The following is a 45,185-nucleotide window of genomic DNA, read 5'->3' on the forward strand; positions in this document are numbered from 1 at the left end:
GTGTTAATCTAGCGCGGTCTAACCTACCGAGAACATTATCATGACTAAATTAACCGCTGATATTCAAGCTAACCTTGAGTTATTCGTCGCTGAAACTTGCCAAAACAAACTAGTTTGGGGTTTACGAAATGAAGAAGGTTGGTTAGCTTGCGATTCAAGTGAGTTTGAACAAAGTGAAGTGATGCCATTCTGGTCTTCAAAAGAGGATGCACAGACTCATAATGTCGAAGAATGGGCTGACTTTGAAGTGCTAGAGATTCCAATCGATATTTTTGTTGAAGACTGGTTATTAACTTTGGCTGAAGACGGCGTGCTAATTGGTACTAACTGGAATGAATCTTTAGAAGGCAAAGAGATTGAACCTTCAGACCTTGCTAAGCTCTTCTTAGAGAAAGTCGTCAACTAAAATAGATTCAAAAAAACGTCGCATTTCTATGCGACGTTTTTGTCAATATTCTTCCAAGCTACAGAAAAACACCTTTATCATCTAGCTCGATGATTTACTGATGTAATCTCCCAGAACTTGAGTTTTATTCTCTAGATATTCTTCCAATCCTGCTTTACGCAAATCACAAGATGGACAATCGCCGCAACCATCACCAATCACCCCGTTATAACAAGTTAGGGTTTGGTTTCTTACTAACTCCAACGCACCATAGTGATCTGCCATGGCCCAAGTTTCTGCTTTGTTTAGCCACATAAGCGGTGTTGCGATCTCAAATTCTCGATCCATACCCTGCACTAACGCCGTATTCATAGATTTTACGAACTCATCACGGCAGTCAGGATAACCAGAAAAATCCGTTTCACATACGCCAGTAATAACGGTACTCGCACCAATCTGATACGCGTAAATACCTGCAAGTGTGAGGAATAGAATATTACGCCCTGGAACAAATGAGTTCGGTAAGCCGTTCTCTTGAAGTTCATGTGACACAGGGATGTCATCACGCGTTAGTGAGCTTATCGCCAATTCGTTTAATAAGGTAACGTCCATCACTTTATGGGCCGAAACACCAAGCTTTGAAGCCAACTCTTTTGCCACATCGATTTCGAGACTATGCCGCTGCCCATAATCAAACGTAATCGCATGAACTTCATCAAACTCTTTTAATGCTTTAACCAAACAGGTGGTCGAATCTTGCCCGCCACTAAAAACAACAACTGCTTTATTCATCTTCATTCCAACTTAACTTAGTTCACTTTCGCTATGCAATGCTCAAATATTTATGAGTCTGGATCGACAAGCGCCAGTTTCGTTTAACACATGTTTCAATGCAAAGCTGAGTCGCCCTTGGCTTCCGACTGATAGGTTGCAAAGCGATTACGGTTCCAATACTTAACTCAGTTTGGTCTAGTAAATTATCCAGATGATCGATGTCTTTTTGTGTTCCAACAGGGTGTTTAATTTCATTCGCACGTAACATTGCACTCGGTTCAATAGGAAACTTTCCTTTCATTGCCACCTTTGGTGACACTGTCACCCATGTTTTATCGGTTACGCGAACTTCATATGTACCACTCGTTTCAATCTGGCACTGACAGCCTAGTTCTTCAAATGCCTGAGTTAAAGGAACAAGGTCATAGATACAAGGCTCACCACCTGTAATCACGATGTGTTTAGCGGTATAACCTTGCTCTTGGTACAACCTCACGATATCAGCCGCAGTTACACTGCACCAATGCGGATTGTCTTCAGTTTTTACTAAGATTTCATTGATTGGACGCTCATCAGACTCTAACGCCTCCCATGTTTGTTTGGTATCACACCAGGAACAGCCGACAGGACATACCTGCAGGCGAACAAATACAGATGGAACGCCAGTAAAGAACCCTTCACCCTGTATCGTTTCAAACATCTCATTAATCTTATACAACTTAATCAACCCGAAGACTTACAAATTAGGTTCGAGACGATAAATGACTCTAACCCGAAGGTCAAATGAAAAGCCTCACCACTTAACGACCAGTTTGATATATTCACAGAAGTATCACTAGCTCAACAATCCAAAATTCTTTAAGCTGCGTCTTTGCTAAATTTTTAGGTAAGTTATGTATAAACTGATTGCACTCGACATGGACGGGACTCTGCTTAATAGCGACAAGCAAATTTCTGAGCCAACAAAAAAATCTATCGCATTGGCTCGTGATAAAGGAGTAAAAGTAGTCCTGGCCTCCGGTCGCCCTATTGATGGCATGGTCGATAAACTTCAAGAACTCAATATCTCAGGTGACGAAGAATTTGTCTTGTACTACAACGGTTCTATGGTGCAAGAGCTCGGGAATGAAGAGATTATTCATCGAAACATTATCAACGCCCGTTCGGCGAAAGAAGTCGCTAAGTTAACTAAAGAGTTTGGCTTAGATGTTCATGCCTTTTCAGAAGAGCACGGTCTCATCACACCGAAAACGAGCCAATACACTCAGCTAGAAGCCACAATCAATGGTTTAACGATCACCGAAATGGATTTCGATTTACTTGAAGATGACCACCCTATCATTAAGGCAATGATTGTCGGAGAACCCGACAAACTATCAAGTGCAATTCAAGCGCTTGCCCCTGAATACCATGAACGATATACCATTGTTCAAAGTGCCCCTTTCTTTCTAGAGTTTCTGAGCTTAAAAAGCAATAAGGGAATAGGAGTTGAAGCCATAGCGAAGCATTTGGATATTTTACCAAGTGAAGTCATATGTGTTGGAGACGCTGAAAATGACAACCACATGATTAAGTATGCAGGCTTGGGAGTCGCGATGGGTAATGCGATGGAAGAGACTAAAGCACTGGCTGATTACATTGCTCCGAGCAACGACGAGCATGGTGTAGCAGCGGTTATTGATAAATTCATTCTAGCCTAAGTTGTTCTGCGAAAGGCCGCCCAGCGTTGCGTTGATACTGACTGGGCGGTTTGTTTTGCGTTTATTTTTTAACAGTGACTGAACGACGCTTGCTTAGTTTTAGAGTGAGATAAAAGTAACCTAGCATGATGATTGGATAGCGTATTGCCTCTAATACCAATGACCAAATACTGCTGTAAGAGACCAATGAAGCAACCAAGTTAATAATGACATTTAGGCCAAGTAAAAAAGCGACAATACCGATTGCTTTGTGTAATTCTATGCTTTGTTCGCGGCTATCAAACGTTAACACAAGGCCCGATATGGTAATCAGGACCGCCAACCAATAAGACAATGTCGGGAGAGGCCAAATGACGCTCAGTGCAACGGTTACCACTGATAGTGATATCCACAAGCCTTTTGAACGTAAGATAGACGGCAAATCGACATCTTCTTTTCCTTCCAAACGGATAATATGCCAACCGACAAGTGCCCCAAGTACAGCACCAAATAAAGAGTCCCAAATAAAAGCGGTTCCGCTGTAAAACTTTGAAATCATCAATAACAACATTACAGCGCTAAAGCATAATGTCGCGGCCTTTCTCGTTTCTAGGTTCAACTCTCTCCATATCAATATGAAAGAAGAAAACCACACTGCAATACTTAAGTTAGGGAAACCAAAGCCATGGCTTGTTGAAAACTCAAACATTGGGAAATAAGCCTGAGGCCTCGCTAGGTTAAAGCCTTGCTGCGCCACAAGGCTTAAAAGTGAAGTGACTGTAATAGCAAAAAATAGCTTATACGCAAAAGCGTTTCCGAAACGCCAGAGAACGAGAGGAAACAAGACCAAAAGTAACCATGGCTTATTTATCTGCGATAAAACAAAGTTTACGCTGTTGATCGTTTGCTCCGCGGCCATAGGCAACGACGATACCCACTGCTGAAGGCCAACTATCCAGTTAAGTTGCGGTTGATTTAGTAAAGGAGCGGCGTCAATTAGGTCTCTAACAAAAGTGACTGGCTGATCCGTTGCCCGACTATACATGTCCTTGATTTCGTCCCATTGGCCTGGGTAGCGATACTCTTCACTGGCAAGCCTGTCAGGTGAGAGCAGCATGGCATTAGACACTTCGATACCATAATGAGGTGCGAACCAGATCGGCATTTCGTTTGCGTTAAGCTTATTCGGGTAGTCATAGGCAATGACTTCAGAGTCAGAAATACAATCGTAGATAACAGCCGTTTCTGTATAACCGAGTACATCTCCAACAGTCACAACTAGGCCTGTTTCTTCCCATGTTTCTCTCTGGGCGGTGAGGCTTGGCGCTTCGCCTGGATCTATGGTTCCGCCTGGTAACGATATCTTATTTGTTAATATCTCTTTAACTAACACCATTTTGTCGTCCGCTTTTACAACACAAAGCGAACCTCGAATTGTCTCTGGCATTTCAGAGGACAGGGAGAGCGTTGAAAACAACATTGAAAATACGAACAAAACAAGCACACTAAGCTGCTTAATCACATTAAATCCTTCCATATAAATCTATAACTGCGACTGCTAAATCGCCTTACGTAACCAGTTGATGTGCTGCTCAAAACCTAATTGCTCATATAGAGATTTTGCCGGACCATTGAACTCCCAAACCTCTACAAATACCTGAGTGACCCCATAATCTTTAAACCTCTGATGAAGCGTTGCACAGAGCTCTTTTGCCACGCTTCGGTTTCGATAACTCGGTGTCACGTAAAGTTCATCAATACTGCCCATCTGTATCGGCTTACTGACGGTCGATACCAACTCACAAAAATGACCCGTTATAAATCCAACGACTTTTTGCTCAGCCTTAGCAACAAACACGATGCATTCAGGATCATCCATGTATCGAGCAATACTTTTTTCTTGCTCGATCTCTTCGGCAGTTTTAAAAAACTCAGGGCAAGACAGGTGATGCTCATTATGTAACTCAAACATCAAATCGTTTAGCTGCTCTAGTTCAGAGCTCTTGGCAGGCGATATTGAAATAGATGGCATAATATTTTCGCGACACAAACAAAGTACAATTAATGACGATTGTAAACAAACTAACGAAAAAAAGCCCCTTATAATCGGGGCTTTCTAGCGTATTTCAATATGAATAGCGTTATCGAGTTTGATGTATGTGTTTAAGTCGATTCATCCAACGCTCGCTCAATCTCTACTAGGCTAGTCGGATCGTCTATCGTTGAAGGGACGGTATATTGCTCACCATCGGCAATTTGTCGAATAACACGCCGTAGTATCTTCCCAGACCTCGTCTTAGGAAGACGGTCGACAACGAGGGCATGTTTAAAGCAAGCAACGGCCCCTATTTCATTTCTGACTTTACCGACAAGCTCGACTTCCAGATCGCTATCATTAACCTTCATTCCGTCTTTCAGGACCACCAGCCCTAATGGAAGCTGCCCTTTCAAATCATCATGGACACCCACCACCGCACATTCTGCAACCGCGGGGTGACCTCCGACTATTTCTTCCATCTCACCGGTTGAAAGTCTGTGCCCTGCTACGTTAATCACATCATCAATTCTTCCCATGATGAAAAGGTAGCCGTCTTCATCTAAGTAACCACCGTCACCAGATACATAATAACCCGGGAATTGAGATAGATACCCAGAATCAAACCTGTCATGGTTACGCCACACCGTTGGCAGACACCCAGGTGGTAAAGGCCTTTTCAAAGCGACAAACCCCTGTTGATTCGCCTTCAGAGAATCACCAATCTCATTGAGTACTTCTATTTGATAGCCAGGGACAGGCTTGGTCGCTGAGCCCGCTTTGATTGGCATCGCTTCAAGGCCGATCGGGTTACTTGCGATCGCCCAACCCGTTTCCGTTTGCCACCAATGGTCGACAACGGGTTTATCTGTTTTTGATGTGACCCAATCTAACGTCGGCGGATCTAAGCGCTCTCCGGCCATAAAAATTGTCTTTAGATGAGACAAGTCATAATGCTCGAGCAGGCTCCCTTCCGAATCTTCTTTCTTTATTGCTCGAAATGCCGTTGGTGCAGAGAACAAAACATCTACTTTATACTCTTCACAGACTCTCCAGAACGCTCCAGAATCTGGCGTTCTTACCGGTTTTCCTTCAAACAAGACTGTCGTACAGCCGTGAATTAAAGGGCCATAGACGATGTATGAGTGGCCCACGACCCAACCAACATCAGAGGCAGCCCAAAATACGCCGCTTTGAGGCATATTATAAATCGTGCTCATTGAGTATTTCATTGCAACAGCATGTCCGCCATTATCACGGACAACACCCTTTGGTTTACCCGTTGTTCCTGACGTATACAATATATAAAGAGGATCCGTCGACAAAACAGGAACACAGGCATGAGGAAGCGCCTTATCTACCGCAAGTTTCCAGTCAATGTCCCTTGTCGAGTTCAGTTCAACTATGCACTGCTCACGTTGCAATACACAAACATGGCTTGGCTTCCAGCGGCTATCCATAATCGCTTTATCGACGAGTGGTTTGTAAGGCAGGACTTTCGTGATTTCTATGCCACATGAAGCTGTCATTACAACCTTTGGCTCAGCATCTTCTATCCGAACCGCCAATTCACTGGGTGCGAATCCACCGAACACGACAGAATGTATTGCACCTATTCGAGCACACGCGAGCATTGCCATTGCTGCCTCTGGAATCATTGGCATGTAGATAACAACTCTATCGCCTTTTTCCACCCCAAGATCCGCTAGCATGCCTGCAACTTTAGCTACTTGGTCGCGCATCTGATGATAGGTAAAGGTCTCTTTGGTATTTGTCACTGGAGAGTCATAAATAAGTGCCGTCTTTTCCCCACGCCCATTGTCGCAATGATAATCTAGAGCCAACCAACACGTGTTTAATACTCCATCTGAAAACCAACGCTCTATTCCGTTAGAATCGGTTTCAATGATCGTCTTTGGGGGCTCAAACCACTCTATTTGGTTCGCTTGCTCCTTCCAAAATGAGGCTGGATCATTCTTAGAGTAGTCATACTCTTCTTGATAGCTCAGAGTGCTGTTTACGCTGCCATTCGTACTTTGATTAACATTCATCGTATGTCTCCTCCGTGACAATTTCTTTCTGTTCCGATAGTTCAAAAGGTGCTCTAACATGTCCTTCCATCAACACACGGGCACTACGACTCATTGTTGCCTTTTCGACCACCCAACCTCGTTCTGTTTCATTTGCTGATGCTCCCACTTTCAAGGTACCTGAAGGGTGTCCAAATACTACGGACTCTCTTTCATCCCCTCCTGCGGCTTGATTAACCAGTGTACCAGTGACACAAGCAGCAGCGCCTATTGCTACCGCTGCTGTTCCCATCATGGCGTGGTGCAGTTTACCCATTGACATGGCTCTAACATTGATATCTATTTCTGTTTCGTCAACGATTTTGTCGCTCGAACTCGTGTAACTTTGCGCTTTTGAAACGAAGGCGACCTTAGGGGAATGCTGCGATTTTTCGGCCTCTTCGACACTTTTAATGACGCCCATTTTTAAGGCCCCATAGGCGCGAATGGTTTCAAACATTGCGAGGGCTTTTTCATCGCCATTAACGTCAGGTTGGAGTTCTGTTCCTTTGTATCCGATAGATTCCGCATTCACAAAAATGGTAGGAATCCCTGCATTGATAAGCGTTACCTCAATGGTTCCGACGTTGGGGACAGTAAGCTTGTCGATTAGATTCCCTGTTGGAAACAGAGATCCGGCCTCGCCCGCAGGTTCAATGAAGTCAACGGGGATTTCAGCCGCAGGAAACGTCACTCCGTCTAACTCAAAACTCCCCATTTCTTGTACTTCTCCATCAACTATTGGAACTTTCACAATAATGGTTTTTCTTATATTGGCTTGCCAAATTCGTACGTCAACCGTGCCATTCAGTGGAACCCGCTCGACATCAATAAGCCCAGCATGAATAGCAAACGGCCCAACAGCAGCAGAAAGATTCCCACAGTTACCTCCCCAATCGACAAATGGTTTATCAATTGATACTTGACCAAACAAGTAATCGACGTCGTGCTCTGGCTGGGTGCTCTTCGAAACGATGACTGTTTTACTGGTACTTGAGGTTGCCCCTCCCATACCATCGGTTTGCTTCCCATAAGGATCAGGGCTTCCTATCACTCGAAGTAAAAGTTCATCACGCTTAGAGCCTGGTCTCTGTGCTGAGATAGGTAAGTCTTCCAAGCTAAAAAAGACACCTTTACTGGTCCCGCCACGCATATAAGTCGCGGGTATTCTGATTTGTTTGTTCATCACCATGGCTCCTATTGCGTTAGAAAGTCTTTCGCGAAACGTTGTAAAACACCACCAGCGTTGTAGACCCGTACTTCATCTTCGGTATCTAATCGGCAAGTAACAGGGACTGATAATGTTTCTTTATTTAGGCGAGTGATAATCAGCAACAAATCTTTACCGGGCTCGATTCTGCCTTCAACATCATAGAGCTCTGTACCATCAAGATTGAGTGTTCTCCTATTTGTCCCCTCTTTAAATTCAAGCGGCAAGACACCCATACCAACAAGGTTCGTCCGGTGAATTCGTTCAAACCCTTCTGCAACAATGACTTCAACCCCCGCTAACCGGACGCCTTTTGCAGCCCAGTCCCGAGAAGAGCCTTGACCATAGTCGGCGCCGGCTACAATTATTAATGGTTGCTTTCGACTCATGTAAGTCTCGATGGCTTCCCACATACGCATCACTTGCCCATCAGGCTCCACTCGCGCTAGTGATCCTTGAACGGTTTCACCGTCTTTCATCACCATCTCATTGAATAGTTTCGGGTTGGCGAAGGTTGCTCTTTGAGCGGTTAAGTGATCACCTCGATGCGTCGCGTAAGAGTTAAAGTCTTCTTCTGGTACCTCCATTTTTGCCAAATACTCACCAGCAGCACTCGAGGCAAGAATGGCATTGGACGGCGATAAATGATCAGTGGTGATGTTGTCACCTAAAATAGCAAGCGGTCTCATTGATGTTAGACTTCGCTCGCCAGCAAGCGCGCCTTCCCAGTAGGGAGGCCTACGTATGTAAGTACTCTTTGAACGCCAATCATAGAGAGGGTTACTACTTTTGCCGCTATCACTGGGCTTGAACATTTGCACATAGATTTGATTAAACTGCTCTGGTTTAACGTGACGATTGACGACGGCATCGATCTCTTCATCGGTTGGCCACAGATCGTTTAAGTAAATAGGCTTTCCACACTCGTCATAACCTAGGCTATCTTTCTCGATATCAAACCGTATCGTCCCCGCTAGAGCGTAGGCAACAACAAGTGGAGGAGAGGCCAAAAATGCTTGTTTGGCATAAGGATGAATTCGACCATCAAAATTGCGGTTACCTGAGAGCACAGCCGTTGAATAGAGATCTCGGTCAACAATCTCTTTTTGTATGGAAGGGTCTAACGCTCCACTCATACCATTACACGTCGTACAGGCATACCCAACAATTCCAAACCCTAGGGTTTCAAGCTCTGGCAATAATCCTGCGTCTTCCAAGTAGAGCCTTGCGACTTTTGAACCCGGTGCAAATGATGTTTTAACCCAAGGTTTTCTCGCTAAACCCATCTTATTGGCTTTCTTTGCGATCAAACCTGCTGCGACAACATTTCTCGGATTACTCGTATTGGTGCATGAGGTAATAGCCGCAATGATGACCGCCCCGTCAGGCATTAATCCATCTTTTTCTTCCCAGGATCCCGCAATGCCTCGGGTTGCCAGTTCAGAAGTTGGTAAACGTCTGTGGGGGTTTGAAGGGCCAGCCATGTTTCGTTCGACTGTCGAGAGGTCAAAAGTCAGCACTCTTTGGTACTGCGCACTTTCCAAATCTGAAGCCCATAGACCTGTGTGCTTTGCATACTTCTCTACGAGATCGACCTGTTCGGGGTCTCGCCCGGTCAATTTTAAGTAATTGATGGTTTGTTCATCAATATAGAACATCCCAGCAGTCGCGCCGTATTCTGGGGTCATGTTGGATATGGTTGCACGATCACCGATGGTTAGGTCTTTACTTCCCTCGCCAAAGAACTCTAAGTAGCTTGAAACAACACGCTCTTGCCTCAAAAACTCTGTAATCGCGAGTACGATGTCTGTTGCTGTAATACCAGACTGCCTTTTACCAACCAGTTTTACGCCAACAATGTCAGGGAGGCGCATCATCGACGGTCGGCCTAACATTACAGTTTCAGCTTCCAGGCCACCAACTCCGATCGCCAATACCCCTAATGCATCGACGTGTGGTGTGTGACTGTCGGTTCCAACACAGGTATCAGGAAACGCAATGCCGTTTTTTGCTTGGATAACTGGCGACATTTTTTCCAAGTTAATTTGGTGCATGATTCCATTGCCTGCAGGAATAACATTCACATTTTCAAACGCTGTTTTACACCACTCTATGAAATGAAATCTGTCTTCGTTTCGACGCTCTTCAATACTTCGGTTTTTGTCGAACGCCTCTGTATCAAATCCTGCGTGTTCTACAGCCAAAGAGTGATCGACTATTAGCTGTGTTTCGACAACCGGATTCACCTTAGAAGGGTTGCCACCTTGATCCGCAATGGCATCACGTAATCCAGCGAGGTCAACAAGAGCGGTTTGTCCAAGAATATCGTGACAGACGACTCTCGCTGGGTACCATGGGAAGTCGCGATCTTGCTTACGCTCAATAAGCTGCAGCAGGCAATCATTCAGTTCGCTAGCTTCACATCGTCTCACAAGCTGCTCAGCTAAAATGCGCGATGTATATGGCAGTGCATCATAAGCGTTGGGCGATAGGCTGTTTACCGCCTCACGCGCATCAAAATACTCTAGATTGGTTTCAGGTAAGATCTTGCGATAGTTGGTCTTACCCTGTTTGTTTACTGTGTTGGAGTCTGACATTGCCGCCATCCTTAAATCAAAATAGTCCCTTCAACTCTTCGCTTGATTATCCACAAGCGAAGAACACGACGCAGTTTGTTAACGCTCGCTAATTGGTAACCAATCTTGGTGATCTGGCCCGTCATAATCCGCACTTGGTCGGATAATTCTGTTGTTAGCACGTTGCTCATAAACGTGCGCTGCCCAGCCGGTTAGACGGCTCATAACAAAAATAGGTGTAAATAATTTGGTTGGAATGCCCATGAAGTGATAGGCCGATGCATGAAAGAAATCGGCATTGCAGAACAGCCCCTTCTCTCTTTTCATCACTGACTCAACCCGTTCGGATACGCTATAGAGTTGAGTATCACCAACAGAAAGTGACAGTTCTTTTGACCAACGTTTGATGAGTGCATTTCGTGGATCACTCTCTCGATAAACAGCATGACCAAAACCCATGATCTTATCTTTGTTTGCGAGCATTTTTAGAATTTCCTGCTCGGCTTCGTCAGCAGTTCGCCAGTCTTTGATCATATCCATCGCAGCCTCGTTTGCGCCACCATGTAGTGGACCGCGTAACGTGCCAATCGCCGCCGTAATACAGGAATGGATATCAGATAATGTAGAGGCACATACCCGGCCGGCAAAGGTCGACGCGTTAAACTCGTGTTCAGCGTACAAAATGAGAGAACAGTGCATGACCTTTTTATGCAGCTCGCTTGGAGACTGGTCAGTCAGCATTTTCAGGAAATACCCGCCAATACAATCTTCGCTGCTGTCTGACGTTTCAATGCGTATGCCATCATGACTAAAACGATACCAATAACAGATCATTGCAGGGAATAGTGCGAGCATTCGCTCTGTTGCGGATTGTTGCTCTGAAAAGTCCGTTTCTTGCTCTAGGTTGCCCAACATAGAACACCCTGTTCTCATGACGTCCATAGGGTGAGCAGATGCTGGAATCAGTTCTAACGCCTGCTTAAGCGCTTCAGGCAATCCTCGCTGTTTGATCAGTAACGCTTTGTAATCATTGAGCTCTTTTTGATCTGGTAGGTGCCCTCTCAGTAACAGGTGCGCAACCTCTTCAAATTGAGCGTTGTTCGCTAGATCAGTAATATCGTACCCACGATAAGTTAGCCCAGTACCTGTTTGACCCACTGTGCATAACGCTGTGGTGCCTGCACTTTGACCTCGAAGCCCAGCGCCCCCGATGGCTGGATTTTTAACGGCAGTTGCTGATGACGACATATAGAACTCCTTTTCTAGGTTAACTCGCCTGTACTCTTTGGCACGGTATAACGAATTAACGATTTCACATTATTGGATTAGATTTATTCTTTTTATATTTACTTATTCGCTGAAAACAACTGATCAAGCTTGTTTTCATAATCATGATAGTTGAGGTGTTCATACAACTCTTTTCGAGTCTGCATCGAGTCAATTAAAGCCTCTTGGTTACCTTCTTCCAGTAAATGGCGATAAACCATTTCTGCGGCTTTATTCATCGCTCTAAATGCACTTAGTGGGTACAAAACCATATCGACATTGGACTTTGCCAACTCATTGCAGCCGTATAGTGGTGTTTGACCAAATTCTGTAATGTTTGCCAATATTGGAACGTGCTTGCCGGTTGCTGACTCTAATGCCGCTGAAAACTGTACATATTGTTCAAGTTTGTTCATCGCTTCTGGAAAAATCATGTCAGCGCCCGCTTCTACACAAGCAATCGCTCTCTCAATAGCATGCTCAATACCTTCTACAGCAAGGGCGTCTGTGCGCGCCATAATGACAAAACTGCCATCGGTTCTGGCATCGGTGGCCGCTTTGATTCGATCCACCATCTCAGCTTGGCTGACAATGGCTTTATTCGGTCGGTGTCCGCATCTCTTTTGAGCTACTTGGTCTTCCATGTGGACGGCAGCAGCGCCCGCTTTCTCCATCGATTTAATCGTACGTGAGATATTAAACGCCCCACCAAACCCCGTATCAATATCCACTAATAGTGGCAAATCACACGCGTTGGTCACTCTTTCCACGTCGACCAATACATCATTTAGTGTAGTAATCCCAAGATCGGGTAACCCATACGACGCATTGGCTATACCACCACCGGATAGGTAGATAGCTTGATGCCCCGTATTTTTAGCCATCATTGCACAATAGGGATTAACCGTACCGACGATTTGTAAAGGGTCATTGTCCTTTACTGCTTGTCTAAATTTGTTGCCAGGTGTCATTTCCATGTCTTTGCCCTCGATCTCTATTTTTTCAAAGCAGAATCATTCAATTTGATTTGTTGTTCAATTAACTGTCGACTCCCCGATATGTGCCTTCTCATTAGCATTTCGGCCAGTTCCTCATCTCTGTTCTTAATCGCTCGTAGAATATATTTGTGCTCTTCCAAGGCTTCGTTGGGTCTAGATTGTGAGCGGGGGGATTGGTAGCGATACATACGTAGCAAGTGATACAGCTCGTCACACAGTAAGGAGACGAGTTTGCTGTTTCGACTGGCTTTAATGATTCTATAGTGGAAATCAAAATCGCCATGCTGATGAAAATAAGATGCACCGCTCACTTCATCAATATGCTTAGAATGGGTTGCCAGTACAACTTCTAGCTGGATGACCTCTTCGTCGGTAATGTAACGAGCAGCTAACCTCGCAGCCATACCTTCTAACCCCTCTCGAACCGCATAAAGTTCTAATAGTTTCTCCTCTGAAAAGGCGATAACTCTGGCACCTACATGGGGAATACGCTCTATCAGACCTAATCCTTGAACGCGCATGATGGCTTCACGTAACGGGCCTCGGCTGACTGTAAAGCGCTTTGCCAGTTCGGGCTCTGATATTTTGCTTCCAGGTGAGATTTCACCGCTCACAATAGCTTCAATCAGATACTCCGTTAAATTATCTGATTTCGTATTCTCTTTGTCGCCATTCGTTGTTTTCGCTTCGCTGACAATGTCTACAGCATTGATGGAAACGCTACCCGTTGAGGTATTCATATTATTAGCCTATATCCTTTAATTGCCGCAATGTTGTCAACAATCTTGCTCTATGAATATAATTTAGACGACAAATATGTCGACAATCAAGAAAATTGTCGACAATTTAGACTAATGTATTAGATGAAAATAGGAGAAAGAATCGCAAGAACCAAAGGCTAAATATAGATAGTTCAAACACTTATCAAATAGTTAGGTGTTTGTTCGTTATTAGGAGACCTTAGGAATAAAATAGTATGTCAACAATTCAAGCTAATCAGTATGCCTACCTAGGTAATCGGTATAGGCCATTTATAAATCAGCACTCTGAAGACCTAAAATGACGACGCCGTTTGTCTACGCCCTTCGCTTTTAGCAAGAGAGGTCCGGCTCGTGTACTTACTCACATCAACGTGATCAAGTTGGTTTTCGGGTAAGTATTTATCCGCGTATTCTTTGTACACGCCACTTTCAAGAAACAGTAAGAATAGATCCATGTCCAGATGCTCATCAGAGGCCATTTTGTACATGATATCAATAGCAACACTGACCGGTTTGGCTTTTTTGTACGGCCTGTCTGCGGCAGTTAATGCCTCAAACACGTCCGCAATCGAGAGGATTCTTTCAGGAATAGACAAATCGTCTTTGGTTAGCTTTCTTGGATAACCTGTACCTTTCAGCGTTTCATGGTGTGTTGATGCGTATCGTGGAACTTGACTAAGCTCCGGTGGGAAAGGAATGTTGTTCAGCATTTTGATACCGCTGATCATATGTTCGTTAATTTTGAATCGATCCTCAGGGGTCAAAGTCCCGCTACGAACAGACAAATTGTACACTTCGCCCAGGTTATACAGGTTTTTAGGCACCTCTACCTTTATGTTTAATTTAGGATCAAACACCATTGGTCTGATTCGTTTAATAATATGCTCGGGTTTGTCAGATAAAAGCCTCTCTGTTACAGGTAGCGTTTGTCCATACTCGTTCGAGTTTTTCCCACCACGTTCAAGTTCTTCAAACGGCGAAAGCCCTAGCGTATTATCGAAGTTTCTCTGCCAGGTTGTAGAGGCTATTTTTTTCATCCGCTCAATACTTTCATCTCGCATAAACTCGCTGCCAACGTTCGACTCAGCAATGAATTTGAAATCCTCCTTAAGCTGTTCTAATTTGTCATTGAACTCCGCTAAAGCTGCATCACTATCGGCTCGTTCAACATGAATCTGTTTTAGATAATGAATCTCTGCGTCACGCCAAAGTACCTCAAATCGCATTCTTATCTCGTGAATACGATTGTAATTTGCTTCCAGTTTTGTCCCTTTGTCGACAATGTGTTCTGGAGTCGTGATTTTTCCACAATCATGGAGCCACGCTGCAATTTGAAACTCTCTACGTTCTTTATCATTTTTAAACGTAAACTCTTTGAATTTTCCAGAATCGGCATTTTCTGCAGCCTTAGCCAACAACATCCCAATTTCAGGCACACGATTACAATGACCAGCCGTGTAGGGTGATTTCTCATCGATGGCTTGTGCGATAAGCTTGATGAAGGCTTCTACCAGTTCTTCTTGCGATTTCTGGTGGCTTCTAATTTCATCAACCATTTCAACCATAGAGTCAGAAAGTTCAGATACCTCTTTGATCCGCGACTGCACATGATGAACATCATCAAATTGTCGAAGTGATACTTTGGTCGTTTCCTTTGTTAATAAACCAACGGGCTTCACAATCGGATTACCAAAGATCCAAGCGAGCGGTAACAGGCCAAACAACACAAGTAAGCTAGCACCGATAGTTACTAGCACTTTGGGTATGACTTTGTCGTAGACCACTTGCTCAGGCACGATCACAGCGAAATATTCCGTAGCAGAACCGTCAGGGCCCATCGGCGTTAAATATAAATATCGGTCTTCTCCATTTATACTGACCTTAGTCATCTGGTTTTTCTCAAGCGGGTGCTGAACTAAAGAGACTATTTCGGAGTAAGGCAACATTGTCTCTTGCCTAGTTTGTTTTTTAAGCCATTTCTCATTGAGCAACAGCCACTGCTCTTCGGTGACATTTGCAATCGCCAAATTGATTAGGTTAAGAACAGCTTGGTCGCTTTTCTTCATTCTCAGATGGAAATTGGCTAGATGGGCCGGTTCTAGCGAGTTGATGTGTAGATCTTCGTTATAGACGCGTGTTTTATAGCTATCAAGCACAGGTAAAGCATCAATAACCGATGCCACCTTATTTTCCGCTAACCATGTCATGGCTTCTTCAATCGTCGATGCATTATGGAATGTTAGTGATGGGTTATCGTTAAATGTCTGTTCTAAACCTCGGCCTTTAACTATTGCAATCGGTGATGGGATTGAATTCAGTGTACTCGTTATAAACTCATGACTCGTTGCAACACCAAGTGGCAGTGTATAAAGGGGAACACTTAACGTCTGCTCTTTGCTTTCTGTCGAGTAAGTCGACTGCAATATGTCGAGTTCACCACGTTCAAACTTTTCCGTCAGCTCTTGCCAACGAAAGCCATTGACGAACTCAAACCTTAAACCAGTCATATCACTCACTAGCTTTAAAAGGTCGACGGCATATCCTCTAGGTTTTCCCGCTAATGAATAGTCTAATGGGCCCCAATCGTTCTGGTTCGAGACGAGTAAAGAGCGGGTTAGATCTAAAATATTTTGATTTCTCCTGTCCAGTTTCAATGGCTTCGCCGAAGGAATTGTCAACGTGTCTTGAGTCAAATGGCTGGACGCAATAACTTTTCCTTGCTTATTGAATAAAAATGACTCAACGCCAGGTGAGTCCGATAACCCTAAAGACGCAGGTGAAATAAGCGAGCTAACCGATGACAGAACAATATCGATACCCACAACAGAGTTATGAGTCTTTACTGCGTAAGTTTGACCCGTAATCTTTAAATGTTGAAAAAGATAAGGTTCTGTTTTAAAAACACTTTCTTGTGACGCTTCACCATACCAAGGCCGCTGAGTTGGGTAGTAATTACTATTTTCGATAACATGCCTAGACTCAACAAACTCTTCTGTAAAGTAGCGGGTTTTCCTAATACGACTCTCTTTGGAGCCAGATATTTTAATAATTACCCATCTATCACTGGATTGAGCACTGATTTTATCCCTTACGATCGGTGAAGATTCTAGATTGATAATTTGGAAAAAATCATCGTTATCATTCCCCCAATAAATACTGTAAAACGCGGGGTTATCTTCGAGTGCTTGGGTAAAAATCGTTGTAACTTGTTTTTCACTAAACTGATATTTCGTCACTAAAGAAATATTTTTGAGCAAACGAGCAACATTCGATGCATTCCTATCTATTTTCTGGATATGCTCGCTAACCTTGGATGAAGTCACCGACAGTTTAGTCAAAACCAGCTCTTCAGACATTTGTCTCGAAAAATAATACTGGACAGAAATGGCACACAACGTGGTTAATAAAGTCGTCAATACGAACATACTTCCAACAGTAAATCGGATAGAGTATTTTCTAGGCGGACGCTGTGATCCCATTAACCTTGCCCTCCATGGCTTTGGTTTTAGTTAGAGAAATTTTTATGCACTCTGCATTTATACAATGGGTAGCATAACCTTTCAGCTGATCAGACTAGTTTAAATTCATACAATTCTCTAATAAATTATAAGCTTATTATAAAAACAGTGACCAAAACGATCTTTCAACCCCAACCCCTTACACATCAACCATCTAGAGGGAAACTCTAATACACTCACTCTTGCTGATCTGTTCAAAAATGCGACTAAAATCAAAAAATCTCTTATTTTTCAAACAGAGCAAGAATTCACCATCACTTGCAAAGGGCCTGTATTTAATGAATCATTAACAATGATCACAAATAATACACTCACATTTATACGCCCTATAGCGCATTAAGTTTGGGAAAAGGACGACCAATGGCTGAACAATTCAGTGCTTCTGCAAGTTCCATTTCTGCCATTGACTACAATGGCATCGAGCATGTTGTAACGACTAGTAAGATCCATGAAGCACTGTCTGAGCCGTTCAAAATTGAAATAACGCTTGTCTCTAAGTCTTTCTCTATCGAAAGCCAGTTGGGTCAAAACATTGCCGTCAACCATTACATCAACCAGTCAGGAAGCTTAAAGCTATCCAATACGGTGAATGGTGTTATTACACACATTCAACACAATGGAATGGACGATAAGCTTCAATACTCATCGTATAATATTATCTTGAGGCCTTGGTTTTGGTTGCTCAAGCACACGCACAATTTTCGCGTTTATCAAAACCAGTCTACAAAAGATATTGTCTCTGATATTTTTTCCCAAGCGGGCTTTAGCGGTGAAGTTAAGTATGGCAGCTTACCTAGCGCCAAAAGGGAGTATTGCCTTCAATATGACGAGTCTGATTTCGACTTTGTGTGTCGACTTCTAGCCGAGGAAGGGCTCCACTATTATTTTACCTACTCGAGTTCAGGTCATACTTTAGTCATTCAAGACGCTCAAACACCCTTTGAAAAAGCAAACGTCAGCAAATTTGATATGGTTGAAACCCCATCTGGGAACAACCCACTCATTGAGTTATGGCAGCCAATGTCTAGCTTTCATGGAGCGAGCATTGAACTGAGTGCTTATGATGACAGCCAGACCAAGTTGGTCACCAGTAAAGCCACGAAATCGAGCCACACGATCGCAAACAATACAAAGTTGACTTCTGTCCAGTACCCGCCGCTTGGCATTCTTGGTGACAAAACAGATTTAGCAAGTAATCTCGCGAAGCGTCGCCTAGAACAACTTGAACAGAACTTCCAGTTGGTTGAGGCTCAGGCGAGTCATGATAGCTTTGCAGTAGGAAGCTGGTTCACATTAGATAGCCATCTCGATAAATCACTACTCGGTGAGTACAGTGTTATTGCACTTGATACAGCCTACTCTCAAGATGGCGTCACTTCATCAGCAAGACTCATCGCGAAAGACACCCCTCACTATCCTGAACCACTTAGTAAGAGAAAGATCGCGGGTCTACAAAGCGCCGTCGTTGCGGGCTCAACTGCCGGTGAAATCAATCAAGATGATCATGGTCGGGTCCGGATACAGTTTCACTGGGATACGGAAACCAGCGGCGATAAAACCAGTTGCTATGTTCGAGTGGCCCAAATGCTAGCAGGATCGGGCTATGGCAGTCAGTTTGTTCCTCGTGTTGGTCATGAAGTTCTCATCTCTTTTATAGATGGTGACCCTGACCAGCCCATCATTACAGGCAGCGTATACAACAGTAAAAATAGCCCTCCTTACAAAGAAGAGAATGCAACAAAGTCAGGCGTTAGAACGCAATTGGAAGGCTTATCAAACGAACTTTATTTTGATGACAAGAAAGATAATGAGCTTATCTACATGCACGCCGCAAAAGATTTAACGAGTGAAGTGGAAGAGAACCAAACGGAAACCATTAAGGGTGAACTGGCACAGACGGTAACGAAACAAATCACCGTGACTACCGAAGATAATTACACACTGGAAGTGACAAAGACATTGTCAGAAAAAGGAAAGGCCATCAAATTGGAGGGCAGTGATTCCCTCGATCTTGTCGTAGGCTCAAGCAAGATCTCCATGTCGTCTTCTGCTATCTCAATCGAAGCGACAAATATTGATATCAAAGCGAGTAGTGGTCTCACGTTAGAAGGTGTCAACGTGACGAGTAAAGCGACATCTGCCAACAAAATATCTGGCCTGACAACGAGCTTAGAAGCAACAAGCTCTAATACGATCAAAGGACTAAGCGTAGACATTGGTGCCGATACCACGCTAAGTGCGGAAGGCCAGTTAAGTGCAGAGTTTAAATCTGGCTTAAAAGCGACGTTTGATGGCGGCGTAATGGGTGAGCTTAAAGGCGCAATAGTGAAGGTGAACTAATGACACTTAAAAAAATCCCTTATAAATCAGGCTTACAAATAATACAACGCTTTAAGGCTTCTGAAGAGACGCTCTCACTGTTGACAGAAGATACTTCTATCACGGACACCATTGAAGCTCTATCCAATGAGTCCCACTATTTCGATTTATGCCAATTTTTTGCTCATGCCCTACCCGTTCGTGAAGCTATCTGGTGGGCAGCACACTGTTTAGATCAGAGAAGCGATGTGTGGAGTTCTAGCCAGAAACAATGCATTGAAACCGCTAAGCAGTGGGCACAGTCTCCATCAGAAGAACTGCGCCGCAAAGCGGAATTGTTTGCGACTCGGCTGAATGTGAGTTGTGGTCCTTCCTGGTTGGCCCAAGCCGTTTTCTGGAATGGCTCTGGAAGTATTGTTGCGCCAGATTTACCACAGGTAATGCCAGACAGTTTGCTTTACTCAAAGGCCGTCGCAGGTGCTGTTAATCATGCCGCAGCTCTGCCTGAGTGGTCTCACACAGCAACATATTATAAGCACGCTATTGAATCTGCAGTCAGTATTGCCAAAGGGAGTTCCTAACAATGACTTTAGCAGCCAGACTAACCGACATGCACGTATGCCCAATGCAAACCCCTGCTCTCCCACCTATTCCACACGTTGGGGGACCAATTATCGGTCCTGGTGTACCTACAGTACTCATTGGAAGCATGCCTGCCGCTACAATGGGTGATATGTGTGTTTGTGTTGGCCCTCCAGATTCTATCGTAAAAGGCAGCGCCACGGTTCTTATTATGAACAAGCCCGCTGCTCGCATGGGAGATACCACCGCACATGGTGGGAGCATTGTTCTTGGAATGCCCACGGTTCTTATAGGTGGATAGAGACTTATTCACTAAGCAGATATGGAGAGCTGTATGGTTTTTCGTCTATTTATTGAGTACCGTTCAAAAATCTCATTAAAAGTCTATTTTTTATAGAAGTTTCAAAAAATTAAACCTAGACTTAGCGATGTTAATAAACTGTTACATTTATTAACACTGTAGAAACTAAGTCTTATTTATCTTTAGAAAAATTAGCAATGGAATGCATATGGTTGATGTAAATAGCTTGTTGACGCCCATTTCAGATGACAAGCCCTGTGGTACATATCTTAAATTGGATAGAAGTGCATATCGTGGATTACGAAATGCCTACAACTCCGCTCAGTCGTCTTTTAGGCAGCTTATAGAAACTCCCGATGCTTCCAATAATCTCGAATTACAAGAACTCAACCATGGGCATTGGGAAGAGTTGAGAAACGAAACTCAAAAAGCGCTAGAAACGCAAACGAAAGATCTTGAAATTTTAGGTTGGTACATTACAAGCCAGCTATTTTCACGAGAACCTTTTTCTAATTTTTCACTTTCCATAGAGGTACTAAGTCAACTGGTTGAAAGTTACTGGGCTAACTTAAATCCATTATTGCCTGAAGCAAAGCGTAAAGGTTCAGACGAAAAAGCGATTGAGCAGGAAGTGGCTGAATTTCGTTTAAAGCCGCTGCTACAACTTGTCGGTGAAAGCCCAGACTCAACCGCGATATTTATGCCTTTGCAAATGTTACCTCTTGTCGGGGAAATCACTTTCTCTGACTATTTAATTGCAGAAAGAAATGGCGCTTTAGCCGAAGTAAAACAGAACGCTTTAAGTCAATTTTCAAGTGAAGTGCATGAGACACTAAACCAACTTTCAATGGCTTATCAACATTTCTCTACAGCTGAGAAATTGATCGTGGAACAGTGCCAAAAGATCTCTGTATCACCGGTCAGTTTTAAGTTTGTTAAAGGAAATATCGAAGATTTTGTCAACGCCATTAAGTTTCTAGTTGGCGAAAAATTTGCCACATGGCCACTTGACTCTAACTATGCAACTGCAGCGCCAGACGAAGCTTCTGCCCCAGAGCTAGATAGCAATAATGCTGGCCCATCTACACAAGCACAAACTCAGAACGATTTCTCGGCGCCAGTTCAACACCCGTCGACGAGTAGTTCTACTCCTGTGGTCAATCCAACACAAAATAGCTCTGCACTGTTAACTCAAGAGATATCGGGTAGAGATCAGGCTTTCCAGGAGCTAAGAAAGATTTCAGATTACTTTAAGCAAGCTGAGCCACATAGCCCAATATCATTTTTGCTGGAGCGTGCGATACGTTGGGGATATTTGAGTCTGCCGGAGCTCCTAGAGGAGATGGTCGGAAAAGATACTCAAATGCTTCAACACATCAACCAATTAACCGGCATGGACAATTTAGAGCAGACCGAACTAGGCTCTGTTCAAGTTCATACGAAACCAAATACAAGCTTTACAACAATAAAAGCTTCGTCAGATAGCAATAATCTAAATAGTGCTACCGCTACAGCATCACCAGATTCTGCTTCTAACAATACAACACCCGCAAATACACAAACCAATACTGAAACACAACCCTCTCAAGCCAGTGGCAGCGTCACTGCGTTTGAGTGGTAATCAAAATGCGATAACGCAAAGGAGAGAATAATGGCGTCAATTTTCATGAGAATCGATGGTACAAGCCCTAAAGGTGCAGCAACTGTAGACAAAATTGGTGGAAAAGATGGCTTTTTTGCTATCGATAGCCTCTCTTGGAGCGCAGTACGCGGCGTAGGCATCGATGTAGGTAACGCAAACAACGCAGATAAAGGGATGGTTGCTCTTGGTGAAGTCAACATCAACCGTGTTTGTGATGGCGCTAGCCCATTCCTAACAACTTTCCTTTATGCACCAGGTGGTGAAGGCAAAACTATTGAAGTAATTATGACTAAGCCAAACCGTGAAGGTTCTGGTGCTGATCCTTACTTAATTGTGACATTAAGTGCTGCGCGTATGTCTAGCTACAACATGTCTGCGACAGATGGTTCACTTCCAAATGAGTCCTTCAGCTTAACTTACACGCAAATTTCTAAGGCTTACTACATTGAAGGCGAAGGCGGCAAGATTGATAAAGGCCCTGAGGTCGGCTTCGATGCCACTCAAGCTAAAGTTACTTCTACTGCAGCCTAATAATTAAGGAGCGCTATCGTGGCATTAAATTCACAGCATAAACGCGTCAGTAAAAACCGAGTAAGTATCACTTACGATGTTGAAACAAATGGCGCAGTTGAAACAAAAGAACTTCCTTTTGTTGTCGGTGTGATCGGAGACTATTCTGGTCACAAACAAGATAAATCTGATATAGAAGATCGAGAGTTTTACAATGTTGATAAAGACAATTTCGACAACGTAATGAAACGCGTCGGTCCTGAGCTTTCATTAAAAGTCGAAAATGTTTTGTCCGATGACGATAGCGAATTCTCAGCAGATTTAAAATTTGGATCAATGAAGGATTTTGAACCTGAAGCCATCATTGACCAAGTAGAGCCTCTTAAGAAACTTGTAGAGACACGAAATCAGTTAAAGGTACTGCTATCTAAAGCTGACCGCTCTCGAGATCTAGAAAAATTACTTAAAGAGGTTCTTCAAAGCGCTGACACCATCAATGCTTTATCCGGTGAACTTGGCCTTGACAGCGAGGGAGCAGAATAATGAGTACAGAAACTGAGAATCAAGCGCAACCCGAAGCAGCGGAAGGCTCACTGAGTTTTCTAGATAGAGCAATTGAAGCAACAACACAAACCCCTGCTGACACGACAAAAGAGCTTTTTTCTGTCTTGGCCGAACAAGCCCTGTCAGGAACGGTTACGTGGGACAAAAACGTCACTAAAACCATCGAAAATGCGATTTCTGAGATCGATAAGAAACTATCAAAGCAACTATCGGCCGTCATGCAAAAAGATGAATTCCAAAAACTTGAAGGTTCTTGGAGGGGCGTACAAAAACTTGTGAAAGAAAGTGAACTTGGAAGAGACCTTAAAATAAAGATGGTTGATTTCACACAAGAAGAACTTCTTGAGCAATTTGAAGATGCACCTGCCATTGATCGTAGCCCTCTGTTTAATGCCGTTTACCAAGGTGAATATGGCACAGCAGGTGGTGAACCTTATGGCACCTTCATTGGCGACTACGAGTTTAGCGCTAAAGATGAAGACGTCGCGTTACTTCGCTACATGGGTGAAGTCGCTGCAGCCTGTCACGCACCGTTTATCGCTTCCACAAATGCAGAGATGTTCGAGTTCAACGACTTCACAACCTTTAGTGAAGGCAAACCAGTTGCCGCTGGTTTTGACTCACCAGCCTACGCCGCTTGGAACTCATTCAGAGAGAGTGATGATGCTCGTTATGTCACACTAACTTTACCTAGAACTCTTGCTAGATTGCCATATGGTGGTAAAGGGCTAGGCACTGACATTTTTGAGTATGAAGAACTTGATACAGACATGGATGGAAACCCAAAACCAACCGGAAATGACCAATTAGTTTGGTCTAACGCAGCGTACGAACTCGGTCTAAAAATGACTCAAGCTTACACTGCAACCGGTTGGTGTACATCAATCCGTGGTCTAGATAATGGCGGTAAGGTAGAAGACCTTCCAAACCTAACCTACAAATCTGAAGCGGGCGACATTCTTCAGCAATGTCCAACTGAAGTAAACCTAACGGATGAACGTGAAAAAGAGCTCAGTGACTTAGGGTTCCTTCCACTAGTCCACTACAAGAACTCTAACTACGGTGTCTTCATTGGCGGACAGACAACGCAGAAACCGAAGACGTTCACTGACCCTGATGCAACAGCAAATGCAGCAATTTCAGCGCGCTTACCATACATCATGGCAAGTAGCAGAATCGCTCATTACTTAAAAATCATGGGCCGAGACAAGCTAGGTTCAAACTTAGAAGCGCCTGATATCCAAAGAGAGCTTCAGCTTTGGATAGATCAATACACCAACTCTGGTGCAATTGGTAACGAACAGCGCGGTAAAACGCCGTTATGCGAATCTCGTATTGAAGTGGTTGAGCAACCAGGACGTCCTGGTTCTTACTCAGCTGTTGCTCACCTGCGACCTTGGTTACAGCTTGAAGAGCTAACAACCTCGGTACGTATGGTTGCTAAAATCCCAGGTTAATCTAAGGAAGTGGCCGAAGTAATTCGGCCACTTATTCGTATGCAGTTAAATACAGATTGGCAGAACACCTTTAATGATTTAGATACTAAAGACAACGCCTTTGTCGAAAAAGCGTTGTCTTTACTCTCTGAGTTGGATGAAAGTATTCTAGCAAGCCCCTCAAGCCTAATTACTTCAATCACTCGCTTAATCGCAAACATTGATGATCAGCTATCTCATCAACTGAATCATATTTTACATGATAAAGAGTTTGAACGGATGCATGGGAATTGGCTTGGTATAGAAGGATTAGTCAACCTGCCGGTAAATAAGCAACGGACCAGAGTTCGTTTATTAGATTTAAATTGGAAAGAGATCTCAGCTGATGTTAATCAAGCCTATAGCACGAAAAGCAGCCACCTTTACAATTTAGTGGGTAATCAGGAACTCAACACACTGGGTGGGCACCCTTTCGGTTCATTACTCTTTACTCATCGCATTAGCATGGACATTGATTTAGATACCGATTTTGATGATCTCTTCACTCTAGAGCTTCTTGGTAAACTGGGGGAATCAACACTGTGCCCTGTGTTACTCGCACCTGAAGAGGACTTTTTTGTAAACTCCGGTGCAGATTGGTTATCAGACATCGATCGAATAGAGAAAATCCTCTTAGGCCCTGACTACCTGACTTGGCAGCAATTGAAAGGTAAACCGTGCGCTCGTTTTATCGGGCTGGCTATGCCTTCTATTCGATTGCGAAATCGCTACAGTAATTGTCAGGCTGGTTTCATCTATAACGAATCTGGTAATGGACTTTGGGGTAATGCAGTATTCGCATTCGCTGCCACAATAATGAAAGAACATCACCGTGTGAATTGGTTTGGCTTCCTTAAGTCTCGATGGAATGATAAATACCAGGGCTCGATCGTTAACACGCCATCACTTTCCGAGATTAGCCGATATTTGAGCAACCCCATCACTAGTGTGATGCTATTTGGACAGATTTCTTCGTTCTATGCGCAACAAGGCTTTATTCCATTAACCAAAAGCCCGCTCTCTGATAAGTTTTATTTCAATGGAAACAACTCCATTTGGAAACATAATGACAACGACAACGATAAAGTTTTAACCCAGATTCAAACGACTTTGATGTCATGTCGAATTGCTCATTATTTGAAAGTACAGGTAAGAGAAATGATAGGAAACTTCAGTACTGCTGCTGAGTGTGAAGTGTTTCTAACACAGTGGATTGAAAAATTTTCGAGCAACGTTGCGTTTGCGAATGAAGATACGTTAGCAAAATATCCATTGAGCTTTGCCAAGATTCAGATCAATGAGTCTCAAACTCACAAGGGCCACTATAGCTGCACTCTGCGTATCGTGCCGCAGTACCAATATGACCACTTTAGTGGTGAAGTGATACTCACAACCGATTTAGCTGAGGTCGCTTAATGAGCCTTTGGAACACCTTTATTAATCCCTCAGAGAATAGTGTCTATAGCGAGATTGAAGACATCAAATTTCATTTAACCAAGTTGTTCGAGTCTGAAGCATCACTCATCGATATCGACGATCGCTTTGTCGAATTGAACTGCTCAAATCACAGGTTTGGCATCGAAGATATTCAGTTGCTTAGCGCCAGTTTAGACCAAACCCAACTCGCTATGCGTATAGAAACTTGGGTGCAACATTTTGAACCTAGACTGCATAATATTTCAGTGGAGTTAGTTGAAAGAAGAACGAATGAAAATGCCTTAGCCTTCCACATTGCTGCAAAAATAACAACGACCCAGGGAGAGACTGAATTAGTGTTTGATTCAAAGATTGCACTCAATGATTTGGCCACCTCGCTAAGTGAGGACAGCTATGAGTGACCCATTACTACGGTATTTTGAACAAGAACTCGCTTTTGTACGCCGGTCACTTGGCCAATTTGGTGATAAACATCCAAATCACGCAGAGAACCTCAATATTCACCAAGGGAAAATTGAAGATCCCAGTATGGCTCGCCTCTTAGATGGTGTGGCACTACTCAATGCTACCGTTGAAAAACAGCTGTCAGAACAATTACCTGAAGTTGTCGAAGGCCTCCTATCCATTCTTTTTCCATCTTATGTTCAAACAATACCGAGTGTTGCTTACCTGAAACTAGAAGACATTGAAGGACCTATCGAAAGCGCATCACTACCGAAAGGCTCTCAGTTCTCGGCCAGCGTAGGTGATCAAGAATGCTTGTTTCAAACCGTCGACAAGTTGGATATCACACCTTTTAGTATTACTAATATCAGTGCCTTAAGTGCCCCGTTCAACTTCAATCGACCTAAAGGCGCAGACCAATCCTCGGCGGTTATTCAAATCACACTGTCCACGGGTGATCCCGATGTTCACTTTAGACATTTGGGCTTAGATGATCTCGATTTCTTTGTGCAAGGCTTTCAGAACAATGCTGATTCATTGGTCGAGTTATTGTTGAGCCAAACTCGCTCAATTTCCATTTCTGACATCGATTGTGAGCACCATTCAACACTGAATGCTAACAATTTAAAAAACCGCATTAGTGACTTATCACTGACTTTCTTACCACAGCATGGCAATCAGTTTTCGGGTTACCAACTGATGAGCGAGTACTTCTTTTTTAAGGAAAAAAGACAGTTTTTCCGATTAAAAGGCTTTGGCCAAAGTATTAAAAATCACGCTTCGTCAGAGATTGTCGTCAACCTTTTCTTAGCATCACTGCCTTCAGAGTTTGTGCGCTTGTTTGATTTATCGGTTTTTCAGCTCAATGTCGTGCCAGCAATCAATCTTTTCGAAGAAACGGGTGAGCCAATTCGATACGACCAACGAACACTGACCGCTCCCGTAAACACCAGTGCGCACTTTAACAACTCAACTGAAATCTATGAAATAAAAGAGATATACGAGATTACATCAAAAGGGGAACTGCCCCTTTTGCCTCTTTTTAAAAATCGTTACAACACGGACAGCCAACAAGACTATTGGCAAGCGACTCGCGATGCGTTTGGTGAATACAAATTAATGGTTTCATTGGGCGATGCTTCACGATCTGATTTTAATAAACTATTCGGTACAAGGCTCACCTGTACGAATGGTAAATTAGCTTGTGGTATTGAAGGCGTTATGGAATGTAAGGAAAGTATCGATTTACCCGGCGATTTTTCCCCTATATACCCCCCTTCCGCACCGATTATTCGTGAACATGATCAGAACCTACACTGGCAATTTATTGGCATGCTAAACAGTAACTTTTCTTCTTTGCTACACTCAAACGAAGCAAACGAGTCACTGAAGCAAATGCTCAAACTGTGTTGTAGAAATCAAGTATCTGATAGTGATATTCAAACCGTTCGTACAGTTTCCTTTAATTCTCAAGTAGCTGCGATTCGTATTCTTGGTAAGAATACTTTTTCGCCAGGAACTGAAATAGACATCGAACTCGATACAAATGCGCCTTTCCATGTATTCAGTGATGTGTTGAACCGATTTTTCCAACAGTTCTGTAGCTTTGACCGTTACATACAACTCAACATACGGGTTTTCGGTCGTGACGGCATTGCTAAACGCTACCCTAAGGTTCACGGGAGTCAACTATGCCTCTAGCGAACCGACTTTCCTGTACTCGAACTGCTCGTAAAAACAAGATAATAGCGGTGGGAGACAAATGAGTTTACTCAGTGATCTCACCCAAAACCCTAACGAGTGGGAATTCTCGCAAGCGATGAGGCAATTATCCGCTTTTATCGCTGCGCACCCTCGTAAAATACGTTTAGATTTGAAAGCTGAAGCTATGCCTGCGGGCGATGCCAATGAGATTCAATATTTTTCTTTGAAGAACAACGTCGCTAAACTGCGTTTAACAAAACCTGCTCTTGCTGGTGTTCAAGGCGTCATACCCAATTATTTGTATGAAGAGTTATTGTCAGCGCTGCACAGAGAAGATCACGCACTAAAAGACTTTTTAGACGTATTTAATCAACGTCACTACGAGATTCTGTACCACGTTACGATGAAGCGCTCGCAACTTTTCGATAAGGAAGTTTCTCAGAAACGTTCCGAGTTACTGTTCCAGATTTCTAATTTGAAGTCTTCTCATCAAGCGTATTTCCAATACAGCACTTTGTTTAACCAGCATAGTCGTCATCTACCAACGCTTAAGCAGATCCTGACTGATTATTTCCCATTCACGTTTGCTGTAGAAACAAGACATAGCGCTCGTCAAAAGCTACCTCAAGACTCGCTTACCCGATTAGGCTTATCAGCAGAGTTTAATAGTCAGTTAGGTCAGGGCTTTTTGATTGGCAATACGTGCAGCGTGCAATTCAATCGCATCGATATATTCATCGTGTTGGAAAACCGCAGTGAATATCATCAAGTGACCAATGATGACAAACTCGCACAACAAGTTCGTGAACTCACTCAACATTACCTAAGAGACAACACGCCCATTTCAATCTATATGAGGCTAAAACGGGCCTATCTATCTCAACCTGTTCTATCCAGTAACTATAAAAATTCAGCTCGACTAGGGGAAGCAAGCTGCCTAGCTCCCGAACGTAAACCTGCTGATATCGTTAACATATTGCTTGACAGTTAGTCGATCGTTAGCATTCGATACAAGGAAGAAAGTATGACACAAGTGACCTTAACCAATCTCGTAGGAAAGCTCTCTACGCCGCTTAAGCAAGCCTTAGAAACATCGGCTGGTGCAGCTATGAATCAAGGAGTACCAGCCATTGAAGTTGAGCACTGGTTACTTCAATTGTTATCTCAAAAAGATAGTAATTTAACTAATCTGTTTGATTCTCAAAAACTTCCACAAGAAGAGCTAGTAAAAGAGTTGACCATGAAAATCACCCTTCTGACGAAAGGCAGTGAGGGCCAACCGACATTAAGTCACGCTCTAACTGAGCTTGTAAAAGATGCCTGGATGATTGCGTCTGTGAACTATGGACACGGTGAAATCGTGAGCCTGCATTTAATTCAAGCGCTCTTACAACAAAACGTGATGGGTGTGAAAACACTTGAACTAAAATCGCTCGACGCGCTATCCATTGAATCTCTTCAAGGACTCATAAGAAAGACAGCGATCGCTCGCGCTGCGTCAGGCTCCGCCGGTTCCTCTAATGGCGTAGACACGACACCATCGGGTAATGACGCGCTAAGTAAGTACACCATTAACCTCACTCAACAAGCTATTGATGGAAAAATTGACCCTATATCAGGACGAAATTCTGAAGTTCGAAAAGCGGTTGATATTCTTTGTCGAAAACGCCAAAACAATCCAATTATGGTGGGTGAACCTGGCGTGGGTAAAACCGCCGTTGTTGAGGGGCTTGCCCTAAGAATCGCCGCCGATGAAGTACCAATGGCGCTTCAAGGTGTGCAAATTCATTCTCTTGATCTCGGTCTACTTCAAGCAGGGGCTAGTGTAAAAGGCGAATTCGAAAATCGTTTAAAAGATGTCATCAATGAAGTTAAAAATTCAGAAGTGCCTATTATTGTTTTCATTGATGAAGCGCACACGCTCATTGGTGCAGGTGGCGCAGCGGGCCAAAATGATGCTGCCAATCTACTGAAACCGGCACTTGCTCGCGGAGAGTTCAAAACAATTGCCGCGACAACATGGGCAGAATACAAAAAGTACTTTGAAAAAGATCCAGCCCTAACGCGCCGTTTCCAAGTTGTGACTATAGAAGAGCCGAGCGCAGAAGATGCTATGCAGATGCTGCGTGGCGTTGCGGCTTCTTTACAAAGCCACCATGGGGCATTCATTGCTGAATCGGCAATTGAAGCCTCGGTAAATCTTTCCATTCGTTACCTTCCAAGCCGCCAACTTCCTGACAAAGCGATCAGTCTTCTCGATACTGCCAGTGCTCGAATTGCTTTAACTCAAGGAGCAAAACCAGAGGTCATCGAAAGCCTTGAACAAACGATTAAGTATCAGTCCAATGAGAAAGCGGCGCTCGAGAAAGAGCAAGCGCTCTTTGGTCACAGCGAAGAAGCGATAATTGAACTCACTAAACTGATCGCTGAAAACGAGACTAGCCTCGCCGCTTATAACGAGCGTTGGGAAAAAGAAGTTGAGCTAGTTGATCAAGTTAAACTTGTTCAGCAAGAGATCACTGAACAACAAGAAAATGGCGAAGTAGAGACAGGCAAACAAGCAGCGCTGACTTCTCTACTTGACCAATTAGGAGAACTTCAAGGTGAAGAACCACTTGTAAACGCAATGGTTGATGACAACACCATTGCCCAGATTATTGCTAACTGGACGGGTATCCCTGTCGGTAACATGATGAGTGATGAAATCGCCAAGCTCTTGACCCTTGAGAGTGAGCTAGACAAGCGAGTCATCGGTCAGAATGTTGCAAAACAAGAGTTGGCCAAGGCAATTCGCATATCACGTGCTGGCCTGACAGATAATCGCAAACCCATCGGTGTTTTCCTCATGTGTGGCCCAAGTGGTGTGGGTAAGACTGAAACGGCGATGGCCCTTGCGGAGCAACTTTACGGAGGAAGCAATGATTTAACCGTTATCAACATGACGGAATTCAAAGAGGAACATAAGATTTCTATGCTTCTTGGTTCACCAGCTGGTTACGTCGGGTTTGGTGAAGGTGGCGTATTAACCGAAGCGATTCGTCGAAACCCATATTCCGTCCTTCTTTTGGACGAGATGGAGAAAGCGCACCCTGGTGTTCACGATATGTTCTATCAAATCTTTGACAAAGGCAGTATCAAAGACAGTGAGGGGCGTTCAATTGATTTTAAAAACACCATTATCATCATGACTTCCAATGCTGCAGACCAAGCCATTTGTGACGTCTGTGAACAATCTGAAGGTCGAATCGATAACACTGAGCTTTTAGAGTCAATCCGCCCAGATCTGCAACAATACTTCAAACCTGCATTTTTAGGCCGAACAACGATCGTCCCGTATTACCCACTCAACGATGAAGAGCTAGCAAAAATCACAGAAATTTCGCTAAATCGAATCAAAAAGAAACTAGCAGAACAGTACCAAGCCACCTTTAAATGGGATGAAAGCTTCATTGAATTCGTTGTTAATCGCAATAGTGATCCAACAACGGGTGGACGAGCCGTTGAGCAAATCATTAATCGATCGCTCATGCCTAAATTGGCGGAAGAGTGTATTTCACGTTTAAGCAAAAACGAGCCTATTTCTGCAGTGAGTGTTACAGGTAGCACCTCACCAGAAGGTTTCTCGTTAGCAATTAGTTAGAATTAGGCAGTAGGTATAATGGCGATGGATAATAGACATACGCAATACATAGAATTGACGCTGAAAGTGAAGTTGATACTTGCTATTACAGCCGTATTGCTCTTTTCCATCGCCCTTAACACAACCTTGAACTACTTAAACTTTGAAAAAAGGCTCAATGAAACTTCTGATTCCACGTACCAAATAGTCGTTGAGGAAACACATAGTGACATTAATCAAGCGGTTAGTCTTGGGTTAAGCTTGGCATCCATCAGTAATATTCAAGCTATTTTGGAAAGACGAATTCAACTCGTTGAAGGAATCACTTACATCGCAGTTCGTTCAGACGTAGGCGATGTCTTGTTTTCAACGGGAGAAACAACCAATCAACCTGAGCGAAAACTCAGTGTTGATCTATACAATACGTTTGATGTGAAAGAAGGAAAGTTAGAACTCCATTATGCGACAGCGCCGCTCAACCAAACTAAGCAATCACTTCTCAGTAAACAGATCCTCATTGCTGTTTTTTGGCTATCCATCACATTAGGCATTGGCTTCATTGCTATTCGTCACCTGTTAGATATTTTCCTCAAGAAAATTGATCAAGCAAGTCAACTTTTGACAGAGGAAGAAGCCTCTAAGGAAGAAACTCTCAAGCAGATTACGAAAGCCCACCAAATCATCAATGCAAGTTCAGACCGTTCCAAATGGATGCAATGGACGTCTAAGCATTTTCCACTCGTCATCATTGGAATCGCAGTCAGTCTAACCTTTATTGCGAATGTTGGACTTTCTTATCAATCAATGAATGCCTTCTCATCTGTTTATGAGAGTAAGCTAGAGCAGAAATCTAACCTTATCGGGGATACTTTATCGAGTGTCATTCATCGCCTGATAGAAAATGGCGTTCCAATCGATAAACTGAATGGTCTAGAAGAAGAGTTTTCTAATTATACCCAGACTCACGATGAAATATTACACATAGCGCTGTTCAGTGGTAGAGAAGAGCTATATCAGTACCCTACTCACTCTAACTCAAATGGTAGAACACATGTATTGGCATTACCTGATGAAAGCAATATTCAATTAGAAATAAGCACTAATGATAATATTATCCTAAACCTGATCAAAGAAAGCTTTATGGACATGGTGACGGTTTTAATCGCATCTTGCTTAGTCGTTATAGAAATCGTTCTTTTTACCTGTCACTTCTTGATACTTGCACCATGGCATCAGCTAAAACAAGTTTTTATGGCTGTGAATAGAGACATTGTTAATCATCTAGCAGCCATTTTATCAAAGGATGAAATTGGGGGACTTCTTAAAAAAGTAAATATCAAGGTGTCGCAGTTAAACCCTACGCAACCGACTAAACAACTCTCTGCGCTCGATTATCGCTTTATTCGATTACCTCTCTTTTTGCTCGTATTTGCAGAAGCATCTTCGCTCGCCTTTTTTCCGAATTTCGTTGCAAGCTTACCTAACAACCTAACTTGGATACCAAAAAGCTTGGAAACAAGCATACCAATTTCTCTATTTATGCTGTGCTGGGCGATATCGCTCCCTTTTGCAGGGTATTGGTCAGATAAAGTAGGTAGGCGCAAATCACTCATTGCAGGCGCTTGCCTGACTGCTATAGGCCTGACATTAACGGCTTTTGTTCCCAACATGCTCACGTTACTCATAGCGCGAGCTGTTACAGCGGTTGGTTACGGTATCGTATTCATTTCTGCGCAAGGTTATGTCACCGATACGACCAATGATGGAAATCGCACAAAAGGTATGGCGACCTTTTTATCTGCATTTTTCTCTGGTTCTCTTTGCGGGGCCGCCATAGGCGGAATCATGGCCGATAAATTGGGATATTCCACCACCTTCCTATCTGCCGCTATTTTGGCGTTATTAAGTGCGCTTTTGGTTATGCTGTTTTTTGCTCAAAGCCAATCTCAAAATTCAAGCAAGCCTGTACAACTTTCCGACTTCAAGATTTTGCTAACCAATAAGTACTTCGCTCTAATTTGTGTGCTTAGCGCCATCCCAGCCAAAATTGTGTTAACTGGGTTCCTTTACTACATTTGCCCTGTTTACCTTCAATACCTAGGTGAAAGCAGCTCAATGTCAGGTCGCATCATGATGACTTACGGATTGTCACTCATCATCATTTCACCTTTAAGTGCAGCGTTAGTTGACAAGTATAAAAACAAACTGGTGTTTATCGTCTGTGGCGGTTTACTCTCAGCCATTGCATTAATCAACATCTTGATTCTACCCGGAACTTACGGTCTATTAATGATCGTCATTATCATTGGTGTTGCCCATGGCATTTGTGTATCACCGCAAATCCCTTTAGTTATCGAATTGCTCCGTGACCAAGGATTAGATAAAGGCAAAACAATCGGCATATTCCGTCTTATAGAACGAATTGGCAATGTCGCAGGGCCTATTCTGGCAGGTTTTCTACTCAGTCTATTTGGCTTTGAAACCACCATTCTCATATTTGGCGTAACGCTCTTATGCAGCTCAGTTGTTCTTATGGCCTTATATAGCCTTTTCGTTAAAAATGACAAACAGCAATTGGAGGTGACTCGATGAACAAGGTTCTCACCTTTATTCTTCTGCTCATGACATTGACAACGTCAAGCCAAGCTTTCTCGGCTGAAAATAAGCACGTAGTAATGCTTTTATGGCGTGGTGTCACAGACGCAGAGAAAGGCTTTATGGAATACCTTTCGAAGAGAATCGACGTTGACTTTACAATTTTGGATGCCGAAAGAGATAAGGAACAGCTCTATAAAAACATCCATTCGCTAGAGAGTATGGACGTTGATCTGGTTTATACATTTGGAACAACCATTACAAGAACACTGCTCGGCACTGTCGATGAGCCCACCGAGTTTCGTTATAGTAATATCCCCGTCGTTTTTAGTATTGTAAGCGACCCTGTTGGTTCAAAAATAATCTCTAACCAGTCTGATAAAAGAAACTTTACCGGCGTGAGTCATATTGTCCCTCACCACGTTCAGCTAAAATCAATCAGCAAGCTTGCCAATATTGATTCAATTGGCATCCTATATAACCCTCTTGAGAATAACTCCGTTGTAACAGCCAAAAAAATATCGGCACTCTCTGATTATTTTAATAAGGACATTGTTTTATATCCATTCTCTATCGAACAAGGTCGGCCGGATATAAACTCTATCGATAATATTGTGTCAAATATGCTCAGCGATGGAATCGACCTTGCCTATTTGCCACCTGACTCCTTTGTTATTTCATCTTCTAAAGCGATTGTTAGATCCATGCATAATGAAGGAATCGCAACTTTTTCATCGACAGAAGCGCCAATAAGAAATGGTCAAGCCTTAATCGGTATTGTTAGTCGATACTATAATGTTGGACAATTCGCGGCTTATAAAGCGGAACAAGTTCTCAATTCAAACATTAATATCAATAATATTCCTATTGAGTCGTTAAGTCAGTACTCTTATATTGTTAATATTGACGCAGCAAAACACTTAAACTATTACCCTCCGGTATCGGTGTTGAAAATATCTGAACTTATAGGGAATAACACTGATGGTAACTAGATTTAATTGGCGCAGGAAATTTGCACAGGGCTTGTCCTTATTTATATTAGGGGTAAGCCATGTGAGTGCAAATAATACTGCGTCAAATATTTATGGCCCTTCGCGACTGTTATTGACAACACAAGACTGGTCACCCTATCAAGAGTATAAAAATGGTCAGATGCAAGGCCTAGCGCTCGACATTGTCAAATGTACCTTGGGGAAAATGAGCCAGCCTTATAGAATCACGATGACTTCCTGGTCTGAAGCTCAACTTAAAGTCCATAGCGGAACTCAGCACGGTTTTTTTGTCGCAACCAATACACAAGAGCGCAACGAGTATGCCACACTGTCTGATCCTATCGCAGAGCAAAATCTATACTGGTACTTTGGCCCCGGTGTACCAGCAAAAATTGATGAGTTATCTAAACTAAGCCTTAAATTCTCAGCAAAATTTGGCTCTAACAAATGGTTTTGGTTAAAACGGAACGGATATAACGTCGTAAAGCAGCCCCGCGATGCTAAAGTATTATTAAAGCTACTAAAAAATCACGAGATAGACATCGCATTAGAAGACCAATTGGTTTTTGACACTGAAATTGAGCACGCGCTTCTGCCTGCTGATTATTTTAAATCAGAGCTTGTTGAAACTAAAGAAATGGGGGTTTACTTTTCAAATCGATTTCTTGGTCAATACAAAGGGTTTCTTAACAGCTTCAATCTAGCTTTGGCAAAGTGCAAAAACAACGGCTAGTTAATGATTGAGTTCCGCTGCGACAAAGATAAAAGCTAAAAATAGAGAGAATTCTAACGAATGAGAGAAAGTAACTGATGACCATTAGTGTTCATTTGATTTCAATACCCGAAGAGGAAGTGGTTTCCTCTCGAGTTATCTACTTGCCTGCAAGTGGAGGTGAATTCGGTCGTTCGCCTTCCTGCGATATTACTTTGCCCGACCAAAGCAAGCGTATATCACGAGTTCATGGCCGCATATCACTCAAAAACAATGGCTACGTTGTTAGCAATCTAGGACAAAATCAATCCATATTGAACGATAAACCATTGATTTCGGGGAAAGAGTATTCGCTAAATGATGGTGACATTCTAAATATTGAACAATACACCATGCTGATAAGCACTTTAGCCATTGGTGACACAGAAAATAGCGAGAGTAAGATCGGCAGTGAAACTGAAGAGCCAGCATTCGCCCTCAACCTCAAAGATGATGATATCGACTTTTTAGATCAAGTCAGTGAGCCAGCCGATACGAGAAAAGAGCCTAAGTTCTCACAGACAAATGTAATGAGTGATGACCCTTTTACTAGCGATCCATTTGAAGACTTTTCTGAGGAAGAGATTAGCGCGCATCAGGAACAGCAACCTAACGTCGATATACAGGAAGTCAGCCAAGGTGACATAAATTCATCTTCGGGACTTGAATACCTACCGATATCAGAAGGCCATTCAACCCAACTAGAAGACACACTCAACAAGCTGGTTTCTTTGACGGAGCAAAATCATCAGTATCTACGAAATCCGCCACTTCAACATGACGTTTTATTTGAAGCGCTGGAAAAAACTGTGGATCAATTCCTAAACGAATTTTGCCCACAACAGCTTGAGAGCCAGTTTAATAGTTACATTTCTAATGGCCTTTTCACGAGCCGAGAAAAAAAATACTGGCGTATTTACACAAAGCATTTTGAACATAGAAAAGATAACGGCGAATTTAGACGACAATTTAAAGCCTTGTTCATGGAAAACATGCAAAAACAGGGAGAAGAGAATTGAGAGGGATTTGGCTAGCGTTCATCACTGCTTTTCTGTTTGGCTGCTCATCGGATCCTGTGCCTACTTACACAACGCAAACTTTCGGTATTAAGGCTGACGCAACGATTAACCCTTCTTCGACGAGTAAAGGCAACCCAGTCGTCGTGAGACTGTATCAGTTAACTGCAAAGCAGGTTTTCTTGCAGGCGCCGTTCATCGATCTTTTTAACCAAGATGAGCAAGTACTATCAAGTAGTCTCATTTCAAAGCAGGTGCTCCCAATCGTGATACCTTCGAGTAACACAACCGTTGAGTTTGACCTAAATAAAGACACCCTGTTTTTAGCCGTGTTTGTAGAGTTTGCTAACTATCAACAAAGCGAGCCAAAAGTGATTAGTGCGTTACCAACAGAAGCCGAACAATACTTGCAACTTAACCTGATTGGAAACAAAGCAGCATTTGAGACCATTACCCCAGACACAGGCTGGTGGTAGATTCGTTTGAATCAACAACGAATTGTTAGTCTCAACGACATAAGGAATTATCGTGGACGCATTTAAAAAAGTAGTATGGCAAGAAGGTATGTTTATCGCTCCCCAGCATTTTCAACAACAGGATCGATACGTACAAAATTACATTCGCCAAAATGTCGAAACTCTAGCAGGTATATCACCATTCTATGGTGTGACGGATTTAAGCATTAATCATGATTTGCTCAAAATCAGTAAGCTGTCTGTAACACACTGTAGCGGACTGTTTCCTGAGGGTACGCACTTCGATCTTCAACATGAAATTGTGATTGATATTCCGCAAGGAACAATTGAACAAGTTATATTCTTAGCTTTGCCAATTTCTCTTCAAGGAAATAACGATTATAGCCAACAAAACAGTGACCAAAGCCGATACCTAACGCAACCCATTAATGTTTTTGACACCTCGACATCAGAGAACGCGAACGTCGAAATAGAGGTCGCTTCGCTAAACATCAGCCTCAAGTTTGGTCATGATGATTTGTCTGGCTTTACATTAATCCCCGTAGCCAAAGTGCTCGAGTGCGGTGAATCTGGCGACGTCATTCTCGATCGATCGTTCATTCCGGCTAGTCTTCATTACGGTGCTTCTCAGGTACTTCAGGAACGGACCAAAGAGATACATGCGCTTACCAGCAACAGAGCTAGCAATCTCATAAAACGTATTCAAGCGGGCCAAGGTCAAAAAAGCGCTCAGTCTATGATGCAAGATTACCTATGGCTACAAGTGCTCAATTCATGGCTACCGTGGTTCGATCTCACCATTGCTAACCCAAAGCTTCAAACTCATGAACTTTATAGCAAACTAAAGCAGTTCGAGGCACAAGTTCTCGCCTTAACGCCTGCTGTTCCTGATACTTGTAAGCCGCTTAACCAGCACGATTTGTATGAGTGTTTTAACCCATTATTTTCTAACCTTCGAAGTATGCTTACTTTAGTGCAGCAGGATTCCGTATTGGAGTACCATTGGGATATGTCGCTATTTGAAAAGCGCAGACTACTAAGAACCATCATCAAAGATCCCACCGCTATCGCTAACCGCCGCATAGTGCTTAGCGTTAAGTCCAACATTAATAGCTCTGATTTGAACGAACTCTTCCCTGTCTCTGCAAAACTAAGCAGTAACAGCCGTATCGTAGATATCGTTCGAAATTCGATGTCGGGTATCGAGATGTCTCCACTTCCTTTAGCGCCAAGTGAATTAAAGCCAATGCAGGGCGTATCGTATTTTGAAATAGATACAACCGATAAGACTTGGACAGAAATGCTCGATAATAGAGACGCACTAGCAATGCACGTTGATGCGCGAATCACTGAACTTGACGTCGTTCTGTACGCATTAAGGTAATAATATGGATTTTGTGGACGAAGATACACTCGTATGGGACAAATCAAATCAGAGCTTTACTAAGCCTGAAGACGTCGACACGCCAATTTCGAAGGTGCCTATCCACTCAGATTCACGGCAATCAGCTTTTTTGAACCACTTTGATAAAGCTGAAAACCAGCTTCTCAACATCAGTAGCTCCCTGCTTGGTACCGTTCTCAAAGTATCAACTATGCCCGAGCCATTTGATATAACTTCACTGCGTGAAGAGCTAATACACAATATCAATAGCGTTAAAGAGCAAGCGAGCAACCTCACCTACCCTGTCGCTGTCATCGATAAGCTGTGTTTTCTTTATGTCGTCGTGATTGACGAATTCATCATTTACACAGATTGGGGCGAAAATAAGGGCTGGGAAAATAAGACCTTGTTAAGTGAACTGTTTGGCATGAGAAATGGCGGAGAGCTGTTTTTTAACGTCATGGATAAAGCCGTCAGACAACCACACAAGATGATTGATTTGTTGGAGATCATCTACATATTTTTAAGCATTGGCTTTAAAGGTCAATATCGAGAGCATGGTAGCGATCAGCTAAAAGCATCCATCCACCAGCTTGAACAAATCATAAGCCAATACCGGCAATCAAGTCAGATTTACTGCCATACGAAAGTCTCTCTACCTAAGGTTAGAAAACCCGCAAGGAAAAGCCGATACCTGATTTCAACGCTCTTTTATACGGCCATAATTCTGACCAGCGTGGGGCTCACACAATATTGGTATGACGAGACTTTACCACAACGATCTCGTGACTTTACATTTTTGGAAGATTTCAGCCAGCGCTACATTCTCTCTAGCCAAACTAACGATATTGTCTACGTGAGTACCGACACTGATATCGAAAACCCTAATGAGCATTCAATTCAAGCGATAAGCCTAAAAACAATGCCATCAAAGAACTCTATTCGAGAATATACAAACGAAACGATACAAGAAGTAAGTTCAAATCAATCAGAAGTGAGCGAGGAAGTCCCCTGGTTAGTGCAGCTGGCTACGTTTTCATCAAGAGAAAACGCCACAGGATTTATTCAAAAACTCTCACCATCAAGCTACACGCCAGTCGTGGATGAATACAAAAGCTACTTTAGGGTCATAATACGAACCACCTCATCAGAGAGTGCACAATCAATCAAAGGTTGGTATCAAGATAACGATTCAATCAACGCAATCATCGTTAATAATGACCAATAACTTAAGGATAAAGTGACCCTATTATGCCTGATACGAAACCATCGCCTAAATTCAGCAAAACTAAACGAGTGGTCAGTTCACTCATCGTATCGCTGTTCGTCGCATTAATGACCATCACCGCAGCTTGGGGGTTAGACTGGCTTTCACACATTGTCGCGGTCGTTGCCGTCAGCCTATTACTCGCAACAATCTTTGGTCTATTGAGTTTCTGGATTCTAACAAGAACCAAAAAATCACCGAAAAGTAATAACCAGGAAAAGATATTACTTAAAAAACGCCAAAAGCTATTGGTTACGCATTTCTATCGAATGATGAAACTGCAAAATAGAAAAAAGGTGCGTTTAAGCCGTTATGATTTACCTATCTATCTACTGCTCAGCGAATCCCCTACTGAAGACCGCCGTATTATTAGCCAAATGGGCTACGAAGCCTATAAGCTCGACGATTTCGGTAATGATATCGAGTTCCCTATTCTATTTTGGCAAAGCGAACACTCTATACTGATGTCTATCAGTCTAGGGGAAGATCAACACCCAGAGTACATAAAAACACTGTGTAAATGCCTCAACAAATGGCGCCCTCGCCAGGCCATCAATGGCTTGTTACTCACAACCGATATCGCCTCACTTCAAACTAATGAAGAGCAAATAACCCAAAAAGCGGATGAGTTAAAGTCAACCATACAGACATTTAACCAAACCTTTGGACTTAACCTACCGATTTACAACGTCATCACTAACATGGGCAGTATCAGCGATTTCTGCCAGTTCTTTTCTTCATTTGATGAAGCAAAGAGGAACAACGTTCTAGGTGCTACGTTCCCATACGAGAAGCGAGGAGGCATAGACGCCAACTGGTTCTCTGATGAGTTTGATTATCTTACGAGCCAGCTCATCAGTAATGTTAATGGCGCCCTCGGGAATCAGCTAAATCAAGACTTTAGAAACTCAATTGTTTCAGCACCCTTTCAGTTTGGTTTGATCAAACAACAGCTACAGGCATTTTTACAGCGCCTGTATCGTGGAGAACAACTCAGTGATGGTCTTCAATTTAGAGGGCTTTATTTTACGCACAGCGGCGCTGAAAACAAACAAACCGATCTGCTAGCGAGTGTCGTTAACCATTCACTCGGTAACGAAAATTATTTGCACAGGCCTCAAATACCTGTAAACCAAACATTGTTTGCACAAAGTTTAATGACTCACGTTGTTCTTAATGAACAAGAGATCGTTGGGGTAAACAAGCGCAAAGAAAACACCATGTTCTTTGCTCAAACGCTTTACAGTTTGTTCGGTGCAGTATTGCTTGCCGCTACTCTCATCCTTATTAAGCTAAATTTTGATGACCAAAGCCAAAAAGAGTTGAGAGCAGACAGACAACTAGAGCGCTATAAAGAGGCGATATCCGCCGCGCCTTACGACATAGAAAATATGGCGGACAATATTCCTAACCTGTATTCGCTTTATCGCATTCACGCTTTATATTTGGAGCCGAAGCCCTGGTATAGCCTGCCCTTTTTACCCAATCCAACGATTGAGACACAAGTTAGACAGGCTTATTTTAATGAGCTTAAACAGGTACTCATTCCTTCTATGGAGAGCACTCTCGAAAAAGATCTCTTTGTCTATGTGAATCTTGAAGACCAAGCAAAAACACTGACATTGTTGAATAACTATCGGCTTCTGTTCAATGCAGATAAAACCAACGTCAACGAACTGAAACAGTATTTTGTTCATACGCTTCAAGAACAAGGCGCTGCGGATAGCATAAACACCGCGCAACTGTCACAGTTACTGTCCGATGTATTCGAACAAAACCTCATCCCAGTAAAAGCAAATGTCGACCTAGAATCGCTGGCCAAAAAAGTCATCAACCAAACCGGTGTGGAAATGCTGCTCTATGAACACATCGTTCAGTCAGAGCGATATTCTAAGCGCATCGATATTACTAGTGAGCTTGGCAAAAACTTTGATCAAGTATTTCGATTCTCCCCTCAGTTTGTTGGCTATTTAGTCCCTTACCTCTACACGCCTGCTGGGTTCAATGAAATCGATCTTTCCGTCGATTCACCATTAGTAAAAGAGGCGATTGACGCCTATCAAGGGATAGCAGGAACGGCTCCTAGTGCATTAGAAATGTACCGCATCAGCCGCGACTTACGACAGATGTACCAGCAAGACTACATCAACTACTGGCGTTCTGTGATTCAAAATATTGAAGCACAGACCATTACAGACCCTAGTGAACTTCACCGTACCATCGCGATACTCTCGGAACCTGCTCAAAATCCACTTTCTTTGCTCTATTCCACGCTGTCTAAATACACCTCGGTCGAAATGAGCGTAGAACCCGCAAAAGAAGAAGACAAAGATGCGGTTATCCCAGAACAAGACTCAGATAAAGTAGAAATGGCGCGTCAGATCTCTCTAAGCTTCTCTACCGTAAGAACGTTAATTACACCAGACAAAACCGACACCAAGCCAATTGACTCAATTCTTGTCAATCTTGCCGCTGCTCAAAATTGGCTCGACCAATTTTATCAAAGTACTGAGCCACAGAGTCTGGCGTTCAAAACATTATCAGCAACGTTAAAAGCTGATAACCCAATAACCGCTTTAGCTAATGTCGCCGCTAACCAACCTAGCTTACTGAAAGGCATTCTTGAAAACATCAGTACGCAAAGCAATGAAATGCTGCTGTCCCTTACTCACGATCACCTCAATAACACTTGGACAAGTGAGGTCTATCAACCTTACCAACAAACCTTGGCAAGTTTTTATCCATTCAGTTTGAAGTCGAGCAATGATGCCAGCGTTGCGGATGTATTCGCATTTTTCTCTAGTAAAGGGATCTTCGATACGTTCTACGATACTAAGCTGAAAATGTTCACCATTTCAGAGGATTCAAGCCCCTTTCTACCTGGGTTACTGCCAAATTCAGGCCTCGCTCTCGACCCAGATCTGTGGCAAATGATCAGCAAAGCGAAAGATATACAGCAAGCGTTATTCTTGTCTGATCCCACTCGAGTATCAGTCCAATTTCAAATGAAAGCCGTAGAGATGACGCCGGATCTGACAGAGTTTTCGATCACCAATCAAAAAAATCTGTTCACATATCGTCATGGACCGACATTCTGGAGCCAATTGACTTGGGCTGGAGAGGAACAACTTGAAGACAAAATTGACGTAGCATTGAATGCTCAGAATCAATCCGTTGCACAGGAAGCGTTTTCAGGCAATTGGAATTGGTTTAGGTTGATTGAACCTAGAGTAAAATCAGCTACCGCGCAAAAGACTCAGGTTCAGTTTGATTACGGAGACAGTAAAGTCACCATAGCCATTCGTACTCAAGGACAGATTAACCCATTCGTACCAGGCTTTTTTGCTGGTTTTAATCTGCCAAGTGGCATTTAACGAATAAAGAAATGGACAGTGAACATGCTTGGTTGTTCTATTGCTTCATCAGACGAAAGCTGCACCGTCCACGAAAAATACGCTAAAGCCACTACTTGGTTAGTTGAATCAGGTTATCTATTTCACCAAACGCTGAGGCCGCATGTTTACAAGGCCTCTCATCCAACACACGGTCAAGTCATCATCAAGTTCGCATCCAGTCTGCCTGGGCGTTATGGATTGAAACAAAGCGCTGAGTTTTTACACCTACATCAATCGGCGTATTGGCCAGTTGTCATCGATTACGGTTCTGCTCGACAAATCGATTGGCTAATTACACCTTACTTCGACGGTCAAACTCTCTCTTCACTATCTCTCTCTTCACTCTATGCCAGTGAGTCAGATGCCTGTGAAAGCGCTGATAAACCAGAGTATGTTATGGATTGCCTCACAACTTTTTGGCTAAATCCATTAGAATCAGCGATAAACGAGCTACATCGGTGTGGTTATGTTCATGGCGATATAAAGCCAGACAACATACTGATTGATCAATATTCCAACATTCAACTCATCGATTTTTCTTCTATCGCCCCTGTAGGCGCACAATTAGACTCACTACCCTTTCATTTTAATAGCCCTGGCTTCACTCCAAAAACCAAGCCACACAACCCAAAGTATGTGACGCCTAAAACAGATTGGCTCTCAGTGGCGGCGACATTATCTTCGCTGCTCAAACCATCTGCTCAGTCTTCTCTGTTGCTACCTAGTCGCTATCAAATACTTCTAGAACAAGGGTTTTAAGACCGTACCTCTTAGCTAATACCTCTAACCCCATGCTTCTAAGCTCATACCTTTAAACCATCGATTCAGCGTTGGCACTTTTTCTCAGCACTTCACAACTTTTCCTACCTCCGCTCATGCTCTTTGTCACAACGGCTCTCTCGTCAATCTTTGGATCGACTAATCTCGATACGCTTCTAGGCGTTTCTCATGACATCCAAAAGTCCAGTGAACTTTATGAACAAAACCATCGAAATGACCAATATTCTTTTTATCCACACATTAAAGACAAAAAATTAACATACACGTAACCTTAATCGCATCTACATAGTGATTCCCTACTCGCTATGCAGAAGAACATAACGATAAGCACGCATCTATATTGATTCGTGCACCTACCATAAGGAACGTGAAACATGTTTAAGGTATTAAAACCAACACTCGCCGCATCTGTCATTGCAGCATCATTTTCATTCGGTGCTTTCGCTGCCGATATGGAGAAAATCCACTTCATCATTCCTGGCGGTGCCGGCGGTGGTTGGGATATGACGGCTCGTGGTACGGGTGATGTTCTAGTGAAATCTGACATTGTTGAAAACGTATCATTCCAGAACCTTTCTGGTGGCGGTGGCGGTAAAGCCATTGCCCACCTAATTGAAACAGCTAAGCGTCAAGAAGACACATTAATGGTGAACTCTACGCC

34 protein-coding genes and 1 pseudogene are annotated in these 45,185 nt (G+C 43.1%); 24 read left to right on the forward strand and 11 right to left on the reverse strand.

The features are described 5' to 3' along the window. Positions 1-40 precede the first annotated feature (40 nt). Complete coding sequence (locus BCU12_RS14280; RefSeq protein ID WP_102404930.1) at positions 41-406, forward strand: DUF2750 domain-containing protein; 366 nt, start codon at positions 41-43, stop codon at positions 404-406. Between the two features lie 81 nt (positions 407-487). On the opposite strand, the gene queC is transcribed toward BCU12_RS14280, so the two are convergent. Then, a complete protein-coding gene (gene queC, locus BCU12_RS14285; protein ID WP_102404931.1) occupies positions 488-1,177 on the reverse strand; it encodes a 7-cyano-7-deazaguanine synthase QueC in 690 nt (229 codons plus the stop codon). A 31-nt stretch (positions 1,178-1,208) separates the two neighbouring features. After that, positions 1,209-1,859 (reverse strand): 7-carboxy-7-deazaguanine synthase QueE, encoded by a 651-nt coding sequence (gene queE, locus BCU12_RS14290; protein WP_198599338.1) that lies wholly within the window; start codon positions 1,857-1,859, stop codon positions 1,209-1,211. 193 nt (positions 1,860-2,052) lie between these two features. Here queE and BCU12_RS14295 point away from each other — a divergent pair, with 193 nt between their 5' ends. Beyond that, the gene (locus tag BCU12_RS14295; protein ID WP_102404932.1) at positions 2,053-2,859 is read left to right on the forward strand and encodes a Cof-type HAD-IIB family hydrolase; all 807 of its coding nucleotides are present in this window, start codon (positions 2,053-2,055) and stop codon (positions 2,857-2,859) included. A gap of 61 nt (positions 2,860-2,920) precedes the next feature. On the opposite strand, the gene BCU12_RS14300 is transcribed toward BCU12_RS14295, so the two are convergent. The 9 genes from BCU12_RS14300 to BCU12_RS14340 all read right to left on the reverse strand — a co-directional run bounded on the left by BCU12_RS14300 (position 2,921) and on the right by BCU12_RS14340 (position 17,232). Next, a complete protein-coding gene (locus BCU12_RS14300) occupies positions 2,921-4,360 on the reverse strand; it encodes an NUDIX domain-containing protein (protein ID WP_241909841.1) in 1,440 nt (479 codons plus the stop codon). A gap of 36 nt (positions 4,361-4,396) precedes the next feature. Then, on the reverse strand, positions 4,397-4,870 hold the full coding sequence (locus BCU12_RS14305; protein WP_102404933.1) for a GNAT family N-acetyltransferase: 474 nt from the start codon (positions 4,868-4,870) through the stop codon (positions 4,397-4,399). Positions 4,871-5,001: 131 nt separating this feature from the next. Further along, positions 5,002-6,924 carry a propionyl-CoA synthetase gene (locus BCU12_RS14310; RefSeq protein ID WP_102404934.1) on the reverse strand — a complete coding sequence of 641 codons (1,923 nt, stop codon included), beginning with the start codon at positions 6,922-6,924 and terminating at the stop codon, positions 5,002-5,004. Next, a complete protein-coding gene (gene prpF / locus BCU12_RS14315) occupies positions 6,914-8,134 on the reverse strand; it encodes a 2-methylaconitate cis-trans isomerase PrpF (RefSeq protein ID WP_102404935.1) in 1,221 nt (406 codons plus the stop codon). The genes BCU12_RS14310 and prpF overlap by 11 nt, the downstream gene beginning before the upstream one ends. 5 nt (positions 8,135-8,139) lie before the next feature. Next, positions 8,140-10,749: a Fe/S-dependent 2-methylisocitrate dehydratase AcnD gene (gene acnD, locus BCU12_RS14320; protein ID WP_102404936.1), complete on the reverse strand. Its 2,610-nt coding sequence runs from the start codon at positions 10,747-10,749 to the stop codon at positions 8,140-8,142. Between the two features lie 78 nt (positions 10,750-10,827). After that, the gene (prpC, locus tag BCU12_RS14325; RefSeq protein ID WP_102404937.1) at positions 10,828-11,976 is read right to left on the reverse strand and encodes a 2-methylcitrate synthase; all 1,149 of its coding nucleotides are present in this window, start codon (positions 11,974-11,976) and stop codon (positions 10,828-10,830) included. A gap of 98 nt (positions 11,977-12,074) precedes the next feature. Continuing rightward, on the reverse strand, positions 12,075-12,971 hold the full coding sequence (gene prpB / locus BCU12_RS14330; RefSeq protein WP_102404938.1) for a methylisocitrate lyase: 897 nt from the start codon (positions 12,969-12,971) through the stop codon (positions 12,075-12,077). A 17-nt stretch (positions 12,972-12,988) separates the two neighbouring features. Continuing rightward, on the reverse strand, positions 12,989-13,732 hold the full coding sequence (locus BCU12_RS14335) for a GntR family transcriptional regulator (RefSeq protein ID WP_102404939.1): 744 nt from the start codon (positions 13,730-13,732) through the stop codon (positions 12,989-12,991). A 314-nt stretch (positions 13,733-14,046) separates the two neighbouring features. Beyond that, positions 14,047-17,232, reverse strand: coding sequence for an HD domain-containing phosphohydrolase (locus BCU12_RS14340; protein WP_102404940.1), 3,186 nt, complete (start codon positions 17,230-17,232; stop codon positions 14,047-14,049). Positions 17,233-17,631: 399 nt separating this feature from the next. On the opposite strand from BCU12_RS14340, the gene tssI reads away from it, so the two are divergent. The 22 genes and pseudogenes from tssI to BCU12_RS14450 form a co-directional block, all read left to right on the forward strand. Beyond that, entirely contained in the window at positions 17,632-19,611 is a 1,980-nt protein-coding gene (gene tssI / locus BCU12_RS14345; RefSeq protein WP_102404941.1) for a type VI secretion system tip protein TssI/VgrG, read from the forward strand. Continuing rightward, the gene (locus tag BCU12_RS14350) at positions 19,611-20,171 is read left to right on the forward strand and encodes a hypothetical protein (RefSeq protein ID WP_102404942.1); all 561 of its coding nucleotides are present in this window, start codon (positions 19,611-19,613) and stop codon (positions 20,169-20,171) included. Before tssI ends, BCU12_RS14350 begins: the two co-directional genes overlap by 1 nt. A 2-nt stretch (positions 20,172-20,173) precedes the next feature. Continuing rightward, positions 20,174-20,473: a PAAR domain-containing protein gene (locus BCU12_RS14355; RefSeq protein WP_102404943.1), complete on the forward strand. Its 300-nt coding sequence runs from the start codon at positions 20,174-20,176 to the stop codon at positions 20,471-20,473. Positions 20,474-20,681: 208 nt separating this feature from the next. Next, positions 20,682-22,094, forward strand: a complete 1,413-nt coding sequence (locus tag BCU12_RS14360) for a type VI secretion system ImpA family N-terminal domain-containing protein (RefSeq protein WP_102404944.1) — start codon at positions 20,682-20,684, stop codon at positions 22,092-22,094. 30 nt (positions 22,095-22,124) lie between these two features. Beyond that, on the forward strand, positions 22,125-22,646 hold the full coding sequence (locus tag BCU12_RS14365) for a type VI secretion system tube protein Hcp (RefSeq protein ID WP_102404945.1): 522 nt from the start codon (positions 22,125-22,127) through the stop codon (positions 22,644-22,646). An 18-nt stretch (positions 22,647-22,664) separates the two neighbouring features. After that, a complete protein-coding gene (gene tssB, locus BCU12_RS14370; protein ID WP_102404946.1) occupies positions 22,665-23,168 on the forward strand; it encodes a type VI secretion system contractile sheath small subunit in 504 nt (167 codons plus the stop codon). Beyond that, on the forward strand, positions 23,168-24,646 hold the full coding sequence (tssC, locus tag BCU12_RS14375; RefSeq protein WP_102404947.1) for a type VI secretion system contractile sheath large subunit: 1,479 nt from the start codon (positions 23,168-23,170) through the stop codon (positions 24,644-24,646). Before tssB ends, tssC begins: the two co-directional genes overlap by 1 nt. Before the next feature lie 39 nt (positions 24,647-24,685). Further along, a complete protein-coding gene (locus tag BCU12_RS14380; RefSeq protein WP_102404948.1) occupies positions 24,686-26,080 on the forward strand; it encodes a type VI secretion system contractile sheath large subunit in 1,395 nt (464 codons plus the stop codon). Further along, entirely contained in the window at positions 26,080-26,502 is a 423-nt protein-coding gene (gene tssE, locus BCU12_RS14385; protein WP_102404949.1) for a type VI secretion system baseplate subunit TssE, read from the forward strand. Before BCU12_RS14380 ends, tssE begins: the two co-directional genes overlap by 1 nt. Beyond that, positions 26,495-28,246, forward strand: coding sequence for a type VI secretion system baseplate subunit TssF (gene tssF, locus BCU12_RS14390; RefSeq protein WP_102404950.1), 1,752 nt, complete (start codon positions 26,495-26,497; stop codon positions 28,244-28,246). Before tssE ends, tssF begins: the two co-directional genes overlap by 8 nt. 61 nt (positions 28,247-28,307) lie before the next feature. Then, a complete protein-coding gene (locus tag BCU12_RS14395; RefSeq protein ID WP_102404951.1) occupies positions 28,308-29,240 on the forward strand; it encodes a type VI secretion system baseplate subunit TssG in 933 nt (310 codons plus the stop codon). Between the two features lie 33 nt (positions 29,241-29,273). Continuing rightward, positions 29,274-31,889, forward strand: coding sequence for a type VI secretion system ATPase TssH (gene tssH / locus BCU12_RS14400; protein WP_102404952.1), 2,616 nt, complete (start codon positions 29,274-29,276; stop codon positions 31,887-31,889). A 24-nt stretch (positions 31,890-31,913) separates the two neighbouring features. Next, the gene (locus tag BCU12_RS14405) at positions 31,914-34,460 is read left to right on the forward strand and encodes an MFS transporter (RefSeq protein WP_102404963.1); all 2,547 of its coding nucleotides are present in this window, start codon (positions 31,914-31,916) and stop codon (positions 34,458-34,460) included. Then, positions 34,457-35,455, forward strand: coding sequence for an ABC transporter substrate binding protein (locus BCU12_RS14410; RefSeq protein ID WP_102404953.1), 999 nt, complete (start codon positions 34,457-34,459; stop codon positions 35,453-35,455). The genes BCU12_RS14405 and BCU12_RS14410 overlap by 4 nt, the downstream gene beginning before the upstream one ends. After that, positions 35,445-36,188: a transporter substrate-binding domain-containing protein gene (locus BCU12_RS14415; RefSeq protein ID WP_102404954.1), complete on the forward strand. Its 744-nt coding sequence runs from the start codon at positions 35,445-35,447 to the stop codon at positions 36,186-36,188. The genes BCU12_RS14410 and BCU12_RS14415 overlap by 11 nt, the downstream gene beginning before the upstream one ends. Before the next feature lie 77 nt (positions 36,189-36,265). Beyond that, the gene (locus BCU12_RS14420) at positions 36,266-37,225 is read left to right on the forward strand and encodes an FHA domain-containing protein (RefSeq protein ID WP_102404955.1); all 960 of its coding nucleotides are present in this window, start codon (positions 36,266-36,268) and stop codon (positions 37,223-37,225) included. After that, positions 37,222-37,698, forward strand: a complete 477-nt coding sequence (tssJ, locus tag BCU12_RS14425) for a type VI secretion system lipoprotein TssJ (protein WP_102404956.1) — start codon at positions 37,222-37,224, stop codon at positions 37,696-37,698. Before BCU12_RS14420 ends, tssJ begins: the two co-directional genes overlap by 4 nt. A gap of 52 nt (positions 37,699-37,750) precedes the next feature. Then, positions 37,751-39,082, forward strand: a complete 1,332-nt coding sequence (gene tssK, locus BCU12_RS14430; protein ID WP_102404957.1) for a type VI secretion system baseplate subunit TssK — start codon at positions 37,751-37,753, stop codon at positions 39,080-39,082. Between the two features lie 4 nt (positions 39,083-39,086). Next, entirely contained in the window at positions 39,087-40,310 is a 1,224-nt protein-coding gene (gene icmH / locus BCU12_RS14435; RefSeq protein WP_102404958.1) for a type IVB secretion system protein IcmH/DotU, read from the forward strand. A 23-nt stretch (positions 40,311-40,333) separates the two neighbouring features. Continuing rightward, the gene (tssM, locus tag BCU12_RS14440; RefSeq protein ID WP_102404959.1) at positions 40,334-43,723 is read left to right on the forward strand and encodes a type VI secretion system membrane subunit TssM; all 3,390 of its coding nucleotides are present in this window, start codon (positions 40,334-40,336) and stop codon (positions 43,721-43,723) included. 24 nt (positions 43,724-43,747) lie between these two features. Then, positions 43,748-44,503, forward strand: a complete 756-nt coding sequence (locus BCU12_RS14445) for a serine/threonine-protein kinase (protein WP_102404960.1) — start codon at positions 43,748-43,750, stop codon at positions 44,501-44,503. Positions 44,504-44,898: 395 nt separating this feature from the next. Further along, a pseudogene (locus BCU12_RS14450) lies at positions 44,899-45,185 on the forward strand (tripartite tricarboxylate transporter substrate binding protein); the annotation flags it as partial.

This window comes from Vibrio sp. 10N.261.55.A7 (genome assembly GCF_002877365.1).
Classification (GTDB): Bacteria; Pseudomonadota; Gammaproteobacteria; order Enterobacterales; family Vibrionaceae; genus Vibrio.

Excerpts from the sequence above, each read along its gene's own strand:
- BCU12_RS14445 (WP_102404960.1), top strand. The coding sequence starts at position 43,748 with ATGCTTGGTTGTTCTATTGCTTCATCAGACGAAAGCTGCACCGTCCAC.
- BCU12_RS14280 (WP_102404930.1), top strand. The coding sequence starts at position 41 with ATGACTAAATTAACCGCTGATATTCAAGCTAACCTTGAGTTATTCGTC.
- tssH (WP_102404952.1), top strand. The coding sequence starts at position 29,274 with ATGACACAAGTGACCTTAACCAATCTCGTAGGAAAGCTCTCTACGCCG.
- BCU12_RS14410 (WP_102404953.1), top strand. The coding sequence starts at position 34,457 with ATGAACAAGGTTCTCACCTTTATTCTTCTGCTCATGACATTGACAACG.
- BCU12_RS14355 (WP_102404943.1), top strand. The coding sequence starts at position 20,174 with ATGACTTTAGCAGCCAGACTAACCGACATGCACGTATGCCCAATGCAA.
- tssE (WP_102404949.1), top strand. The coding sequence starts at position 26,080 with ATGAGCCTTTGGAACACCTTTATTAATCCCTCAGAGAATAGTGTCTAT.
- BCU12_RS14420 (WP_102404955.1), top strand. The coding sequence starts at position 36,266 with ATGACCATTAGTGTTCATTTGATTTCAATACCCGAAGAGGAAGTGGTT.
- BCU12_RS14365 (WP_102404945.1), top strand. The coding sequence starts at position 22,125 with ATGGCGTCAATTTTCATGAGAATCGATGGTACAAGCCCTAAAGGTGCA.
- prpB (WP_102404938.1), bottom strand. The coding sequence starts at position 12,971 with ATGGAAATGACACCTGGCAACAAATTTAGACAAGCAGTAAAGGACAAT.
- BCU12_RS14395 (WP_102404951.1), top strand. The coding sequence starts at position 28,308 with ATGAGTTTACTCAGTGATCTCACCCAAAACCCTAACGAGTGGGAATTC.
- tssI (WP_102404941.1), top strand. The coding sequence starts at position 17,632 with ATGGCTGAACAATTCAGTGCTTCTGCAAGTTCCATTTCTGCCATTGAC.
- BCU12_RS14340 (WP_102404940.1), bottom strand. The coding sequence starts at position 17,232 with ATGGGATCACAGCGTCCGCCTAGAAAATACTCTATCCGATTTACTGTT.
- icmH (WP_102404958.1), top strand. The coding sequence starts at position 39,087 with ATGGATTTTGTGGACGAAGATACACTCGTATGGGACAAATCAAATCAG.
- BCU12_RS14405 (WP_102404963.1), top strand. The coding sequence starts at position 31,914 with ATGGATAATAGACATACGCAATACATAGAATTGACGCTGAAAGTGAAG.
- BCU12_RS14295 (WP_102404932.1), top strand. The coding sequence starts at position 2,053 with ATGTATAAACTGATTGCACTCGACATGGACGGGACTCTGCTTAATAGC.
- BCU12_RS14335 (WP_102404939.1), bottom strand. The coding sequence starts at position 13,732 with ATGAATACCTCAACGGGTAGCGTTTCCATCAATGCTGTAGACATTGTC.
- BCU12_RS14380 (WP_102404948.1), top strand. The coding sequence starts at position 24,686 with ATGCAGTTAAATACAGATTGGCAGAACACCTTTAATGATTTAGATACT.
- tssF (WP_102404950.1), top strand. The coding sequence starts at position 26,495 with ATGAGTGACCCATTACTACGGTATTTTGAACAAGAACTCGCTTTTGTA.
- tssM (WP_102404959.1), top strand. The coding sequence starts at position 40,334 with ATGCCTGATACGAAACCATCGCCTAAATTCAGCAAAACTAAACGAGTG.
- BCU12_RS14360 (WP_102404944.1), top strand. The coding sequence starts at position 20,682 with ATGGTTGATGTAAATAGCTTGTTGACGCCCATTTCAGATGACAAGCCC.
- BCU12_RS14350 (WP_102404942.1), top strand. The coding sequence starts at position 19,611 with ATGACACTTAAAAAAATCCCTTATAAATCAGGCTTACAAATAATACAA.
- queE (WP_198599338.1), bottom strand. The coding sequence starts at position 1,859 with ATGTTTGAAACGATACAGGGTGAAGGGTTCTTTACTGGCGTTCCATCT.
- acnD (WP_102404936.1), bottom strand. The coding sequence starts at position 10,749 with ATGTCAGACTCCAACACAGTAAACAAACAGGGTAAGACCAACTATCGC.
- BCU12_RS14415 (WP_102404954.1), top strand. The coding sequence starts at position 35,445 with ATGGTAACTAGATTTAATTGGCGCAGGAAATTTGCACAGGGCTTGTCC.
- prpC (WP_102404937.1), bottom strand. The coding sequence starts at position 11,976 with ATGTCGTCATCAGCAACTGCCGTTAAAAATCCAGCCATCGGGGGCGCT.
- tssC (WP_102404947.1), top strand. The coding sequence starts at position 23,168 with ATGAGTACAGAAACTGAGAATCAAGCGCAACCCGAAGCAGCGGAAGGC.
- prpF (WP_102404935.1), bottom strand. The coding sequence starts at position 8,134 with ATGGTGATGAACAAACAAATCAGAATACCCGCGACTTATATGCGTGGC.
- BCU12_RS14310 (WP_102404934.1), bottom strand. The coding sequence starts at position 6,924 with ATGAATGTTAATCAAAGTACGAATGGCAGCGTAAACAGCACTCTGAGC.
- BCU12_RS14305 (WP_102404933.1), bottom strand. The coding sequence starts at position 4,870 with ATGCCATCTATTTCAATATCGCCTGCCAAGAGCTCTGAACTAGAGCAG.
- queC (WP_102404931.1), bottom strand. The coding sequence starts at position 1,177 with ATGAATAAAGCAGTTGTTGTTTTTAGTGGCGGGCAAGATTCGACCACC.